General features: G+C 65.0%; 55 protein-coding genes (1 of these 55 only partly in view). 16 read left to right on the top strand and 39 right to left on the bottom strand.

Going from position 1 to position 55,607, the window contains the following annotated elements:
• Window positions 1-193 carry the 5' portion of a phenylalanine--tRNA ligase subunit beta gene (gene pheT, locus FN835_RS02000; protein WP_142661498.1) on the bottom strand. It extends 2,195 nt beyond the left edge of the window, so 193 of the gene's 2,388 nt are visible here — the first part of the coding sequence; the start codon lies at window positions 191-193; the stop codon falls past the left edge of the window.
• Window positions 194-364: 171 nt separating this feature from the next.
• Between pheT and FN835_RS01995 the strand changes: the two genes are divergently transcribed.
• Complete coding sequence (locus FN835_RS01995) at window positions 365-679, top strand: TM2 domain-containing protein (RefSeq protein ID WP_142661497.1); 315 nt, start codon at window positions 365-367, stop codon at window positions 677-679.
• A gap of 33 nt (window positions 680-712) precedes the next feature.
• Here the strand turns inward: FN835_RS01995 and FN835_RS01990 are convergent, their stop codons facing one another.
• From FN835_RS01990 to FN835_RS01980, 3 genes are read right to left on the bottom strand one after another with little or no spacing between them, the layout of a single operon-like run.
• Entirely contained in the window at window positions 713-928 is a 216-nt protein-coding gene (locus FN835_RS01990) for a hypervirulence associated TUDOR domain-containing protein (protein WP_142661496.1), read from the bottom strand.
• A 53-nt stretch (window positions 929-981) separates the two neighbouring features.
• Window positions 982-1,545 (bottom strand): hypothetical protein, encoded by a 564-nt coding sequence (locus FN835_RS01985; RefSeq protein WP_246098626.1) that lies wholly within the window; start codon window positions 1,543-1,545, stop codon window positions 982-984.
• Window positions 1,546-1,587: 42 nt separating this feature from the next.
• Window positions 1,588-2,229 (bottom strand): ribonuclease T2 family protein, encoded by a 642-nt coding sequence (locus FN835_RS01980; RefSeq protein ID WP_142661495.1) that lies wholly within the window; start codon window positions 2,227-2,229, stop codon window positions 1,588-1,590.
• A gap of 161 nt (window positions 2,230-2,390) precedes the next feature.
• Here FN835_RS01980 and FN835_RS01975 point away from each other — a divergent pair, with 161 nt between their 5' ends.
• Together FN835_RS01975 and FN835_RS01970 are read left to right on the top strand one after the other, a co-directional pair.
• Complete coding sequence (locus tag FN835_RS01975; protein ID WP_142661494.1) at window positions 2,391-3,149, top strand: DUF1013 domain-containing protein; 759 nt, start codon at window positions 2,391-2,393, stop codon at window positions 3,147-3,149.
• Window positions 3,127-3,510, top strand: coding sequence for a DUF2007 domain-containing protein (locus tag FN835_RS01970; RefSeq protein WP_142661493.1), 384 nt, complete (start codon window positions 3,127-3,129; stop codon window positions 3,508-3,510). The genes FN835_RS01975 and FN835_RS01970 overlap by 23 nt, the downstream gene beginning before the upstream one ends.
• Here FN835_RS01970 and FN835_RS01965 read toward each other — a convergent pair.
• A complete protein-coding gene (locus FN835_RS01965; RefSeq protein ID WP_142661492.1) occupies window positions 3,507-4,979 on the bottom strand; it encodes an NAD-dependent succinate-semialdehyde dehydrogenase in 1,473 nt (490 codons plus the stop codon). The genes FN835_RS01970 and FN835_RS01965 overlap by 4 nt on opposite strands.
• A gap of 205 nt (window positions 4,980-5,184) precedes the next feature.
• Window positions 5,185-6,165 carry a P1 family peptidase gene (locus tag FN835_RS01960; RefSeq protein WP_142661491.1) on the bottom strand — a complete coding sequence of 327 codons (981 nt, stop codon included), beginning with the start codon at window positions 6,163-6,165 and terminating at the stop codon, window positions 5,185-5,187.
• Between the two features lie 105 nt (window positions 6,166-6,270).
• Between FN835_RS01960 and msrA the strand changes: the two genes are divergently transcribed.
• Together msrA and FN835_RS01950 are read left to right on the top strand one after the other, a co-directional pair.
• Window positions 6,271-6,855: a peptide-methionine (S)-S-oxide reductase MsrA gene (gene msrA, locus FN835_RS01955; RefSeq protein ID WP_142661490.1), complete on the top strand. Its 585-nt coding sequence runs from the start codon at window positions 6,271-6,273 to the stop codon at window positions 6,853-6,855.
• On the top strand, window positions 6,855-7,724 hold the full coding sequence (locus FN835_RS01950) for a 50S ribosomal protein L11 methyltransferase (protein ID WP_142661489.1): 870 nt from the start codon (window positions 6,855-6,857) through the stop codon (window positions 7,722-7,724). The genes msrA and FN835_RS01950 overlap by 1 nt, the downstream gene beginning before the upstream one ends.
• On the opposite strand, the gene FN835_RS01945 is transcribed toward FN835_RS01950, so the two are convergent.
• From FN835_RS01945 to FN835_RS01935, 3 genes are all read right to left on the bottom strand, one after another.
• Complete coding sequence (locus FN835_RS01945) at window positions 7,721-8,143, bottom strand: hypothetical protein (protein ID WP_142661488.1); 423 nt, start codon at window positions 8,141-8,143, stop codon at window positions 7,721-7,723. The two genes, FN835_RS01950 and FN835_RS01945, sit on opposite strands and share 4 nt — an antisense overlap.
• A 164-nt stretch (window positions 8,144-8,307) precedes the next feature.
• Window positions 8,308-8,502: a DUF1127 domain-containing protein gene (locus FN835_RS01940; protein ID WP_142661552.1), complete on the bottom strand. Its 195-nt coding sequence runs from the start codon at window positions 8,500-8,502 to the stop codon at window positions 8,308-8,310.
• Window positions 8,503-8,742: 240 nt separating this feature from the next.
• Complete coding sequence (locus FN835_RS01935; protein WP_142661487.1) at window positions 8,743-9,462, bottom strand: 16S rRNA (uracil(1498)-N(3))-methyltransferase; 720 nt, start codon at window positions 9,460-9,462, stop codon at window positions 8,743-8,745.
• A 15-nt stretch (window positions 9,463-9,477) separates the two neighbouring features.
• Here FN835_RS01935 and ubiA point away from each other — a divergent pair, with 15 nt between their 5' ends.
• From ubiA to FN835_RS01920, 3 genes are read left to right on the top strand one after another with little or no spacing between them, the layout of a single operon-like run.
• The gene (ubiA, locus tag FN835_RS01930; RefSeq protein ID WP_142661486.1) at window positions 9,478-10,428 is read left to right on the top strand and encodes a 4-hydroxybenzoate octaprenyltransferase; all 951 of its coding nucleotides are present in this window, start codon (window positions 9,478-9,480) and stop codon (window positions 10,426-10,428) included.
• 60 nt (window positions 10,429-10,488) lie between these two features.
• Window positions 10,489-12,687, top strand: coding sequence for an OmpA family protein (locus FN835_RS01925; protein WP_246098625.1), 2,199 nt, complete (start codon window positions 10,489-10,491; stop codon window positions 12,685-12,687).
• An 18-nt stretch (window positions 12,688-12,705) separates the two neighbouring features.
• Window positions 12,706-13,035 carry a hypothetical protein gene (locus tag FN835_RS01920; RefSeq protein ID WP_142661485.1) on the top strand — a complete coding sequence of 110 codons (330 nt, stop codon included), beginning with the start codon at window positions 12,706-12,708 and terminating at the stop codon, window positions 13,033-13,035.
• Between the two features lie 63 nt (window positions 13,036-13,098).
• Here the strand turns inward: FN835_RS01920 and FN835_RS01915 are convergent, their stop codons facing one another.
• The 5 genes from FN835_RS01915 to FN835_RS01895 form a co-directional block, all read right to left on the bottom strand.
• Window positions 13,099-14,283 carry an amino acid aminotransferase gene (locus tag FN835_RS01915; protein WP_142661484.1) on the bottom strand — a complete coding sequence of 395 codons (1,185 nt, stop codon included), beginning with the start codon at window positions 14,281-14,283 and terminating at the stop codon, window positions 13,099-13,101.
• A complete protein-coding gene (gene sseA, locus FN835_RS01910) occupies window positions 14,283-15,143 on the bottom strand; it encodes a 3-mercaptopyruvate sulfurtransferase (RefSeq protein ID WP_142661483.1) in 861 nt (286 codons plus the stop codon). The genes FN835_RS01915 and sseA overlap by 1 nt, the downstream gene beginning before the upstream one ends.
• Window positions 15,144-15,215: 72 nt before the next feature.
• A complete protein-coding gene (smpB, locus tag FN835_RS01905; RefSeq protein ID WP_142661482.1) occupies window positions 15,216-15,686 on the bottom strand; it encodes an SsrA-binding protein SmpB in 471 nt (156 codons plus the stop codon).
• 66 nt (window positions 15,687-15,752) lie between these two features.
• A complete protein-coding gene (locus tag FN835_RS01900) occupies window positions 15,753-16,118 on the bottom strand; it encodes a hypothetical protein (protein ID WP_142661481.1) in 366 nt (121 codons plus the stop codon).
• Window positions 16,119-16,200: 82 nt separating this feature from the next.
• The gene (locus FN835_RS01895) at window positions 16,201-16,671 is read right to left on the bottom strand and encodes a low molecular weight protein-tyrosine-phosphatase (protein ID WP_142661480.1); all 471 of its coding nucleotides are present in this window, start codon (window positions 16,669-16,671) and stop codon (window positions 16,201-16,203) included.
• An 85-nt stretch (window positions 16,672-16,756) separates the two neighbouring features.
• Here FN835_RS01895 and FN835_RS01890 point away from each other — a divergent pair, with 85 nt between their 5' ends.
• Window positions 16,757-18,418 (top strand): thiamine pyrophosphate-binding protein, encoded by a 1,662-nt coding sequence (locus FN835_RS01890; protein ID WP_142661551.1) that lies wholly within the window; start codon window positions 16,757-16,759, stop codon window positions 18,416-18,418.
• Here the strand turns inward: FN835_RS01890 and FN835_RS01885 are convergent.
• The 7 genes from FN835_RS01885 to FN835_RS01855 all read right to left on the bottom strand — a co-directional run bounded on the left by FN835_RS01885 (window position 18,415) and on the right by FN835_RS01855 (window position 26,410).
• Window positions 18,415-19,848 carry an inorganic phosphate transporter gene (locus FN835_RS01885; RefSeq protein WP_142661479.1) on the bottom strand — a complete coding sequence of 478 codons (1,434 nt, stop codon included), beginning with the start codon at window positions 19,846-19,848 and terminating at the stop codon, window positions 18,415-18,417. The genes FN835_RS01890 and FN835_RS01885 overlap by 4 nt on opposite strands.
• Complete coding sequence (locus tag FN835_RS01880) at window positions 19,848-20,252, bottom strand: NUDIX hydrolase (protein ID WP_342778577.1); 405 nt, start codon at window positions 20,250-20,252, stop codon at window positions 19,848-19,850. Before FN835_RS01880 ends, FN835_RS01885 begins: the two co-directional genes overlap by 1 nt.
• A gap of 53 nt (window positions 20,253-20,305) precedes the next feature.
• A complete protein-coding gene (arfB, locus tag FN835_RS01875; protein WP_142661549.1) occupies window positions 20,306-20,737 on the bottom strand; it encodes an alternative ribosome rescue aminoacyl-tRNA hydrolase ArfB in 432 nt (143 codons plus the stop codon).
• Window positions 20,738-20,804: 67 nt separating this feature from the next.
• On the bottom strand, window positions 20,805-22,856 hold the full coding sequence (pbpC, locus tag FN835_RS01870; RefSeq protein ID WP_142661478.1) for a penicillin-binding protein 1C: 2,052 nt from the start codon (window positions 22,854-22,856) through the stop codon (window positions 20,805-20,807).
• A gap of 133 nt (window positions 22,857-22,989) precedes the next feature.
• The gene (locus FN835_RS01865; protein WP_142661477.1) at window positions 22,990-24,108 is read right to left on the bottom strand and encodes a YcjF family protein; all 1,119 of its coding nucleotides are present in this window, start codon (window positions 24,106-24,108) and stop codon (window positions 22,990-22,992) included.
• On the bottom strand, window positions 24,108-25,475 hold the full coding sequence (locus FN835_RS01860) for a YcjX family GTP-binding protein (protein WP_142661476.1): 1,368 nt from the start codon (window positions 25,473-25,475) through the stop codon (window positions 24,108-24,110). The genes FN835_RS01865 and FN835_RS01860 overlap by 1 nt, the downstream gene beginning before the upstream one ends.
• Window positions 25,476-25,537: 62 nt before the next feature.
• Window positions 25,538-26,410, bottom strand: a complete 873-nt coding sequence (locus tag FN835_RS01855; protein WP_142661475.1) for a hypothetical protein — start codon at window positions 26,408-26,410, stop codon at window positions 25,538-25,540.
• Window positions 26,411-26,528: 118 nt separating this feature from the next.
• On the opposite strand from FN835_RS01855, the gene hrpB reads away from it, so the two are divergent.
• Entirely contained in the window at window positions 26,529-28,937 is a 2,409-nt protein-coding gene (gene hrpB, locus FN835_RS01850) for an ATP-dependent helicase HrpB (protein ID WP_142661474.1), read from the top strand.
• Here the strand turns inward: hrpB and fmt are convergent.
• From fmt to def (FN835_RS01820), 6 genes are all read right to left on the bottom strand, one after another.
• Complete coding sequence (fmt, locus tag FN835_RS01845; protein WP_142661473.1) at window positions 28,934-29,827, bottom strand: methionyl-tRNA formyltransferase; 894 nt, start codon at window positions 29,825-29,827, stop codon at window positions 28,934-28,936. The two genes, hrpB and fmt, sit on opposite strands and share 4 nt — an antisense overlap.
• A 31-nt stretch (window positions 29,828-29,858) precedes the next feature.
• Window positions 29,859-30,737 (bottom strand): dienelactone hydrolase family protein, encoded by an 879-nt coding sequence (locus FN835_RS01840; RefSeq protein WP_142661472.1) that lies wholly within the window; start codon window positions 30,735-30,737, stop codon window positions 29,859-29,861.
• Window positions 30,722-32,365 carry an alpha/beta hydrolase gene (locus FN835_RS01835; protein WP_246098624.1) on the bottom strand — a complete coding sequence of 548 codons (1,644 nt, stop codon included), beginning with the start codon at window positions 32,363-32,365 and terminating at the stop codon, window positions 30,722-30,724. The genes FN835_RS01840 and FN835_RS01835 overlap by 16 nt, the downstream gene beginning before the upstream one ends.
• 96 nt (window positions 32,366-32,461) lie before the next feature.
• Window positions 32,462-32,962, bottom strand: coding sequence for a peptide deformylase (def, locus tag FN835_RS01830; RefSeq protein ID WP_142661471.1), 501 nt, complete (start codon window positions 32,960-32,962; stop codon window positions 32,462-32,464).
• A gap of 72 nt (window positions 32,963-33,034) precedes the next feature.
• Window positions 33,035-33,580, bottom strand: coding sequence for a peptide deformylase (locus tag FN835_RS01825; protein WP_142661470.1), 546 nt, complete (start codon window positions 33,578-33,580; stop codon window positions 33,035-33,037).
• A complete protein-coding gene (gene def / locus FN835_RS01820) occupies window positions 33,573-34,094 on the bottom strand; it encodes a peptide deformylase (protein ID WP_142661469.1) in 522 nt (173 codons plus the stop codon). The genes FN835_RS01825 and def (FN835_RS01820) overlap by 8 nt, the downstream gene beginning before the upstream one ends.
• Window positions 34,095-34,167: 73 nt before the next feature.
• Here def (FN835_RS01820) and FN835_RS01815 point away from each other — a divergent pair, with 73 nt between their 5' ends.
• From FN835_RS01815 to FN835_RS01800, 4 genes are read left to right on the top strand one after another with little or no spacing between them, the layout of a single operon-like run.
• Entirely contained in the window at window positions 34,168-35,352 is a 1,185-nt protein-coding gene (locus tag FN835_RS01815; RefSeq protein ID WP_142661468.1) for a MalY/PatB family protein, read from the top strand.
• Between the two features lie 12 nt (window positions 35,353-35,364).
• Window positions 35,365-35,943 (top strand): L,D-transpeptidase family protein, encoded by a 579-nt coding sequence (locus FN835_RS01810; protein WP_142661467.1) that lies wholly within the window; start codon window positions 35,365-35,367, stop codon window positions 35,941-35,943.
• 46 nt (window positions 35,944-35,989) lie between these two features.
• Window positions 35,990-37,366, top strand: a complete 1,377-nt coding sequence (locus tag FN835_RS01805; RefSeq protein ID WP_142661466.1) for an MATE family efflux transporter — start codon at window positions 35,990-35,992, stop codon at window positions 37,364-37,366.
• 24 nt (window positions 37,367-37,390) lie between these two features.
• A complete protein-coding gene (locus FN835_RS01800) occupies window positions 37,391-37,627 on the top strand; it encodes an Lrp/AsnC ligand binding domain-containing protein (protein ID WP_142661465.1) in 237 nt (78 codons plus the stop codon).
• A gap of 59 nt (window positions 37,628-37,686) precedes the next feature.
• Here FN835_RS01800 and FN835_RS01795 read toward each other — a convergent pair whose 3' ends face one another.
• The 6 genes from FN835_RS01795 to FN835_RS01770 form a co-directional block, all read right to left on the bottom strand.
• On the bottom strand, window positions 37,687-38,964 hold the full coding sequence (locus tag FN835_RS01795; protein WP_142661464.1) for an FtsX-like permease family protein: 1,278 nt from the start codon (window positions 38,962-38,964) through the stop codon (window positions 37,687-37,689).
• Entirely contained in the window at window positions 38,961-39,623 is a 663-nt protein-coding gene (locus FN835_RS01790) for an ABC transporter ATP-binding protein (protein WP_142661463.1), read from the bottom strand. Before FN835_RS01790 ends, FN835_RS01795 begins: the two co-directional genes overlap by 4 nt.
• Entirely contained in the window at window positions 39,623-40,048 is a 426-nt protein-coding gene (locus FN835_RS01785; protein WP_142661462.1) for a hypothetical protein, read from the bottom strand. Before FN835_RS01785 ends, FN835_RS01790 begins: the two co-directional genes overlap by 1 nt.
• Window positions 40,049-40,117: 69 nt before the next feature.
• Complete coding sequence (locus FN835_RS01780) at window positions 40,118-41,620, bottom strand: alkaline phosphatase (protein ID WP_142661461.1); 1,503 nt, start codon at window positions 41,618-41,620, stop codon at window positions 40,118-40,120.
• Window positions 41,621-41,737: 117 nt separating this feature from the next.
• Entirely contained in the window at window positions 41,738-43,078 is a 1,341-nt protein-coding gene (locus FN835_RS01775) for an esterase-like activity of phytase family protein (protein WP_142661460.1), read from the bottom strand.
• Window positions 43,079-43,168: 90 nt separating this feature from the next.
• On the bottom strand, window positions 43,169-44,071 hold the full coding sequence (locus tag FN835_RS01770; protein WP_185958545.1) for a cation diffusion facilitator family transporter: 903 nt from the start codon (window positions 44,069-44,071) through the stop codon (window positions 43,169-43,171).
• A 116-nt stretch (window positions 44,072-44,187) separates the two neighbouring features.
• Between FN835_RS01770 and FN835_RS01765 the strand changes: the two genes are divergently transcribed.
• Together FN835_RS01765 and FN835_RS01760 are read left to right on the top strand one after the other, a co-directional pair.
• Window positions 44,188-44,601, top strand: coding sequence for a DUF6314 family protein (locus FN835_RS01765; protein ID WP_142661459.1), 414 nt, complete (start codon window positions 44,188-44,190; stop codon window positions 44,599-44,601).
• Window positions 44,602-44,860: 259 nt separating this feature from the next.
• Window positions 44,861-45,136, top strand: a complete 276-nt coding sequence (locus FN835_RS01760) for a hypothetical protein (protein ID WP_142661458.1) — start codon at window positions 44,861-44,863, stop codon at window positions 45,134-45,136.
• Between the two features lie 56 nt (window positions 45,137-45,192).
• Here FN835_RS01760 and gltB read toward each other — a convergent pair whose 3' ends face one another.
• From gltB to FN835_RS01730, 6 genes are all read right to left on the bottom strand, one after another.
• On the bottom strand, window positions 45,193-49,725 hold the full coding sequence (gene gltB / locus FN835_RS01755) for a glutamate synthase large subunit (protein WP_142661457.1): 4,533 nt from the start codon (window positions 49,723-49,725) through the stop codon (window positions 45,193-45,195).
• A complete protein-coding gene (locus tag FN835_RS01750; RefSeq protein ID WP_246098631.1) occupies window positions 49,725-50,447 on the bottom strand; it encodes a hypothetical protein in 723 nt (240 codons plus the stop codon). The genes gltB and FN835_RS01750 overlap by 1 nt, the downstream gene beginning before the upstream one ends.
• Before the next feature lie 49 nt (window positions 50,448-50,496).
• Entirely contained in the window at window positions 50,497-51,978 is a 1,482-nt protein-coding gene (locus tag FN835_RS01745; protein WP_142661456.1) for an NAD(P)-dependent oxidoreductase, read from the bottom strand.
• Window positions 51,979-52,128: 150 nt separating this feature from the next.
• Window positions 52,129-52,932, bottom strand: coding sequence for an undecaprenyl-diphosphate phosphatase (locus FN835_RS01740; RefSeq protein WP_142661455.1), 804 nt, complete (start codon window positions 52,930-52,932; stop codon window positions 52,129-52,131).
• Window positions 52,932-53,924 (bottom strand): complex I NDUFA9 subunit family protein, encoded by a 993-nt coding sequence (locus FN835_RS01735; protein WP_142661454.1) that lies wholly within the window; start codon window positions 53,922-53,924, stop codon window positions 52,932-52,934. The genes FN835_RS01740 and FN835_RS01735 overlap by 1 nt, the downstream gene beginning before the upstream one ends.
• 47 nt (window positions 53,925-53,971) lie before the next feature.
• Window positions 53,972-55,567: a GMC oxidoreductase gene (locus FN835_RS01730; RefSeq protein WP_142661453.1), complete on the bottom strand. Its 1,596-nt coding sequence runs from the start codon at window positions 55,565-55,567 to the stop codon at window positions 53,972-53,974.
• Window positions 55,568-55,607: the final 40 nt, after the last annotated feature.

Below are 55,607 nucleotides of genomic sequence, written 5' to 3'. Positions count from 1 at the left end.
AGACGCGCAGGCGGTCGGCATCGGGATGCTGCGTGGCTTCCAGCACCTTGGCCAGACGGAAGCTGGCCAGCTTGGCGGCGGGGTCGGTCACGCCCTCGACCTCAAGGCCAAGATCGGTCAGCGCCTCGGTGATCTGATCCAGCGAGGCGGTGGTGTCGAGATGCTCCTTGAGCCAGGAGAGGGTGAATTTCATGCGCGCATTCCCGAAAGCTTTGGCCGATCCCTTAGCGCATGGCGCGGCGGATTGGTAGGGTGGTGCGCCACCCGCAGGGCCGGACCCGCAAATCGCGCCAGGTGCTGCGCCGATCTTGCGCGGGGGCCGGGGCTTCCTATCTTTTGAATCGTGAAACAAGGACATGAGGCCATGGATACCCAAAGGGAACTTCTGATCGAGCAACGGGTCGCCAACGACGCGAAATCGCCGCTGGTCGCCTATCTGCTGGCGATCTTTCTTTGGGGGCTGGGCGCGCATCGGATGTATCTTGGGCGCTGGGTCAGCGGGTTGATGATGCTGGCGATGACCGGCATCGGCGTGCTGACCGCGCCGATCCTGATCGGTTGGCCGCTGCTGGGTCTGGTCTGGATCTGGGCGGTGATCGACCTGTTTCTGATCCCCGGCATGGTGCGCGATGACAAGGACGAAATCCGCCGCCGCATGGGATCGGACCTGCGTTACTGACGCTCTGACGGGGCGCGGAACGCCCCAGTGGGGTCACGCCCGCGAAAGTTCGGTTTCCAGCTTCAGGACGCGGCTGCCATCGTCTTGCCGGATCAGATAGGCGGGGCGTTTGCGCGTGCCTTTGCGGGTGATCTGGCGCCCGCGAATGGTGCGGCGCACCTTGCGGGTAAAGGTCTCGGCGATCTCTCCGCTGGCCTGATGCGCACCCCAGCGCCATGTGACGGCATCACCCTTGTGGAATTTCGACATGGGCACCCCCCTTTTTCATGGCGCCAACTGCAAAGGGGGGCAGTCTGTTCCCGTCAGGCGGTAAAGATGCCCATGGTGACAAAGACTGCGCCTGCCGTCAGCCAGCCGGGCTTGTTGGCGGTCGTCGCCGCGCCAAAGGCAAGGCAGGGCAGCGCCAAAAGCCACGGCCAGAACCGCGTCAGCAACACGGCAAGCCCGCCGAACCATTCCGGCGCGATCAGCGCAAAGACATAGCCCAGCAGCGCCAGCAGCCCGAAATAGCACAGCGCCCCAAGGCCGATGTCGCGGACCATGCGTTCGGCCCGCTCTCCGTTCCAGCCATGCGGGCGGGGAAGGTGGCTGCGGCTTAGCACCATGATCGTCAGCGCCAGAAACGTCGCCGCTGCGATCCCAAGAACCGGCAGCAGCCATGTCTGCGTGACCGCGTCTGCAACGCTGCCTGTCGCATGGCCACCATCGGCCAGGCCGAACAGGCTGATCGAGGCCAGAAAGGCCAATGCATAAGTGGGAAGGGTGCTGGACTGGTTCGACATGCTGCCTCGGCGCGTGGATTGGTAGCGGTTCGTCGGGCAGGATAGCGGGGCAATGTGACCGATCAACAGCGCGCTGTCTGACATGCGCGTGTGCGGGCGTTTTCGGCGGAAAGGCGCGGGTGGGTGCTATTCCGGCGCAGGCATCAGCATGGAACCGCGGCAGTCGCGCGCCACGTCGGGCGCGCAGTCGCGCGGTGCAAGATCGCGGGTCAGGCAGATGCGGACCTCTTGCAGGGCGCGGTCGCGGCAGGTGACGGTGATGCCGTCGCGGGTCATGTCGGGATTGGCTTCGATAAAGGCGTCCTCCAGCACGTTGGCGGGCAGGGTGACGTCACGTGACAGCCGCGTCAGCACCTGCGGCAGATGGACATCGGCTGCGGCCTTGCGGGTCAGCGCGAAATAATCCTGCGAGGACAGACCCGAACAGCGTCCATGCTTTTTCCACTGATACCAGACCAGCCCCGGCGTGCCCATGATATCCGCCATATTGCGCGTCTCGCGGCGCGAAGGGTCGCGTGCATCGGTCCGGCAATCCTGCGGCCAACCGTTTTCATATTGCGGCCAAAGCCCATGGACGGTGAAGCCAAGGCGGCGCTGCGGCGCGCATTGTTCGGACCCTTCGGCACGGCCCTGCGCATCGCACCAGCTTGGCGACCAGCTTAGCGACAGCACGTAATAATCAAAGCGCCCGGCCACGTCCTGCGCGGTCGCGGGCATGGCTAAGGCAAGGGCGGCAAGGGCTGCTGCAATGCTGGCGCGTATCGTCATGGTGCGAACCCTAGCCCGGCGGACCAGCGCGCGCCATGAGATTCAGGCTTTATCTGGCGGGCGCAAAGTCCTATATAGACGGGCAATCCCCCCTGAAAATGGAATGGCGCCCGCCAAAAGCCGTTTTCCCGGCCGAAGAAGATATGTTTAAGGAGAAGGTCATGAACAAGCCGCTGATGGCCAAGGCCACCGCTGTCTGGCTGGTTGACAACACCACGCTGAGCTTCAAGCAGATCGGCGATTTCTGCGGCATGCATGAGCTGGAAGTCCAAGGCATCGCCGATGGCGACGTGGCCGTGGGCGTCAAGGGCTTTGATCCCGTCGGCTCGAACCAGCTTGACGCAGCCGAGATCGAAAAAGGTCAGAAAGACCCGCGTTACAAGCTGCGCCTGAAGCACAACCCCGCCGCCGAAGGCGAGGAAAAGCGCCGTGGCCCGCGTTATACCCCGCTGTCCAAGCGTCAGGACCGTCCCGCCGCCATTCTGTGGCTGGTCAAGTTCCACCCCGAACTGGCCGATGCGCAGATCTCCAAGCTGGTGGGCACGACCAAGCCGACCATCGCCTCGATCCGCGACCGGACGCATTGGAACATCCAGAACATCCTGCCGATCGATCCGGTTGCGCTGGGACTGTGCCGCCAGTCGGAACTGGATGCCGCCGTCCAGAAAGCCGCCAAGCGCAAGGCTGCCGAAGGCGGCGCGATGACCGATGACGAACGCCGCAAGCTGCTGTCCACCGAAACCTCGCTGGCGATGTCGGACGAGCCGCGGATGCCGTCCTCGATCGCCGGGCTGGAAAACTTCAGCCTGACCAAGGATGAGGACAAGGAAGAGCAGAAGGAAGATTTCGACGCCGACAGCTTCTTCAACCTGCCCGAGGCAGATGACGAAGATGAAGATGACGAAGACAACCGCCGCTGATCCGGTGATGGGCGATCTGGAACTGGTCGCCCACGCCTATCGCTGGCACGAAGCCTATCTGGCCGCCCAAGCCCTGCGTGCGGCGGATATTCCGGCGGATGTGCTGGACGGGCACACGCATCATATGATGCCATATGCGGGGATCGCTTTGGGCGGTTTCCGCATCGTCGTTCCCGCCAGCCACAGCCGGGACGCGCTGGACCTGCTGGCGACACTGCCCGCGCCGCGCGCTACGCAACCCCTTTGGCTAAGCTGCGCGATGGTCGCGCTGGTCTGGTGGGTCGGGATCGGCGGCATGGCGGGCCTGCCCCCGATGATGAGCGGGCTGTATCTGCGCCAGCCCGCCCGCATCGACGCCTAGATCGACAGGCAGACGTATTTCATTTCCAGATAATCCTCGATCCCGTGGCGCGATCCTTCGCGGCCAAGGCCCGATTGCTTGACGCCGCCAAAGGGCGCGGTTTCCGTGGAAATGATGCCGGTGTTCACGCCGACGATGCCGTATTCCAGCGCCTCTTGCACGCGGGTCACGCGGCCGATGTCGCGGGCATAGAAATAGGCGGCAAGGCCGAAGATGGTGTCATTGGCCCATGTGACGGCCTCGTCCTCGGTCTGGAACTTGAACAGCGGAGCCAGCGGGCCGAATGTTTCCTCGGTCGCGACCTTCATGTCCTGCGTGACGCCGGTGACGATGGTGGGTTCAAAGAACAGCCCGCCCATCGGCTGCCCGCCCGCCAGCACATGGCCGCCGCCGTCCAGCACGTCCTTGATATGGTCCTGCACCTTTTCGACGGCACTCGCGTTGATCAGCGGGCCGGTGGTCGTGCCTTCGCCGAAGCCGTCGCCCACCTTCAGCTTCTGGACTGCCGCTGCCAGCTTTTCGGCGAATGCGTCATAGACCCCGGCCTGCACATAGATGCGGTTCGCGCAGACGCAGGTCTGGCCGTTGTTACGGAACTTGGACGCCATGGCCCCTTCGACGGCGGCATCCAGATCGGCATCGTCGAACACGATAAATGGCGCGTTGCCGCCCAGCTCCATGCTGCATTTCAGCACCTGATCCGCCGCCTGACGCAGCAGGATGCGCCCCACATTGGTCGATCCGGTAAAGGTCAGCTTGCGGATCAGCGGGTTTTCGCAGAATTCCTTGCCGATATCCGAGGATTTCGAAGACGGCACGATGCTGAACAGCCCCTTGGGCAGGCCCGCGCGTTCGGCAAGCACGGCCAGCGCCAGCGCCGACAGCGGGGTTTCGGCGGCGGGCCGTCCGACAAAACCGCAGCCCGCCGCGATGGCCGGGCCGCATTTGCGGGTGATCATGGCATTGGGAAAATTCCACGGTGTGATCGAACCCACGACGCCGATGGGCTGGCGCAGCACGCTCAGGCGCTTGTCGGGCTGGTGGCCGGGGATGGTTTCGCCATAGATGCGCTTGGCCTCTTCGCCGAACCATTCGATGAAGCTGGCGCCATAGGCGATCTCGCCCTTGGCCTCGGCCAGCGGCTTGCCCATTTCGGCGGTCAGGATTTTGCCCAGATCGTCCTGATTTTCCATCATCAGGTCGAACCATTTGCGCATGATCTGCGCGCGTTCCTTGGCGGTGCGGGCGGACCAGCCCTTCATCGCGTCATGGGCGGCGGCGATGGCACGGCGCACCTCGGCCCTGCCCAGATCCGCGACCTGAGCGATCACGTCGCCGCGTGCGGGGTTCACCACGTCAAAGGTCGCGCCGTCATCGGCATGGATCCAGACCCCGGCCACAAAGGCGCGGGTTTCCAGAAGCGAAGGGTCTTTCAGCAGCATCTTCAGGTCGGTCGCGTGCTTGTTCATCGCATGAGTCCTTTCGGTTGCCGGGTCGCCCGCAGGCTTGCGCGTTTGCAGAGCCAACGCAAGCCGGGCGGGTTGCGATGCGGTTCACGCAAATTGTGATGAACCCGAAGGCCGATCACTGCGTTGGTGCAATATCGTCAGGTTTTTCCCTCTTGGCGTGTGACAGACTAAGGGGTGGCGGATCTCTCTCCCGCTGCCCCTTTTTTCATGCGCGCCAGCAGGGTTGCAGATCGCCCGGTCGGGCGGTTGCCGCGTGAACGCCGCGTGCGATGGCGCGCGCCAACACAATTGCTGCCGCATGGCCCAGCAGGAATGGCGTCAGCGCCGGATCGGGCAGCGGCCTGCCCCCGGTCGAGGCCGCAAAGACCAGATCGCCATCATAGGGCGTATGGCTGGGCACGATCGCGCGGGCCATGCCGTCCTGCGCGGCTGTGGCCATGCGGGTCGCGCCCGCCTTGTCCAGCGCGGCATCGGTGGCGACGATGGCGATGGTCGTGGCCTCGCCCAGCTGCTTGGCAAGCGGGGGTTCGCGCGTCGGATCATGGGCGGGTGCAGGGCCAAGACCGCCAAATTCGCCCGCCATTTCCCAAGGAGCGGCCCAGAAATGACGGCTGTCGCCCACCGTGACCGATCCCAACGCATTGACCACAACCAGCGCGCCCACCGTGATCCCGCAATCCAAGACGACCGATGCAGAGCCCAGGCCACCTTTCCAGCGATGCGTCATGGCTCCGGTCCCCGCGCCTTCGCTGCCAAGCACGAAATCGCGCGCGGCGTGGTCATAGGCGGTGCGGCCAAGCGCGGGATAGGGGTTCTGGTCCCAGCCCTTGTCGCCGCCGTTCAGCAGATCGAAGACGATGGCGCCGGGAACGATGGGAACCTGCACCAGCCCGACCTGGAAGCCGCGCCCATCCGCGCGCAGTCCCGCCGCCACCCCGTCGCAGGCCGCCAGCCCAAAGGCCGAGCCGCCCGACAGCACCAGCGCATCGACGCCCTGCACCATCTTGTCGGGCGCAAGCAGGTCGGTTTCGCGCGTGCCCGGCGCGCCGCCCATGACGTTGACGCCGCAGGTCAGCGGCGCATCCCCGGTCAGCACCGTCACCCCCGAACGCAGCCGGTCGTCGCGGCTGTTGCCGACGCGCAGGCCCGCAATATCGGTGATCAGGTTCAGCGGTCCGGGGCGCATGGCGATTCCTTTCGGCAGTTCAGGCGAACCGTCCCGCGCCCTGCGGAGTTGCGCAAGGGTATTGCCGCTCTTAAATCTGGGGCAACAGTTTTGAAAGGACGCGACATGAACGCTGTCACGCATCGGATCTTTGACCGGCCCATGGATGCGCCGGTTCCCAAGGGCTTTGAGACGGTCATCTTTGGCATGGGCTGCTACTGGGGCGTGGAACGCCTGTTCTGGCAGCTTGACGGCGTATGGATGACCGAGGTGGGCTTTGCCGGGGGCACGGTGGAAAACCCGACCTATAAGCAGGTCTGCGAAGGCGGCACCGGCCATGCCGAGGTGGTGCGCGTCGTCTTTGACCCCACGCGGATCAGCTTTGAACGGCTGCTGCAGGTGTTTTGGGAAAACCACAACCCCACTCAGGGCAACCGGCAGGGCAATGATGTCGGCTCGCAATATCGCAGCGTCATCATGTATGCGACCGAGCATCAGAAGAACGCAGCAGAGCTGTCCAAGGCCGATTATGGCAATCGGCTGGCGGTCGAAGGCTTCAGGGCGATCACCACCGAAATCCTGCCCACTGCGCCTTTCTATCCCGCGCATGAGGATCACCAGCAATATCTGGACCGCTATCCAGACGGCTATTGCGGGCTGCGCGGCACCGGCGTACAGGCGCCCTTGACGGATATTGCCGAGGAAATCTGATGTCCACCTGGACCGCGCTGACCCACACCCTTGGCCGCGAGGCGGCCGAGGCCCTTGCCGAGATGGGTGAAGACCTGACCCCCGAACCCGTCGGCAGCGGCGTCTTTGAAATCGAGGACGGCTCGGATCGCTGGGAAGTCGGCCTGTATTTCACCGAAGCCCCCGACGAGGTGGCGCTGGCGCTGATCGCGATGTCGCAGGGTGCGGAACCTTTCGTCGTCTCGGAATTGCCCGAAGTGGATTGGGTCGCGCATGTGAAGCGCGAACTGTCCCCGGTCGAGGCGGGGCGGTTCTTCGTCTATGGCAGCCATGACGCCGATCAGGTTCCCGAAGGGGCCGAGGCGCTGCTGATCGAAGCGGCCATGGCCTTTGGCACCGGGCATCACAGTACGACCAAGGGCTGCCTGCTGGCGCTGGATCGTCTGGTTGAGGCGGGCGAACAGCCGTCACGGATCGTCGATATTGGCTGCGGCACCGCCGTGCTGGCCATGGCTGCGGCGCGGGTGTTTCCCGTCGTGGTGCTGGCGGGCGACATTGATCCGCAGGCGGTGGATGTCGCCCGCGCCAATGTCATCGCAAACGGTCTGGACGGACGGGTGGAATGTGTCGAGGCCGTGGGCTTTGATCATCCGCTGATCGAAGGCGCGGCACCCTTTGATCTGGTTTTCGCCAATATCCTGAAGCAGCCGCTGATCGACCTTGTGCCGGATATGGCCCGTTATGTCGCGCCGGGTGGCCGTGCGATCCTGTCGGGCATACTGACGACGCAGGCCGATGAGGTGACCGCCGCCTATGCCGCGGGCGGTCTGCCATTGCAGCGTCGGGACGATTACGGCGAATGGACCACGCTGGTGGTCGCACGCGCCTAAGGCATGTCGTAGCCGTTGCCGTTCCAGCGGATCTGATAAGGCCCGCTGTCTTTGTCGCAAAGCGTGATCGGCGGCGGGTTGCCCGCCCCGATCTGGGCGCATTGCGTCATCAGACTGGCCCTTTGGACCAGATCCTGACCCTCGCCCATATAGATCACGACGTCGCAATAGATGGCGCCGCAGGCGGGGCGACCATCGTTGCAGGTCAGACCGCCTGTGAAAAGCAGCAGGTCAAGCTGCCCATCGCCGGTCAGATCCTGTTCGATCAGCCCGGTGGCGTCGAAACGGCCCCGACCATTGCAATAAACATCAAGCATTTCCTGCGCCGCAAAGCGCGTGGCCTTGATTTGCTGCGCTTGCAGCGGAACGGGTAGGGCAAGGGACGTCAGAAACAGGGCGATGGTGAACGGGCGAAACATTGAAACCTCGGGGTGATAGACCGAAGATCACGCTAGCGTGTTCATGTGACGCTGTTCAGGTGTCGAATTGGACAGTGCAAAAATTGCACGCCGCGCCCGTGGAAATGAAAAAGGCCCCGCCGGTTTCCCGATGGGGCCTTGTTCGCTTGGGTCGCGTCGCGAAATCAGCGACGGGTCGCGATCATCTCGATGTCACCGCGGCACAGGCCGATATCGTCCAGTTCGCGGTCCGTCAGGCGGTTAAGCGCGTTCTTCGTCACGCGCGCATCGTTCCAGGCGGTCATCACCGACAGGAGTTTCGCAACAATACCCAGAGATTGCGTCCCGCCGAGGACGCGGTTCGTGTCAATCGCCGACATCATGTCACCTTGTTTGAGTTTGCCCGGTAAGTGGGCTGTTTGTCTGATGAGCAGCATATAGGCCGGGCAATTTACGAATTCCACGGACATACCGGAATTGCCGCTATGCAGCGCACGCATAAGGCGCCGGTTTTGTTAAGTTTTTGCGAATATCGCCGTAAGATCGACTTTGGGATCAACCAAAGTTTCTGCAAAGCCAGTTTGACGCTGAAAAATTGCAAAAACCAGGCGGGCCCGAGCCTAGCGCCAATCGCCCAGCGATGCTTGCCACAGTGACATAGCGGCAACAGCGGCAGTGTCGGCACGCAGGATGCGCGGGCCAAGCGCCATGCGGGTGACACAATCCATGCCGGAAAGGCGTTTGCGTTCCGATTCGGACCAACCGCCTTCGGGGCCGATCAGAATGGCCCAGGGGCCGACGGTCAGTCCTGCCAGCACCTGCGCGGGTCCGGCCATCGCCTCATCCGCCCACAGGATGCGGCGCGTGTCGTCCCAGCCGTCCAGCAGGCGCGACAGGGGGGTCAGGTCGGTGACTTCGGGGACATAGGTGCCGCCGCACTGTTCCGCCGCCTCGACCGCATGGGCTTGCAGGCGGTCCTGCCGGATGCGTTCGGAATTGGTGTGATCGGTCTGCACGGGCAGGATGCGGGCCGCGCCCATCTCGGCCGCCTTCTCCACGATGAAATCCGTGCGCGCCTTCTTGATCGGCGCAAAGATCAGCCACAGGTCCGGCGGGTTCAGCTGCGGCGCGGATTGCGCCACGGGCACGACGTCGCCGTTACGTTTGGCCAGCCGTTCGATCCGGGTCAGCCATTCGCCGTCGCGACCATTGAACAGCAGGATTTCATCGCCCGGCTGCTGACGCATGACGGATGAAAGATAATGCGCCTGATCGGCATTCAGCGCGATGCCTTGTCCTGACGCCAGCGGGTGATCTATGAAAAGCCTGATTTTCGCCATGATGGGGCGCAGGATATGCAGACCGACCGCCAGATGCCAGAGACCTCGGTTGCAGATGCGCCGGCGGATAACTGGGTGGACCGCCACGCCCCGCCGGACTGGCGTCCGTGGCTGCGCCTGTCGCGGGCCGACCGGCCCATCGGGACATGGCTTTTGCTGCTGCCCTGCTGGTGGGGGATCGGGCTTGCGATGCTGGCCGATGCGCCAAGCTGGCGCGATCTGTGGATCGCCCTTGCCTGCGGTCTGGGCGCCTGCCTGATGCGCGGCGCGGGCTGCACGTGGAACGACATCACCGACCGCCATATCGACGACAAGGTGGCGCGCACGCGGTCGCGGCCCATCCCTTCGGGGCAGGTCACGGTGCGGGGCGCGGTCGTTTGGATGGTGGCGCAGTCGCTGGCCGGTTTCGTCATCCTGCTGACGTTGGGCAAGGCCGCGATCATTCTGGGCATCGCCTCGCTGGGGCTGGTGGCGATCTATCCCTTTGCCAAGCGGTTCACGTGGTGGCCGCAGGTGTTTCTGGGGCTGGCCTTCAACTGGGGTGTCTTGCTGGCATGGGCGGCGCATATGGGCAGCGTCGGGCCTGCGCCGGTGCTGGCTTGGGTCGCGGGCATCGCGTGGACGATTTTCTATGACACTATCTATGCCCATCAGGATGCCGAGGACGACGCCTTGATCGGCGTGAAGTCCACCGCCCGGCTGTTTGGCCAGAATTCCGGGAAATACCTGCTGTGGTTCGGGGCGGGCGCGGTCACTTTGTTGTCACTTTCCGTTCTGGCGACGGGGGCAAGCGGGCTGGGCCTGCTGCTGGCATTCGTGGGGATTGCGGCGTTTGCGGCGCATCTTGCGTGGCAACTCAGGCGGTTCGACATGCATGACGGGGCGGGTTGCCTGCGGCTGTTCCGGTCCAATCGCGATGCAGGTCTGATTGTTGCGCTGTTTCTTGCCTTGGCGGGGCTGGTCTGATTGCGGAATCGGCGGCGTGGGGTTACATGCGCCAAGTCCGAAACAGCCCAAGGTCCCCTGATGGCCAATTCTGGATCGCGCCGCGGCACTGTCGTGGTCGCCAGCCTGCTTGCCCTTGCCGCTGCCGGAGGCCTGTCCTTCCTGTCCGCGCGCGCTGCCGCTGATTTCATCGAAGACCGCTCGGCCGCGGATGTGGCCGAAGCCCTGCGTCTGGGTGGATATGACTGGGTGACCGTGCAGACCGACGGGCTGCAGGTGCGCCTGACCGGCACCGCCCCCGATGAGGTGCAGCGTTTCCGCGCCCGTTCCCGCGCCGCCACCGTGGTCGAGGAAGGGCGCGTTCTGGACCAGATGCAGGTCAAGGCGCGCGCCGATATGGAGATGCCCGCCTTTGGCATCGAGCTTTTGCGCAATGACGACAGCATCTCGATCGTCGGGCTGGTTCCGGCGGCGATGAACCACAATGCCATGGCGATGGCGCTGAACCAGCGCACGGGTGTCGCCAATATCTCGAATCTGGTCGAAACGGCGGATTATCCGGTGCCGCAGGGCTGGGATGCCGCCTATCAGTTCGGGCTTAGATCGACCGAGCTGGCGCGGCGGGCCAAGGTCTCGGTCACGCCGGGCAAGGTCGTTGTGCGTGCCGTGGCGGACGGCCCGCGCGAAAAGCACGATCTGGAAGTGGCGCTGCAACGCGCCAAGCCCGCCGGTGTGACGCTGGATGCCGAGGTGTCGGCACCGCGCCCCGTCATCGCGCCCTTTACCCTGCGCTTTGTGAAAGACGGCGCGGGTGCGCGTTTCGATGCCTGTGCCGCCGATAGCGAAGGCGCGCGGGCCCGTATCCTGAAAGCCGGGACCGACGCAGGCATCAAGCCCGAGCCGCAATGCACGCTTGGCCTTGGGGCACCCAGCAACCGCTGGGCCGATGCCGCAGTTCCGGCCATCGAGGCGGTGGATGCGCTTGGCGCGGGCTGGGTCACCCTGTCCGATACCGATGTCGCGCTGTTTGCCCCCGCCGACATCACCGCCCAAGCCTTCGACGAAGCGGTGGGCCGGTTGGAAGGAGCGCTGCCTGCGGCCTTTACCCTGACGACCGAACATGAGCAAAAGGCCGATCTGCCGCAGGGTCCGGCGGAATTTGCTGCGACCGTCAATGCGGGCACCGTGATGCTGCGCGGGCGTATCGGCGACGACCGGATGCGCGAGGCGGTCGAAAGTCTGGCGCGGTCGCGCTTTGGCACGGTCGATTCGGCACTGCGGGTCGATCCCGGCGTGCCCGATGGCTGGACCATGCGTGCCATTGGCGCGATCGAGGCATTGGACGGGCTGGACCACGGCAAGGTCACCGTGTCGCCTGACATGATCCGGCTGAACGGCGTATCGGGCAGTCAGACCGCCTCGGACGCGGCGGCGGCACGGCTTTCCAAGCGGCTGGGCGCGGGCGCGCGCTATGAACTGGCGATCCGCTATGATCGGCGGCTGGATCCGCTGCTGGGCCTGCCCTCGGGGTTGGAATGCGTGGATCAGCTGAACGCGGCGATGAAGGAGTCCGAAATCGGGTTCGAGCCGAACAAATCGGTCATCGCGGGCGATCCGGCGGATACCCTGGGGCGCATGTCCGCGACGATGCAGAATTGCAGCGATTACCGGATCGAACTGGGCGGCCATACCGACAGTCAGGGCCGCGAGGAGATGAATGCCGAACTGTCGCGCGCGCGGGCGCAGGCGGTGCTGGACGCGATGCGCGAGCATGGCGTGGACGTGACCTATATGACCGCCAAGGGTTACGGTGAAAGCCAACCCGTCGCGGATAACGAAACCGATGCGGGGCGCGAGGCGAACCGGCGGATCGAATTCACCCTGCTGGCCGACGATCCGGTCGTCACCGAAACGCCCGCACCTGCGGAAAAGGTTTCGGGCGTGACCGAGACCGCCGAAATCACGGCGCAGAAACAGGCGCGGGCTGCGTCGGTTGCCGCGACCGGGGCGATCGGCGGGCTGCTGCCCGCGCCGGGGTCCGGCGGGGCCAGTGCGGAGCTGCCGCCCGAAGCCGCCGCGACCCTGCCCGCCAGCGCCGCGATCGACGGCGAGATGCTGCTGCGGATCACCGATGCGCTGACCGTTCCTGCAAGTCAGGCCGCCTTCCCCGACAATAACGAGGGCAGCCCCGAACAGGCGCAATCCGCCATCCCCGCAGCCGTGCTGCCCGCGATCGTACCGCTGGGCGTGCCCGCGCCGACACCCGACGCTGCCGAATAGACCAATCCGGGAAACGACATGGACCGCAACGAATTCATCATCGCCACCGCGATCATCCTGTTCGCCGCTTTCATCTTGGGCTGGTTTGCAAGCTGGTTGATCCACCGCCTGTCGCGCGTCACCCGCGCCGATATGGGCGAGCTGGAAAAGATGGCCCAGCAGCTGCACGACGCCGAGGAGGCGCGCGACAAGGCCGTGACCGAGCTTGAGGAGCGCGAGGCCGATCTGGTCGCGAAACTGGGCACGGCGGAATCGGAACTGCGGGCCGCGCAGGATCAACTGGCCGAAAGCCAGACCGAGATCGAGGAGCTGCGGGAATATATCGACCGCAAGCTGACCAAGAAATAAGCCCGCCGAAACGCAAAAAGGCCCGGTCGCGCTGACCGGGCCTTTGCTTTTGTCGTTTTGGGCTTAGACGCCTGCCTCGATGATCGCGCGGGCAAGCACTGGCACGGTCTGGTCATTCAGGCCCGCGATGTTCAGGCGCGAATCGCCGACCATGTAGATGGCGAATTCGTCGCGCATCTTGGCCACCTGTTCCGGCGTCGCACCAAGGCGCGAGAACATGCCGCGATGTGCCGCGATGAAGTCGAAGCGGTCCGAGCCCGACAGATCACGCAATTCGCGGGCCAGCTGTTCGCGCAGGCGCAGCATACCGCCGCGCACTTCCTCAAGCTCGGCTTGCCAATCGGCACGCAGGCCCGCGTCGTTCAGCACCGTCGCCACGATCTTGGCGCCGTGGAAGGGCGGGAAGGAATAGGTCTGGCGGTTCAGGAAGGCCATGGCGCCCTGCGCCAGATCCCTGGTCGCCGTATCGGCGCACAGCGCCAGCAGAATGCCGGTGCGTTCGCGATAGATGCCGAAGTTCTTGCTGCACGACGCGGCGATCAGCACTTCGGGAATGCGGTCGGCGATCAGGCGCGTGCCTGCCGCGTCTTCCTCAAGCCCGTCACCGAAGCCCTGATAGGCAAGGTCGATCAGCGGGGTCGCGCCGTTGGCTTCCAGAATGGTCGCGACCTCGGTCCATTGCTCCAGCGTCAGGTTCGCGCCGGTCGGGTTGTGGCAGCAGCCATGCAACAGGACCACATCACCCTTTTTCGCGGCCGAGATGTCGGCCTTCATCGCGTCGAAATCGACCGCGCGGGTGGCATTGTCGAAATAGCGGTAGTTGACGATGGGCAGGCCCATGAAGTTCATGATCGACACGTGGTTCGGCCAGGTCGGGTCGCTGACGAACACGCGCAGATCGGGATTGGCCATGCGGGCCAGTTCCAGCGCCTGACGGATCGCGCCCGTACCGCCCACGGTCGCCAGCGAGGCGGTCGTCTGGGCTTTGTAGCCCGCGCCCAGGATCATATCCCCCATGGCTTTCTGAAAGTCCGGCTCACCCGCCAGACCGGCATAGGTCTTGGTGGTCTCGGTTTCCAGCATCCGCTTTTCCGCCTCAAGGACGGCGCGCATGATGGGGGTGTGGCCGGTCGCATCCTTGTAGACCCCAACGCCAAGGTCGATCTTGCCCTGACGGGGATCGGCCCGGTATTCGCCCATCAGGGCAAGGATCTTGTCGGGGGCTTGCGGTTTCAGGTTGCCCAGCATCATGCGTCTCCGGTTGCGATTTTAAGGTCCGGGAAGCTGCCCCATTCGGCCCAGCTTCCGTCGTAAAGCGAATGATCGGCGTGTCCGATGCGTTCCAGCGCCAGAAACAGCGACGCGGCCGAAACGCCGGACCCGCAGGTGGCGATGACGGGTTTGGTCAGGTCCACGCCCGCCGCCTGAAATTCGGCCCGCAGCGCGTCGGGCGCTTTCAGCGTGCCGTCAGAGTTGAACAGGCGTTCCCAGGGCAGGTTCTTGGAATTCGGGATATGGCCCGAACGCAGGCCGGCCCGCGGCTCGGGCGCTTCGCCCCGGAAGCGGTTCGCGGCGCGGGCATCCACGATCTCATGCGAGCCCAGCTTGCTGGCGGCGGCAACCTGCGTCACGTCGCGCACCAGCCCCGCCTGACGCTGCACAGTGATATGGCGGTCGCGCATCAGCGGGCACAGGTCTTCGACCGGGTGCCCCTCGGCCTGCCATTTCGCAAGCCCGCCATCCAGCACGGCCACATTGGTCTTGCCCATCAGGCGAAAGGTCCACCAGACGCGATTGGCCGAATGCAGCGGCGAGTTGTCATAGATGATGACCTGATGCCCGTCGCCGATGCCCATGGCGCGCATCCGGCTGATGAACATCTCGACCGGGGGGGCCATATGGGGCAGGGCGCTGCGCTTGTCCGAGATGTCGTCCAGATCGAAGAACCGCGCACCGGGAATATGTGCCGCTTCGTATTCCGCGCGGGCGTCGCGGCCCGGCGCAAGGAACCACGTGGCGTCGATGACGCGCAGATCGGGGTCGTTCAGATGCGCGGCCAGCCATGCGGTCGAAACCAGCATACCGGGATCGTTGAATTCGCTCGTCATGCCTACCCCCCGACTGACGCAAAAGCGTCACCCGTCTAACCGGACAGGGGGCGGGCTGCAATGGCCGAAGGGTCAGCCCTGCTTCAGCAGGCGCTGTTTCTCGCGACCCCAGTCGCGCTTGGCCTCGGTTTCGCGCTTGTCATGGGCTTTCTTGCCCTTGGCGACGCCGATTTTCAGCTTCACCTTGCCGCGATCGTTGAAATACATCACCAGCGGAACCAGCGTCATGCCTTCGCGCCCGATGGCCTGCCACAGCCGCGCCAGTTCCTTGCGCGACACCAGAAGCTTGCGCTTGCGGCGTTCTTCATGCCCGAAAACCCCCGCCTGCTTATAGGCGGCGATATAGCCGTTGATCAGCCACAATTCGCCATCCTCGACCGAGGCATAGCTTTCGGCGATGTTCGACTGGCCGGTGCGCAGGCTTTTCACCTCGGAGCCGGTCAGGATGATGCCTGCCTCAAGGTCGTTTTCGATGAAGTAATCGAACCGCGCCCGGCGGTTTTCGGCGATGATTTTATAATTCGGATCGGACTTGGTGGCCATGATCGGCCACAGATAGGGTGGACAGGCCCGCCTGTAAAGGCTTGGGGCATGTCCAGCACCTTGGGATCAGCGGCCAAAGCAGCTTAGCGTAGTGCTATGGACGATGCGCGTGCTGCCATCCGCCGTCTTGACGCTTCGCGGCTTGACGGGGCGCCGCACATGCAGCGGTCCCTGAACGCCATTCGCCTTGCAGATCTTGGCGATGCGGGCCTGCACTTCGCGGTCGCTGACGATTTCGGGGAAATAGGCGATCTCGAATGTCGAAAGGAACCCGCCCGCCTCCATCGGGAACAGAAAATCGATGCCGGGGCGGTCTTCGGGGGGCAGGACGCTGTTGATCAGTTCCTGCCGACGCTCGGCCTTGGTCATGGCGTCTGCGGTGGTTGCGCCCGTCAGGGCCAGCATGGCAAGTCCGATGAAAATTGGCTTCATGAATATGTCCGTGAAAGGTGTTTTCTTGTCCTTTCAGCGGTTTATCGGGGCTGTCTTGCATCTGCAAGACAGCCGTGCCCGGTTAGTCGCGGCTGTGCAGTTTGGGCAACAACGCCTGCACGCCCAGCGATACGTCCTGCCATGTGGTATCAAAGCCCGCCGCCTCGCCGAAATAGGGGTCGGCGACCGATTGGCCTTCGCGGCCCGGCACATGGTCCAGCAAAAGCGAAAGCGTCGCGCGGGTGCCCATCGGTGCCGCGCCGCGCAGATCGGACAGGTTCTGCGCGTCCATCGCCACGATGTGATCGAAGTCGCGGAAATCCTGCGGGCGCACCTGCCGCGCGCGCAGCCGCGAAATATCCACCCCGTGCTTTTTCGCCACGGCCTGCGCGCGGCGGTCGGGTTCGCTGCCCACATGCCAATCGCCCGTCCCTGCGGAATCGATGCGCAGCTCGGCCCCGCGCGCATCTGCGGCGGCGCGCATCGCGCCTTCGGCCAGGGGCGAGCGGCAGATGTTTCCCAGACAGACGAACAGGACGGATGGTTTGCGCATTTTCACCTTCATCGACAGGCACGGGTTGCCTGACCGATGCAAGCTAGCCCACAGTCCGGGGAAGACAAGGAGAGGATGTGTGACAATGCGCCACGGTGGTCAAATTCTGGTCGATGCCCTGAAAGCGAACGGTGTGGGCCGGGTGTTTTCGGTTCCGGGCGAAAGCTTTCTGGCGGCGTTGGACGGGCTGCACGCCTCGGGGATCCAGAACATCGTGTGCCGTCACGAAGGTGCCGCTGCCATGATGGCCGAGGCGCAGGGCAAGATGACCGGCCAGCCCGGCGTGGCCTTTGTCACGCGCGGGCCGGGGGCCACCAATGCCAGCGCGGGTGTGCATGTCGCGATGCAGGATTCGACCCCGATGATCCTGTTCGTGGGCCAGATTGCACGGGGCGACCGCGACCGCGAGGCGTTCCAGGAGGTGGACTACCGCACCATGTTCGGCGGTCTGGCGAAATGGGTGGCGCAGATCGACCAGACCGAGCGTTTGCCCGAATATATCAGCCGCGCATTTCATCTGGCGATGTCGGGCCGTCCGGGTCCGGTGGTGCTGGCGCTGCCCGAAGACATGCTGTCCGCCCGCGCCGAGGTTCCCGATATTGCTGCCCCGGCCGCGCCGTTGCGCGCCGTCGCGCCGGCTTCGGTCAAAGCGGTGGCCGATGCGCTGGCGCGGGCTGCGCGGCCGCTGGTCGTCCCCGGCGGCTCGGTCTGGTCGCAGCAGGCGGCCGACGATCTGGCGCGCTTTGCCGCCGCGTGGGGGCTGCCGGTCGCGGCACCGTTCCGGCGTCAGGGCCATATGGACAATGCCCATCCCAATTACGTGGGCGATCTGGGCGTGGGGTCGAACCCGGTTCTGGGACAGGCGCTGCAAAAGGCCGATTGCATCCTGTCGCTGGGGTCGCGACTGGGCGACACGCTGACGCGGGGATATGAGCTGATGGACCCGACCCGGCCACATGCGCGGGTGATCCACATCCACCCCTCGCCCGACGAATTGGGGCATCTGTGGCGTCCCGATCCGGGGCTGGTCGCCGACCCGCGCGAGGTGGTGGCGGCATTGGCCGATATCCCCGCCCATCGCCGCTGGGACGATTGGACCGCGGAATTGCGCGCGGCCCATGAGGATTGGCAAAAGCCCAGGCCCACCCCCGGCGCCGTGCGGATGGAGGACACCGTGCGCTGGCTGTCCGAAAACCTGCCCGATGACGCGATCATCACCAATGGCGCGGGGAATTACGCCAGCTTTATCCACCGCTATTACTGCTTTCGTCGCTTCGGGACGCAGCTTGCGCCCACCTCGGGGTCGATGGGATATGGGTTGCCCGCCGCAATTGCCGCCAAGTTGCAGCACCCCGACCGCGAGGTGATCTGCATGGCGGGCGATGGCTGCATCCAGATGACGTTGAACGAGCTTTCGACGGCGGCGCAATATGGAGCGGCGGTCATCGTGATCGTGGCCAATAACGGGCGTTACGGCACGATACGGATGCATCAGGAAAAGACCTATCCCGGCCGCGTGTCTGGCACCGATCTGGCGAACCCGGACTTTGCCGCGCTGGCCCGCGCCTATGGCGGCCATGGCGAGCGGGTGACCGATCAGGCACAATTCGCGGCAGCATTCGCCCGCGCCCGCGATGCCGGAACGCTGTCGGTGATCGAGCTGCAGCTGGACCCCGAGGCCCTGACCACCACGGCCACCTTGTCCCAGACCCGCGCGGCGGGCGAGGCGTCGCTGAGCCGCGCCTAAGGCCCGATCAGCGATGCCAGCAGACCGGCCACCACCGCGTTGACGGGCACGGTCACCAGCCACGCGCCAAGGATGCGGCGGACATAGGACCAGCGGACCAGCTGCCGCCGCTCGACCTCTTCTTCGGGCAGGGGCGCGCGCTTCTTGGCCTTGCGGCGGTCGCGCAGCTCTCGATACAGGCCGACGCCGAAAACCCCGCCGACCGAGATATGCGTGGTCGAAACCGGCAGGCCAAGCATCGAGAATGCCAGTACCGTCAGCGCCGCAGCCAGCGTGACGCAAAACCCGCGCGCGGGGTTCAACTGGGTGATGCGCGTGCCGACCATCTGGACCAGACGCCCGCCGAACAGGATTACGCCCATCGCGATGCCCAGCCCGGCAAGCCCCAGAACGACAAGGGGCGACAAAAGCAGCGGGCCGTCGCCGTCGATGCTGGTCAGGATGGTAGTCAGCGGGGCCGCCACCTTGGCGCTGCTATTGGCACCATGGCCGAAACCCATGATGACGGCCGTGACGATCAGCGGCAGGCCCAGCAGATGTTTCAGCGCGATGCCGTCGCTATCGCCCTTTTCGCCTTGTGCGATCTGCTGGCCCAGGCGGTGATAGGTGTATCCTGCGGCCAGCAGCGCGGCGCCCAGCCCGGTCAGCGCCACCAGCGCCCAGTTGGGCTTGCCATAGGCAAGCCCGCCAAACAGCGCCAGAATGGCCGTGGTGGCGCCGATCATCAGCGTCAGCCAGCTGCGCCCGGCGGTGATCGGATCGTCCTTGTCCAGAATATTGCGGTGCATACTGGACAAAAGCCCGGCCGCCAGCAGCGCCGACACGATCGGAGATGCGACCCAGCCCATCGCGACAAAGGCCAGCGCAGGCCAGTTGACCGAGGTCAGACCGTAAACCGCGACCCCCGCGCCAGCAATCGCGCCGACGATGGAATGCGTGGTGCTGATGGGTGCGTTCAGCCATGTCGCGATACTGATACAGGTCGCGGCCCCCGCCAGCGCCGCCAGCATCAGGTTCGCGGTCGGGCCCCCGGTGTGATAGGCGTTGCCGATCAGCCCTTGCATCAAGGTGCGCGCCACCGGGCCGCTGGCAAGCAGCGCGCCCGCCACCTCGACCACGGCCACAAGGCACAAGCCCGCCACCAGCCCGATTGCGCCCGCGCCGACGGCGGGCGACAGCGAATTGGCCACATCGTTCGCACCGATGGACAGCGCCAGATACAGCGCCACCGCAATGGATGCCGCCATCAGCCCCGTCGCGGGTTGCCCCGCCACCGTGGCCGAGGCGAATATCGCCATCACCGCCATGAAGACCAGCGCAATCCCCAGCCGCAACACCGGCTGGCCCGATACCACGCGCGCGTGTTCGGCATTGCTCAGGCGTCCCAGATCTTTGTCCAGGATGCGGTATTGCGGATCTTTTTGTGGCATCAGACAGGCGATCCGTCCGGCACGGCAAGCGAACGCAGCAGCTTTTTCAGCCCGGCCTCATCGACCAGTTCCGCCGCCTTGTCAGGCATGAACCACTTGCGTTCGCGTTGCTCGGATTCGGGAAATTCCATGGCCAGCTTCTTGACGGCCAGCGGATAGACCCGCACCTCGATGGGTATCGAGTAACCGGCATCCTGCACCTTGTCATAGGTATAGGTGCCGATATGTCCCTCCTCGACCCTGCCGCAGACCCCGGCTTCTTCCCATGCTTCCTGCTTCGCGGCCTCGGCAAGGCTGCGTCCGGGCATGGGCCATCCCTTGGGCACGATCCAACGACCGGTGCCGCGGCTGGTAATCAAAAGCACTTTGCCGGATTCGTCGCGGCACAACGCCGCAACCTGCATCTCCGGGGGTCTTCGGCTGATGAGCCGTGCGAACATGTCGCGGAGGTGTTTCTTCACTCGTTTACATCTTTCTCGCGGAGCTTGCCGCGCAGGGATTTTACCTCTCCCCTTTGGGTCTTGGCGGTTAACCGGCGGCGTTGGCTGCCCAGCGTCGGTCGGGTTGCAATTCGTTTACGCGGCGCAATCAGCGCCTCGCGGATCAGTTCTGCCAGCCGTTCCCGCGCGATTTCGCGGTTGCGGGCCTGGCTGCGGGTCTCCTCGGCGCGGATCAGGATGGCGCCATCCTGCGTCCAGCGTCGGCCGGCAAGGCGGCGCAACCGTATCTTGACCGGATCGGGCAGATGCGGCGAACGCTCGGCCTCGAAACGCAGTTCCACTGCGGTTTCGACCTTGTTGACGTTCTGACCACCCGGACCTTGGGACCGGGTAAAATGTTCGCTCAACTCCCATTCTTCAAGGGAAATATGTTCGGTTATGCGCAGCATGACGAAAATATGACGCATAAACGGTCACAGGGAAGACCAAACTTTGTTAACATAGCGTAAAATATACCTAGTGTATGCGGATTGCCGCATGTGCTGCAGCCCCATCGGCATCAATGACGGTCAGTTGGGCAAATCCTGCCCCCGGATAGGGCAGCATCGCCTCGGGCCGTGACGAAGATATGGCAATGGGTTGGCCGTTCAGCAAGAATGTCCAGGGCCCGCGCCCGCCGCGCACCTTGGCCACCAGCGGTCCCGAGGTGTCGATTTCCGCCCCGTCCGGCGGATAGGTCAGGCGCAGCGCATCTGGCTGGGTCGCTTTGCGGATGCCCGCGCTGACCTCTCCGGGTGCGGAAAAGCGGCGCAGGGGCAGGGGCAGCGCGCTTCCGGGCAGGGTCAGCACCTGCGGCGGGGGCGGGGGCAAGGCCACGGCGGGCAGCGCGTCGAACAGATCGAACAACACGGGCGCGGCCAGCTCGCCGCCAAACGCACCGGGGACCGGCGTCCCATCGGGCCGCCCCAGCCAGACCGCACCGACATGCGCGCCGTCATAGCCCACCGCCAAAGCGTCGCGATGCCCGTATGATGTGCCCGTCTTATAGGCCATGGGCCGCAGCCGCGCGCCATGCGGGGCGGGGTTCTGGGCCAGCACGTCGCCTACCTGCCAGGCCGCGCCCGCGCCAAACATCCGGGTCTGGCGCAGGGTCGATCCACCGGGCAGCGCTGAAAGCGTGACCCCCTGACCACCACGGGCCAGCGCGGCATAGCCTTGCGTCAGCCCCTCCAGCGTCACGCCGCCGCCGCCCAGCACCAGCGCCAGCCCCGGCGCGTCTCCGGGCAGGCGCAGGTCGATCCCGCCGCGCCGCAAAGCCTGCGCGATGCGGTTCGGCCCCACGGCATCGGCCAGCTTCACGACCGGGATGTTCAGCGACCATATCAGCGCATTCTTCAGGCTGACCGTGCCGCGGAACATGTGGTCGAAATTCTGCGGCTGCCAACGGCCAAAGGCAGTCGGTCGATCCTCGATCAGCGTTTCGGGATGGGCCAGCCCGTCATCAAAGGCCAGGCCATAGACGAATGGCTTCAGCGTCGATCCGGGGCTGCGCCATGCCCGTGTCATATCCACGAACCCGGCAGAGCTGCCATCGGTCCAGTCCGCCGCGCCCACCTCGGCCAGAATCTCGCCGCTGCGGTGATCGGCCAGGACGATCGCCGCCGACAGCCGCCGCCCCGCCCCATTGACCGCGCGCGAGGCAAGCTCCTCGGCCCGGCGTTGCAGGCGCGGGTCTATGGTGGTCTCGATCCGGGCCGCGCCGGGGTTTTCGCGCATCAGCCTTGCTGCCAGCAGGGGCGCATGGGCGGGAAAGGCGCGGCGCAACCGGGGCACAGGCTCGGCCATTGCCGCCTGCGCATCTGCGTCCGACAACAGCCCCGCCTGCGCGGCGCGGGCCAGCACGCGATTGCGCGCGGCCGATGCGGCGTCAGGAAACCGGTCGGGACGCCGCGTCTCGGGCGATTGCGGCAGCGCGACCAGCAAGGCGGCCTGCGCGGGCGACAGACGGCGCGGCTCCTTGCCGAACCATTGCAGGCTTGCGGCGCGGATCCCCTCGACATTCGCACCATAAGGGGCCAGCCGCAGGTATAGCTGCATGATCTGGCGCTTGGTCAGATGCTGCTCCAGCGCCAAGGCCAGCCGGATCTGCCGGCCCTTGCCGGACCATTGCCCGGTCGGCCCCTCCTCGATCAGCCGCGCGACCTGCATCGTCAGGGTCGATCCACCCGAAACAACGCGGCCCTGCGTGACGGCCTGCCAGCCCGCCCGCAGCATCGCGCGCGGATCGACGCCACCATGGGACTGAAAGCGCCTGTCTTCCCACAGCATCAGCATGTCCAGAAACAGCGGATCGACGACGGGCGCGTCCAGCCGCCAGCGCCCGTCTGCCACTTGAAACGCCCGCAAAAGCGACCCATCACGGGCCAGAACTTCAACGCCCACCGGCACGTCCAGCCGGGGTAATCCGGTCGTTCGCACCCAATCGTCAAACCGGTCCCGCGCCCCGGCCCCGATGCCCAGGACCAGAACGACAGCCATGATCGACAGGGCAAAGCGGCGCGGTGTCATGGGCCATCAATACGCGAAACAATGCGGCGGGAAACCAATCATCCGTCAAAACACGCAGCAAAAGGGGAAGATGCGCGGCGCATCACGACTTCTTAGTTCTGCAAATACCCATACGGCACAAGCCATCAGGCGGTTACTTCGCCGCTTCCTCGCCGAACAGCCCCTTCAGTCCGCGCGCGATCAGGTTGCCCACGGTGGGACGCGGCTGCTGGACAAACGGCAGGGGGCGACAGACCTCCATCGCGGCAATGCCGACGCGAGCGGTCAGCGCGCCGTTCACCACCCCCTCGCCAAAGCGTTTCGAGACCTTGGCAAGAATCCCCCCGCCAGCGACCGTGTGGATCAGATCGTCGCCCGCAGCTACCGCGCCGGTCGCGATCAGATGCGTCATCACCGTGCGCGCCAAGCGCCAGCCGCCGACAGCGCCCGCCCGCCCGCCATAAATCTCGGCCATGCGGCGGATCATGCGCAGGTTCGCGGCCAAAGCGGCGATCACATCGGCCAAAGCCAGCGGGATCAGCGCGGTGGCTGCGGCGACGGTGCGGGCCGCCGCCTCGATCTCGCGCCGGGCCTGTTGATCCAGGGGGGCCAGCAACTCGGCCTCGGCCACGGAAATCAGCGTCACCGCGTCATAGGCTTCGGCCTTTTGCTCGGCCAGGCGCTTGCGGCCCCATTCCAACTCGGCCCGGTCGCGGTAAAGCTGCTCCATCCGGCCCACGACATCCTGCGCGGCCTTGACATCCCCCGAGGCCATGGCGGCACCCGCCGCCCGGTTGATGCCGTCGATCGCGCCGAACCGCGCCCAGGCGCGATATTCGCGCCATGCCATGCCAAGTGCTGCGATGCAGAACAGGATCATCAGCGCAAAGCCGATCATCCCCAGCAGCGGATAGGCATTCATCAGGTTCGTCAGATAGCGCAGCGCCGCCACCGACAAAAGGAATGTAAACAGCGCCACGCCCGTATTGATAAAGAACCGCGTCATCGGCGACGGCCCTTTGCCCACCAGCCGCGCAACAAGCTGCATCGTGCGCGGTTCTGGCAGCACCGATTGCAGCCCGTCGTCGATCATCGGCGCATCGGCGGGCGAGGGGGTGTCCCCCGCCTCGGTCCGGGGCGCACGGCGGGCGCGGTCGTCGCGGCGCGGTGGCTCGGACTCGGCCTGCGGGGTATCGGGGGCGGGTTGCGGTTCGGGGCGGGGATCGCCCATCTCGATCAGGATGGGGCCGCGGCGTTTTCCGTTCTCAGACATCAGATCTGGTCTCCGATCAGGAATTCAGCCGCGCGGTCCAGCCGGATATGCGGCGGGCCGTCGCCCGCCCGCATGGTATTCTGCGCGGGTGCGAAATCCATGACGGCATAATCGCCGTCCAGCCAGCCCGTCGCACCCTGTTGGGCCGGGACCAGCAATTCGGCGGGATTCTGTGGCAGTTCACCGGGATAGAACGCGGCTTGCCGCCCATCCATCAGCGTGCCGCGCACGGCGGGCAATTCCTCGCCATCCTGCCGGATCAGTTCCTCGGTCGTGGTGCGCAGCGATGCGATGGACATGGCTTCGGTCCGCGCGCCCGAGAAATCGGCACGGTCGCGCGCCTCGCGCAGCATGGCGCCGGTGATCGCGGTCAGGCGCGGATGCTGCAGGTGATGCAGGTGATCGGCCTTGGTGGCGGCAAACAGGATGCGCTCGACCCGCCGCGTCCCAAGGATCTGCGACAGCCAGCCTGCGCGACCGGGGCGGAACGCGGTCAGGATGTCTGCCATGGCGCGGCGCATATCCTCGACCGCCTGAGGTCCGGCATGGATCGCGCCCAGCACGTCCATCAGCACCACCTGACGGTCGATGCGGGCGAAGTGGTCGCGGAAAAATGGGCGCACCACACGCGACTTATAGGCCCCGAAGCGGCGCGAAAACTCGCGCCAGACCGGGGTGTCGGCCAGATCGGGCGGCAACGGCGTGAATGTCAGCGCGGGCGAGCCCTCCAGTTCTCCGGGCATCAGGAAGCGGCCGGGGGTGCAATCCGACCAGCCCGCCTCTCGGGCCAGATGCAGGTGGCGGGTATAGGCGGCGGCAAGTTTCTGCCCCGCCGTTTCATCAAAGCTCTTGCGGTCTGTGCCGGCAACGGCGGCAAGGAATTCCTGTGCGCCGGGCCTTCCGGCCATGCGCTCCATCACCTCGCGCGACCATTCGGCAAAGTCCCTGTCCATCAGGCGCAGGTCCAGCAGCCATTCACCCGGATAATCCACAATATCCAGATGCAGCACCTGCTGACCGCGCCACCCCGCCAGCAGCCCGCGCGGCTGCACGCGCAAGGACAGGCGCAACTGGCTGACATGGCGCGTGCCTTCGGGCCAATGCGGATCGGGGCCGGTCATCGCCGCCAGATGCCGTTCGAAGTCGAAACGCGGCACGGTGTCGTCGGGCTGCGGCTGCAACCATGCCGCCTTGAGCGAGCCGTCGGCTGCCGCGCGCAGTGCCGTCATCCGCCCCCGATCCAGCAGATTGGCCACCAGCGAGGTGATGAATACCGTCTTGCCCGCCCGTGAAAGCCCCGTCACACCCAGCCGGATCACGGGGTCCGAAATCCCAAGCCCCTGCATCAGATCGTCGGCGATACCCATTACGTCTCCTGCACTTCGCACGCCGATGAAAGATAGGCGGCGCGGCGCAGGATGTGTAGGGCTTAGGTGTTGAAGGACAAATAGCTGTTCAGCACCACATCCAGCTCCTCACGCGCGACTTCGTTGCCGTTCAGGTCGGTATGGATGGGGCCGCCCCATTCCGAGTGCGCCTCAAGATCGCTGTCCGCCTCATAGACATAATCCACGCCCTGATAATTGTAGCGCACGAGGTTCGTCTCATATCCGATGTTCAGGCCCGTGCGTCCCAAGATCCGGGTGACCTCGATACCGCCCAGCTGGATCACCGTGTCGCCGTTTTCCTCGACGATCGACACATTTGCAAAGCGGTCGTCGGGGCCGCCCGCCTCATCCGGGTCGAAATTCAGGCGCAGCCAGTCATGGGCCGGGTCGAAATCGGTGATGATCGCCTGATGGCCCTGGTTCACATATCCACCGATCGTATCAGCGCCCGTGCCACTGGTGACGATATCGGCAAGGTCGAAGAATATCCGGTCATCGCCAGCACCACCGTCCAGGGTGTCATTCGTTTCGCCGACATGCCAGCTGTGATGGACTTGCTGCGAACCTGCATGAGAGGCCAGCGCGTCACATCCGATGATCGTGTCATTTCCCGCGCCGCCGCGAATGTCATAGGGGACGGTGGGATTATAGTAATCGTTTGACAGACGGTCATTGCCATCCGTGCCGATCAAAGTGATTGTCTCCGGCTCCGGCTCCGGCTCCGGCTCCGGCTCCGGCTCCGGCTCCGGCTCCGGCTCCGGCTCCGGCTCCGGCTCCGGCTCCGGCTCCGGCTCCGGCTCCGGCTCCGGCTCCGGCTCCGGCACGGGGTCGTCAGAATCGTTGCTGTCCACGATCAGTCCGGCAAAGGCGGCAGCCCCCAGCGGCAGCAGCAAAACAAGCAGGCTCGGGTCCATCGCAATCCTCGCGGCATCAACCTTTGGTTGATTTGTGTCCATGATTACGAATCTGTCAACGAATCGTAAACGCCCATCGCATCTTTCCGCGCCGTCGCGGCTTTGCGATAAGGCGGCCATGCAGTTGCCCATAGATGCCGCCTTACCCGAATTGACCGCCGCCCTTGCCGCGCATGGCCGCGCCGTGCTGATGGCACCGCCGGGCGCGGGTAAAACGACGCGCGTGCCCTTGGCGCTGTTGCCCGTGGCCCAAGGCCGCATCGTCATGCTTGAACCGCGCCGCCTTGCCGCCCGCGCCGCTGCCGAGCGTATGGCGGAAACGCTGGGCGAGCCCTTGGGCCAGACCGTCGGCTATCGCATCCGCGGCGAGGCGGTCGCAGGCAAGCGGATCGAGGTTGTCACCGAAGGCATCCTGACTCGGATGCTGCAATCCGACCCATCGCTGGACGGCGTGGGCTGCGTGATCTTTGACGAATTCCACGAACGCAGCCTGAATGCCGATCTGGGACTGGCCTTGGCGTATGAGGCGCGGGTGGCGCTGCGACCCGACCTGATGCTGGTCGTCATGTCGGCCACGCTTGACGCGGCTCCGGTCGCGGCGCTGCTGGACGATGCGCCGATCGTGACCTCGGAAGGGCGGGCATTTCCCGTCGAGACCCGCTGGCTGGACCGTCCGCTTCTCGCAGGGGCGCGGCTGATCCCCGAGGCGGCGCGGCTGGTCACCGAAGCATTTGCCGCCACCCGCGATCTGGGCGGCACCGTCCTGACCTTCCTGCCCGGAGAGGGAGAGATACGCCGCGTCGCCGCCGCTCTGAACCTTGATGCCGATGTGGTCCCGCTGTTCGGCGCGATGGATTTCAAGGCGCAGCGGGCCGCGATGCAGCCCGCGCAAGGCCGTCGCCGCATCGTGCTGGCGACGGCGATCGCAGAAACCTCATTGACCATTCCCGATGTGAAGGTGGTGGTCGATGCGGGGCGTGCGCGGCGCGCGCGCTTTGATCCGGGCAGCGGCATGTCGCGGCTGGTGACCGAACGCGTCAGCCGGGCCGAGGCAGAGCAGCGCCGGGGTCGCGCTGGGCGTGTCGCGCCGGGCATCTGCTACCGGATGTGGGCGCGGGCCGAAGAAGGTGCGCTGCCCGCCTTTGCCCCGCCCGAGATTGCCGTCGCCGATCTGGCGGGCCTTGCGCTGGAGCTGGCGAACTGGGGCAGCGACGGGGCCGATCTCGCCTTTCTGACCCGCCCGCCCGAGGCAGGGCTGGCCGAGGCGCGGGCACTGCTGCGCGATCTTGGCGCGCTGGACGCCGATGGTCGCATTACCGCGCATGGCCGCGCCTTGGCACTGCTGCCGCTGCATCCGCGTCTGGCGCATATGCTGGTGACGGCAGGGCGCGACGCCGCCGATCTGGCCGCGCTGATGGACGAACGCGACCCGCTGACCGGCGCGCCGACCGATCTGACCCTGCGTCTGACCGCGATCCGCGATGCCCGCGCCTATCAGGACCGCCACCCCTGGCCGCTGAATGCGGGCGGGCTGCACCGCATCCGGGATGAGGCCAAGCGGTTGCGCCGCATGGTCCCTGAAAGCACGCGCATGTCGCCGGGCGCGATGGCGGCGCTGGCCTATCCCGACCGCATCGGGCTGCGGCGCAAGGGCGATCAGCCGCGCTATGTGCTGTCGGGGGGCAAGGGTGCGGTGCTGCCCGATGGCGATGCCTTGGCCAATGCCCGCTTCATCGTGGCGACCGATCTGGACGGCGATACGCGCGAAGCCCGCATCCGCATGGCCGCCCCCGTTGATGAGGACGAACTGCGCCAGATCTTCGCCGAAAGTATCGCCACCGTCGAAACCGTCGAATGGTCGCGCCGCGACAACCGCATTCTGGCGCGGCGGCAGGAACGCCTTGGGGCGCTGGTGCTGGCCGACCGCGCGCTGGACGATCCCGACCCCGAGGCCATGGCCCGCGCCGCGTTCGAGGGGCTGCGGCTGAACGGCTTGAACTGGACGCCTGCTGCGGCGCGGTTGCGGGCGCGGATCGCGCTGATACCGGAACTGGGCGCGGTGGATGACACGGCGCTGCTGGCCGATCCCGATTGGCTGCTGCCCTATCTTGGCCGGGTCCGCACGTTGGCCGATCTGCGCAACCTGGACCTGACCGAGGCCCTGAAGGCCCGCATCGGCTGGGACGGGCAGGAACGGCTGGGCCGCGCCGCACCCGCGCATTTCGTGACGCCTTTGGGGCGCAAGGTGCCCATAGACTATGACGCGGAAACCCCCAGCATCGAGCTGAAGCTGCAAGAACTGTTCGGGGTTGCGCGACATCCGGTCGTGGGCGGCAGGCCGCTGCGGATCACGATGGTGTCGCCGGGCGGCAAGCCCATTGCGGTCACGACCGACCTGCCGGGCTTCTGGACCGGGGGCTACGGCGATGTGCGCAAGGATATGCGCGGCCGCTATCCGCGCCACCCCTGGCCGGAAAACCCGCTGGAGGCCGACCCGACCACCCGCGCCAAGCCGCGCGGAACCTAATCCAGCACGCTTGGCAGGTTCAGCCCGCGCAGGATTTCGGCCGTGGGCATGGGGCGCTTGCCTTCGCGTTGGGCCTCGGTGATCTCGACCGCGCCATCGCCGCAGGCAATGGTGAAGCCGTGCAGCACCTGACCCGGCGCGCCAGACCCCGCAGCAAGGCGCGAGCGCAGCAGCTTCACCCGCTCGGTCCCGATCATGCACCACGCACCGGGAAAGGGGGACAGGCCGCGGATCTGGCGGTCGATCAGGACTGCGGGCAGGGTCCAGTCGATCCGCGCCTCGGCCTTGTCGATCTTGGTGGCATAGGTCACGCCGTCCGCAGCTTGCGGTGCGGCAGACAGAGGCAGGCCGTCCAGCGTATCCACGATCAGTGCAGCACCCATATCCGACAGCCGGTCATGCAGATCGGCGGTGGTTTCCTGCGCGCCGATAGGGGTGCGTGCCTCGGCCAGAACGGGGCCGGTATCCAGCCCCGCCTCCATCTGCATGATTGCGACGCCGGTTTCGGCGTCGCCCGACATGATCGCGCGGTGGATCGGCGCTGCCCCGCGCCAGCGCGGCAGCAGGGATGCGTGGATGTTCAGGCAACCCAGACGCGGGGCGTCCAGAACCGGCTGCGGCAGGATCAGCCCGTAAGCCACGACCACGGCGACATCTGCCTGCAAGGCTGCGAAATCCGCCTGATCCTGCGGCGATTTCAGGCGTTCGGGGGTGCGAACGGGGATATTCAGCGCCTCGGCCGCCTGATGGACCGGCGAGAGGCGGGGCTTTTGCCCGCGTCCGGCGGCGCGCGGTGGCTGGGAATAGACGGCGACGACATCGTGGCGCGCGGCAATTGCCCGCAGCGCCGGGACCGAGAAATCCGGGGTTCCCATGAAGATCACGCGCATATCCGGCCCTTTCCCGCTTGTTCGCGGCCTTTCATATGCCGACGCGGGGACCGGATGCAAAGCCCATGAAATCATCGACCAGCAGCCGCGCCCGATCGCGCGCGCGGGCGTCGAACTGCAAAGGCGACAGCACCGAGCGTTCGTTCTGGTCGAAACCGTGATCGACGCCGGGCATGGTGCGATACTTCAGATGGGCACCTTGGGCGACCAGCTGGTCGGACATCGCCCGGCAGGCGGCGCTGTCGGTGATGCTGTCATGCTGCGACAGGATCATCAGCCCGCGCGCCTGATCGGGCCAATGCGCACTGCCCGCGCCGCTGATCAGACCGCAATAGGGGTAAAGCAGCACGACCGGGCCGATCTCGGCCTCAAGCGCGCGGCGGGGGGCGGGCCATGCGGACAGGCCGGGGGGCGGGGCGTCGCGGTCCAGCGCGGCCAGCAGCTCCATCGCGGACCAGCCGCCATGCGAGGCGCCAAGGATCGCCACGTCCTGCGCGTCGATCCCCGGCATGCGGCGCAGCGCGGCCAGCGCCACGGCCAGATCGCCGCCGCGTTCGGCCCCGGCCAGCAACTGCCCCGCACAGACCGCCCGCCACGCCTGCGCGACGTTCAGGCTGCGTGGGCTGTGGCTGTCAAGGATCATCACCGCGCGGCCCTGCTCCAGCATGACCTGCGCCCAGTAATCCATGTTGTCATGCACCCCGTCACATCCCGACAGCAGCACCGCCGCCTTGTGCGGGCCGGGGGTGGGGGGCGTCAGGATGCGCCATGCGCCCGACAAAAGCTGTTCGCGTTGGGCAGGCGTCTGGACGATCGGCTGCCAGCCCGCTGCATTGCGCGCGGTGTTCAGCCCCAGCAACAGCAGGACCATGACCGCCGTGACGGCCAGCAATGTCAGCCGTTGTCGCATCCGATCAGGCCGCCCTTTCCACATTTCGCCTTGAGCCGGGCTGTATCCTCGGCGCTCCACCCTTGCGGGGCAGAGACCGAGACCCAGCCGTCGATATATTCGCTGGCGTCGTAGATATGCCCGAAGCCCGGCGGCGTCGAGGTGGATACCAGCATGTCCACGGCGAGTTGAAGCTGCGTCACGATGGGGGTGAAGCTCAGCTGTGGCGACACGTCCGGCGCGGTCGGTTCGCGCATCCATTCCGGCGCGCGCCAAAGCGAGGCGGGGTCATAGAACACGATCGGGTCGCTGGCATGTTGCAAAAACAGGATGCGCAGCCGCCCCCACGGTTTGCCCGAACGGTCGGGCGGAGCGAATTGGCTGGCATAGCGGATCACCTCGCCCTGATCGACCTGGGGCAGGATCAGGGGGCTGCCGGGCACCCGCGCCTCGTTCGCCTGACGCCACAGGGTCGAGGGGAAGGGCGGGCCGACCCAGAACGCGCCCGAGACCGGCTCGTTCATCATCTGGAACGGGTTCAGCGCATACATCGACGACCACGCACCCAGCGAAATGCCGTGCAGATAAAGTCGGGGTCGGGCGTCCGCGGGCAGGCTGCGCCAATGGTCATAGACCAGCCGCATGATCGCCGTGGTCTGGTCCAGCCCGGATTCGGTTTCAAAGATCAGTGCCAGCGGGCTTTGCAGATAGGAATATTGCAGCGCGACCGTGGCCACATTGCCTTCGTGCATGTATTCCAGCGCGTCATAGCTGGCGGGGTCCATCCAGCCCGTGCCGGTGGGGCTGGCCAGCACCAGCACGCGGCGTTCGAACGCGCCGGTGCGGATCATCTCCTCCAGCGCGATGCGTGCGCGGGTTTCGGGGTCTTTGTCCTGCGCCAAGCCGACATAGATGCGCAACGGCTCCAGCGCCGGGCGTCCGGTAAAGGCGGCAATCGCCGGGGCGCGCGGACCGCCCGATACGAAATCGCGCCCCGGTTTGCCCATCAGATCCCAGTCGATCAGCGATCCCGGCCCGCCCGAGCGCCAACCCTCGGACGGGGGTTCGGCATCGGCATCGGTCAGATGCTGGGCCGCGGCATAGGAACTGTCGGCAATGCCGAACGCCCATTGCACCACGCCGTCGCGGGTCAGCGTGACGACGATCAGCCCGGCCAGCAGCAGGCCCAGCACATTGGCACTGGTGACGGGGATGTGGCGCGCAAGCCGGGTGCGCAGCAGATCGAACAGGCCCTGAACGGCGCGGCCCAGCAGGAACAGCGCGACGAATATCGCGGCTGTCAGCAGCAGCATCTTGGTGGTGTTCGCGGCCTCAAGTTCGGGCATGCCCATGCGTTCGCGGATGGCGTTCTGCCACTGATCGGCCAGCGCCACGCAGCGCACCAGCACGGCCATGACGGGAATGGCAAGAATGGCATGGGCGATGGTCGCCCAGCGGCGCGGAAGGACCGGAATTTCCAGCGTCCGCCAGATTGCCAGCAGGAATTGCGTCGCCAGATAGCCCGCAGTCATCGACACGCCGCCCAGCACGCCCTGCATGATCCAGTCACGCGGGATCAGCGATGGCGTCAGCGCAGCCGCGACCATCAGCAACCCGGCAAGCAGCGGCAGGACCGAAAACATGGGCATGAATTCCTTTCCGCAGGACCGCTTTGCCCAAATCGGCTGCGGCCCGGTATCGGGTTCAGCCTAGACGCGACCCGCGCGAAAGGAAAGCTGCCGCCCCTAGCGCCGGGACAGCTTGGCCGATTTCGCCACCAGCATCTTGCGGCGCAACGGCGTCAGGTGATCGACATAGACCTTGCCATTCAGGTGGTCGATCTGGTGCTGCACCGAGGTGGCCCAAAGACCGACGAAATCGCGGTCCTCGATCTCGCCCTGATCGTTCAGAAAGCGCACGGTGACGGCGCGGGGACGTTCGATGCGGGCATGGACGCCGGGCAGGTTCGGGCTTGCCTCGTCATGCGGGCGAAGCTGGACCGAGGCGTGCAGCACCTCGGGGTTGGCCATGCGCACGGCCTGCCCGCGCTTGTCCGAGGCATCGACCACGGCCAGACGCTGCGTGATACCGATCTGCGGCGCGGCAAGACCGACGCCCGGCATCGCGTTCATCGTGTCGATCATGTCGTCCCAGATCATCCGAACGGTTTCGGTGATCGTCTCGACCGGCTCGGCGGGTGTATGCAGGCGGCGGTCGGTATAAGGGATGAAGGGACGGACGGTCATCGGGCTTGCCTTGCAGGGAATTGGCGCGAGGTATCACGAGGGCGCAAAAAGGTAAATCCGACCCGGCCCGCGCTATGGCCTGCCCGCGTCCGGCAGGTAGTCGATGATCAGCCGCCCATCCAGATGATCGGCTTCGTGCAGGGCGATCCGCGCCTCGATCCCCGACAGGGTGGTCGAACGCGCGTTGCCCATCATGTCGAAATGCCCGAAGGTGATTTCTGTCGGGCGCGCGACGGTCACGGGATGATCGGGGATCGACAGACAGCCTTCCTCAAGCACCGCGCTGCCCGAAAATGCCAGCAGCGTCGGATCCAGAAAGATGCGCGGCTGCGGTTCGCCGGATTTCCAATGCGCGTCCATCACGAACATCCGAAACGGCTCGCCGATCTGAGGGGCGGCAAGCCCGCGGCCCTTGGCGTCATACATCGTCGCCAGCAGATCGCCGGCAAGCTGGCACAGCCTATCCCAGCTAAGATGGCCGACAGGCGTGCAGATCTGGCGCAGCACCGGGTCTGGATGGATCAGGATGGGACGAATGCGCCCCCGCCCTGCCAGTTCGGCAGGGCCTGGCCCTTCCGGGGCCTTTGCGATGTCATTCCCCGTCAGGGGCTCAGGCACGGGCGCGCTCTCGTTTCAGTTTAACCATGCGGCGGGTGATCATCTGCCGCTTGATCGGGCTTAGATAGTCCAGAAACAGCTTGCCATCCAGATGGTCGATTTCGTGCTGTGCGCAGGTGGCCCACAGCCCGTCGAATTCACGTTCGTGGTTCTTGCCGTCCAGCCCCAGCCATTCCACGCGGACCTGCGCCGGACGGGTCACGTCGGCATATTGGTCAGGGATCGACAGGCAGCCTTCCTCATAGGTGTTCAGCGCGTCCGAGGACCACGTGATCTGCGGGTTCACCATCACGATCGGGCTGCGTTCCGCATCGGGGTCTTTTTCGCAGTCCATGACATAGACGCGCGACAATACACCGACCTGCGGCGCGGCCAGACCAACGCCCGGCGCGTCATACATGGTCGCCAGCATGTCGGCGGCCAGCGTCTCGATCTCGGGCGTGATGCGGGCCACGGGCTCGCAGATCTTTTTCAGCCGCGGATCGGGATGGAGAAGAATATTCAGCGTGCTCATGCGTATCATCTAGGCGAAGGGTTGGAGCGGCGCAACAAGCCGTTATTCTGGTGTCGCAATTCAGGAGAACGCCATGACTGCTGCCAACTTTGACGAAATCATCGACCGGCTGGGAACGTCCTGTTCGAAATGGGACGATATGCAGAAAATCTATGGTGTCGATCCGCATGAGGGCATCTCGATGTGGGTTGCGGACATGGATTTCCGGCCCCCGGCAGCGGTGCAGAAATCCGTCGAGGACATGGCCCGCCACGGCGTCTATGGCTATCCGGGCACCCATAGCGCCTATCTGGATGCGATTCGCTGGTGGATGCAGACCCGCCACGACTGGCAGGTGCAGCCGGACTGGATCATGACGGCGCATGGGCTGGTCAACGGCACGGCGCTGTGTGTCGATGCCTTTACCCGCCCCGACGATGCGGTGATCCTGATGACGCCCGTCTATCACGCATTTGCCCGCGTCATCCGCGCGGCGGGGCGCGACGTGACCGAATTCCCCATGCCGCAGCAGGACGGCGAATACCGCATGGACTGGGAAGGCTGGGCCGCGCTGATGACCGGGCGCGAAAAGATGCTGATCCTGTGTTCGCCCCACAACCCCGGTGGCCGCGTCTGGTCCGAGGCCGAACTGCGTCAGGTCGCGGAATTCTGCGCCGCCCATGACCTGATCCTGATTTCGGACGAAATTCACCATGATCTGGTCCTGCCCGGCAGCCCGCGCCACGTCATCACCGCCAAGGCCGCGCCCGAGATCACCAACCGTCTGGTGACGCTGACCGCCGCGACAAAGACCTTCAACATCGCGGGTGCGCATATCGGCAACATGATCGTGTCGGACCCGGAACTGCGCCGGGCGCTGGCGCAGCGCATCGGCGCGTTGGGGATTTCGCCGGGGCTGTTCGGGCTGAACATGGTCGCCGCCGCCTATTCGCCTGATGGCGCGGCATGGGTCGATCAGCTTGTCGCCTATCTGGACGGCAACCGCCGCGTGTTCGATGCGGGGATCAACGCGATACCGGGGCTGGCCTCGATGCGGTTGCAGGCGACCTATCTGGCCTGGGTCGATTTTTCTGGCACGGGAATGACGCAGGCCGAAATCCAGCGCCGCGTCGCCGAGGACGCGGGGATCGCCGCGAATTACGGCCCCAGCTTTGGTCTGGGCGGCGACGGTTTCATGCGCTTCAACCTTGCCACGCCGCGCGCGCGGGTCGAAGACGCGGTGGCGCGGATGCAGCGTGCCTTTGGCGATTTGCAATAAGGGGCATGGTCGATGAAACGGCTGGGCGGTCTGTTTTCGGTTCTGGCACTGTTGTTCCTGACCTTTGGCGGTTGGCTGATGCTGACGCCGGGGCCGGTGCCGCTGCCGGGATTGCAGCCACCGCCCGTCGATGACGGTTATCGCCCGCAGGCGGGGCCGATCGCGCTGACCACGCCCATCCAGCGGATCCTGATCGAAAAGGGGGCGCGGCGCATGACGGTGTTCCAGCAGACGGGCCCGGCCAAGACCTTTGACATCGCCCTGGGGTTTTCGCCCAGCGGCGACAAGTCGAAACAGGGCGACGGCCGCACCCCCGAAGGGATTTTCCGCATCGACCGCCTGAATCCGCAAAGCCGGTTCCACCTGTCGCTTGGCATTGATTATCCCCAGCGCCAGCACCGCGATGCGGCGCGCAGGGGCGGCTATGATCCGGGCGGCGACATCATGATCCACGGTCAGCCCAACCAGATCCCCGCAGGATACCGCGTCAAGGGCGACTGGACCGAAGGCTGCATCGCCGTATCGGATGATGAGATCGAGGAAATCTACGCCCTTGCCCGCGTCGGAACCGAGGTTGAGATACGGCCCTGAAATCCGGCATCTTGCCCAAATCTTTGCCCAAGGTTAAGGCAAGGGGATGATCTCCGCACGTTACGCCCCGCATCTGCGCGCCACGCTGGCGCTTGGGTTGCCGCTTGTCGGCAGTCACCTGTCGCGTATGGCCATCGGGGTCGCGGATACGGTGATGCTGGGCTGGTATGGCGTCAACGAGCTGGCGGCGCTGGTCATCGCCATGTCGTTTTTCCACATCCTGTATTTTCTGGGCATGGGTTTCGGCATCGGCGTGATGGGCGTCATCGCCGCCGCCATCGCCCGCGGGGATGAGGTCGAGGTCCGACGCTCGGCCCGGATGGCGCTGTGGCTGTCGCTGATCTCCTCGGTCATATCGCTGCCGCTGATGTGGCACGCGGGACCGATTCTGCTGGCGATCGGGCAGGCGCCCGTGGTGGCGGAACTGGCACAGGAATACCTGCGTATCGCCGGTTTCGGGCTGGTGGCCATGCTGTGCCAGCTGACGCTGAACAGCTATCTTGCCGCGATGGAGCGGCCGCAGGTCGTGCTGTGGATCACGCTTGCGGGCCTGCCCTTGGTGATCTTTCTGAACTGGGTGCTGATCTTCGGCAATCTGGGCATGCCGGAAATGGGCGTGCGCGGGGCGGCCATTGCCGCGATCATCGTGCAGTTCCTGCAGCTGGCCGTCATGCTGGCCTATGCGCATTGGCTGCCCGCCGCGCGTCATTACCACCTGTTCCAGCGGTTCTGGAAACCCGACTGGTCCGAGATGCGCAAGGTCTTTGCCCTTGGCCTGCCCATCGGGCTGACCATGGTGGCCGAAGGCGGGCTGTTTGTCGGCTCGAACGTGATGATGGGCTGGATCGGGACGCAGCAACTGGCGGCGCATGGGATTGCACTGCAACTGGCCTCGATCACGTTCATGCTCCATCTGGGCATTTCCAATGCCGCCACCGTGCGGATCGGGCAGGCCAAGGGGCGCGGCGATGCGCAGGGGATGCGCGATGCCGCCGTGACCGTCATCGCCGTGTCGGTCGTGCTTGCGCTGGCCTGCATCGCCGCGTTCGAACTGTTCCCGCGCCAGCTTGTGTCGCTGTATCTTGACGTCAGCCACCCCGAGACGCCTGCGATCATCACGATGGCATCGGGACTGCTGTTCTATGCCGGGATATTCCAGCTGACCGATGCGATGCAGGTGATCGCACTGGGTTTCCTGCGCGGCGTGCAGGATACGCGCGTGCCCATGGTCATTGCCGCCGTCAGCTATTGGGTGGTCGGCATCCCGGTCGCCTATGGTCTGGCATTCATGCTGGGCGTCGGACCTGCGGGTCTGTGGCTGGGGCTGGTGGCCGGCCTGTCATTCGCCGCCGTTCTGCTGATGCGACGGTTCTGGCGCGGATTTGCGCGGGGGGACTGGACCGCAGCGCCAGCCACGGTCTAGGTTCGCGCCAAAAGGAGATCCGCCATGCGCCCGGTTTTCGTCCAGTTCCGCTGCACCCCCGGCAAGACCTATGAGGTTGCCGAAGCGATCTATGACCGCGAAATCGTCAGCGAGCTTTATTCGACCTCGGGCGAATACGACCTGATGGCGAAAATCTATGTCCCCGACGATCAGGACGTGGGCAAGTTCCTGTCCGAGTCGCTGTTCGACATTCCCGACATCCGCCGCACGCTGACCACCATGACCTTCAAGGCATTCTAGGTCGGTGCGCACGGCAAAATGAACGGGCCGCCCGGCATCACGCGGGCGGCCCTTTTTCGTCAGCGCAGCCCCGCCACGACCGAGGCGCGGTAAAGCCGGAAGGCCGGGACCAGTGCCAGCGCAAAGCCAAGCGCCAGCAGCGTCGCGGCCATACGCAATTCGGTCCAGCCCAGCGTCGCCGTCATCTGCACCCCCGTCGCGTTCGAGATAACCGAGGTGGCGATGGCCGATGCGGCCCAGCCCAGCGGCAGGCCAAGCACAGCCCCCGCAAGGATCATCGTGCCGACATAGATCCAGACGCTGGCAAAGACATAGGCCGCCGATGCGCCAAGCGCACGCAGGACCGCAAAGCGTTGCCGTTGCAGGTCCAGCACCGCCAGCATCCCGCCAAGGATCGCAGTGACGACCAGCACCTGCGCGGCCAGCGTCAGCCATGACATGACCCGCGTGGCCCCGCCCATGACGCTGTAAAGCTCCACCAGCGTCTCGGCCGGGAAAAAGGCGGTGGATTGCGCCGTGCGATACCGGGAACGCAGCCCATAGGCGGCGGCGATGGTGTCGGGCTTGACGACCAGCGCGGGCAGTCCGGGCATCTGGTCGGCCTGCCATGGCGGACCGATATGCGTATCGCCCGGCGCGTGGCCCGTGCCCATGACATGGGCGTTCCAGATATATTCGACCGGAACCACCACAGCGTGGTCCCATGGCGTTCCCGTGGGCTTCATGCGGCCGGTGACGGTGACATCCTCATGCGCGTGGTCATGGTGGTCATGCGCCTCGCCCTCGGTGTGGTCGTGGTCGTGGTGATCCCCGGCATCGTAGCTGTCGGCATCGCCGCTGCCATCGGTCAGGTCATCGGCATGGCCATGGCTGATTTCCAGCGTATCGCCGACGCGGGCATCGACCAGCGACCCCACGACCGCCTGATTGATCGAGGTGAAGGGCTGCCCCTCGGCCAGACCGTTGCTGAGATAGGTAACGAAATCGGCCGTCGTGCCGACTACAGCGGAGTCGCGATGGCTGTCGCCAAAGGCGATCGGGGCGACGAAGCGGGCATCCTTGTCGTTCAGGATCTGATGCACGATCTGGCCGGGCAGCAATTCGACCGCCGTGGGCCGCAGGAATACGGTCGAAAACAGCAGGTCGGTCTGGCTGCCGGGCGCGGCCACGATCAGATCGAACCGATCCGCCGCGCGGGCCGAGCCCTGACGTAGCGCGCGTTCCTGCACGCTGATCGCGATGCCAAGCGCCACGGCCAGCGCGATCAGCAGCGTGAACAGGATGACGGTCAGCGGGTTGCGCGCCAGACTGGCGCGGACGATGGGAAGCGGGTTCATGCGACCTCGACGGGTTTGCCGCGTTCAAGCCGCAGCCTGCGATCGGCCAGAGCGATAAGCGCGGGGTCGTGACTGGCGGCGATGACGCTGCGCCCCTCGGTGCGGGCCATGGCCAGCAGCGTCTGGGCCACGGCAGCACCCGAGGCGCTGTCCAGGCTGGCGGTCGGTTCATCGGCGAAGATGACGGCGGGCTCCATCAGCAGGGCGCGGGCCAGCGCCACGCGCTGCTGTTCGCCGCGCGACAGCACTGCCACGCGGGCACGTTCGGGCACACCGAAACGCGCCAGCAACTCCTGCGCCCTTCCGCGTTTACGCGACGCGGAAAACGCGCCCAGCCATGCAGGCACCAGCACGTTTTCCAAGGGTGAGAGTTCGGGGATCAGGTGGAAATCCTGAAACACCAATCCGGCGCGCTTGCGCCGCCAGCGGTCGCGCGCCACTTCGGGCAGACGGGCCAGATCGATCCCGTCCCAGTCCACGCGCCCCGCAGTGGGGGTCATCAACCCCGCCAGCAGGTGCAGAAGCGTCGTCTTGCCCGAACCGGACGGGCCGGTCAGCACGGTCAGCTGTCCGGGGCGCAGATCCAGCGCAGGCAGCGAAAACAGCGCCTCTCCCCCCAGATCGTGCCGGAGGTCCGAAAGCGTCAGATGTGCGCTCATCAAAGTTTCTCGTATCGCGTGTCGCGCAGACGGACGAAGCTGACAAAGCCGGTTTCCGGGTCGGTTTCGAACCCGGTTTCGAACGTGCCGGTGGCGCGGATCAGGTCGGTGTAGCGCACCGGATCGACGGGGCCATCGGTCAACGCCAGCACAATGTCATCGGGCCATTGCGCCTCGTTTTCGCAAAACGGGCAGACGGACATCGGCAGCTTGGTCAGCACGAAAAAGTCGATCTCGGGCTTGAGCGGCGGGGCCATGTAGCCGATCATTTCGACCGCTTTGCCGTTCAGCGCTGCGGCTTCAGCCGTCAGGTCGCGGCCGCGCGAATACAGATTGCGGAATTTAAGCTGGGCGGGGGCGGCAAGTGCGGGCACGCTCAGCAGCGGCAGGGCAAGGCCCGAGGCCAGGAAATCGCGGCGTTTCATCTTGCTCTCCTTGAAAGGTGAAGCCGCCGGGGACATGCCCCGGCGGCCCTTATGCGTCAGGCGTGCCGATTACTTCTGCGCCAGAGCGGCGCGGGTCGGCAGGTCGGTCGCGTGGGCGATGACGTGGAAGATCAGGTTCTGTTCTACCACACCGTGGAACAGATGTGCCCACGGGCCTTGCGCGAAGATCGCAACATCGTCACCGGCATGGGTTTCGCTTTCGCCTAGCGGGATCAGCGCCTGCTGCAGGAAATCCACGTCGGTGGTGTCGATGCTGGACAGGTCGGCGCGCGGCTCGTCCAGTTTTGCGCCCGGACCGTTCATGTAGCCCAGCGTGGTATAGGGCTTGTTGTCATCGGCGGTGCCCGCGATGCCAAGGATCGGGTTGTTGCGCTTGGGATAGCCCGCGATCGAGAAGACGTGGCTGTGGTCCGCCGTCAGGATGACCAGCGTTTCGTTCGGATCGACCTTGTCATAGACTGCCTGCACGGCTTCCGCGATGGCGATGGTGTCGGTCAGCGCGCGTGCGGCATTGCCTGCGTGGTGGGCGTGATCGACGCGGCCACCTTCGACCATCAGGACATAGCCGTCTTCGTTCTTGGACAGCACGTCCAGCGCCTTGACGGCCATTTCGGCAACAGACGGCTCACCGCCCGCGTCCTTTTCACGATCGACTTCATACTGCATGTGGCTGCGGTTGAAGAGCGCGAAGATGCGGTTGGTGTTGTCCAGGTTCAGGCCGTCAAAGCCTTCGCGGTTCCAGATATACGCGCCGTCATTGTGCTTGGCGGTCCATTCCGCAACCAGATCGCGGCCATCGGTGCGCGAGCCGGTCTTGGTTTCGTCTTCCGGGTCTTTCTGGTCGGTGGTCATAAAGTTCTGACGACCGCCGCCCATGACAACCTCGAAGCCGTCGCCGGCGGGCCAGTCGATCAGCTGCGCCGCGATGTCCTTGCAGCCGTTCTGCACGGCTTCTTCGGTCAGGTCGGCATTGCCTTCCCAATCGCGGCCCGCAACCTTGGCATAGGTCGCAGCGGGGGTCGCGTGGGTGATGCGGGCGGTCGAAACGATGCCGGTCGCCAGACCCGCTTCTTCGGCCAGTTCAAAGATCGTGGTGACTTCGGCGCCCTTTTGGCTGGAGCAGACGTCCGGCTGGACCGCTTGCGTCACGCCGATGGTGCCGTTCACCGATTTCACGCCCGAAACCATGGCCGTCGCGGTCGGAGCCGAGTCGGCGACCTGCGCGTCATGGGTATAGGTCTTGGACAGCGCGACATAGGGCAGCAGCTTTTCGAACGACAGGCTGTTCGATTCGCCATCGACGCCGCGCAGCTGGCCTTCGTGGATGCGCGATGCGGTGATGGTCGGGATCGACAGGCCATCGACAACGAACAGCACGACGTTCTTGGCGCGGCCGACATTCGGCTGGTCGGCGATTTTCTTCGCCAGTTCAGCCTGTGCCGCGGTGTAATAGGAATCCTGCGACTGGATGACGTTTTCCTGAGCCATGGCCGCCGAGGCGATGCTCAGCACCGACGCGCCCAGCGCGAGCGAGCGGAAGGGATGGGTCATTTACTGTCCTTCGGTATTATGGGGGGCTGGAAGTCTGATCGCTTTAGTCGGGCTTTGTAACGTGGGCGTGAACCGCGGCGTCCACTCGGACGCCGCCTTCACGACAATCTTGCAAGATCAACGGGCTGCCAGCAGCTCGGGGACCGATAGCAGGATGAATTCGTTATGCGCTGCCTGTCCGATTTCGCGCCCGCCCGAGAAAGGCAGGTTGTTGTCATTGGCGACAAGGATATGCGTGTCATCGACGCGCATCACGTCTTCGATGGTCTGGAACGGGAAGGTGAAGGGGCCTTCGGCGGGCTTCATGCCGTCCAGCGCTTTGCCGTCGGGATCGGCGATGTTCATCAGGTCGATATGGCCGATCCGGCGGATATAGCCGTCGGCGTCCCGCTGGGCGGTATCGACCAGCACGATGTTCTTGACCTTGGCGGGCATCGGGAAGCAGGTCGCGGCATCCGCACCTTCGGCGCACGCCTTGGCGGCATCGCCTTCGCCCGCATCGCGTTCGATCACCAGCGCGCGGGTGTCGTCGATGAAGTTGAAATCACCGATCGCCACCGCGCCGGGGGCCAGCTTGAAACGATAGCTTTCGCCGGTCCAGTCGCCCGCCTTGGTGTCGAAGGTGATGACGCGCAGGAAATCGCCTTCGGGCGTGCCATCCGCGGCCAGCAGCGGCTTTTCCAGCATCGCCCAAAGCAGATCGGTTGTCGGTTGCAGCGCCATGCCTTCGTAACCGCCCGAACGCTGGACGCGGAAATCCTTGCCCGCTGCCGCCGGAACCACGGTGCCGGGGGTGTCGGGACCGTTCAGCGCCACGCCGTCCAGCATCGTCTGATGGACCGAGATGACGCGCCCATCCAGCGTCGCGCGGATGACATAGGGGCCGAATTCATCGCCGATCCAGATTTCGCCGTTCAGGAACTGGATGCTTTCCGGGTCGAAATCCGCGCCGGTCAGATAGCGCGCCTCGGTCCCTTCATAGGCGATGCGGAAGGGCACCTTGTGGTCGGGGTCGCGCAGGAAGATCGTTTCAAGGCGTTCCACCTTGCCGGTTTCGAAATCGGGGGCCATGCGGTGGAAAAACAGCATCGCATCGGGGCTGTTCGCCTTGGTTCCGAAACCGTTATCGGTCAGCGTATAGATGCTGCCGTCATCGGCGCGGTTCATAGCAAAGCCCGACATGCCCTGGACGGGCTGGCCGATAAAGGGCAGCGACAGCCCGGTCGGATGCGCGCCATATGTCTTGCCGGTATCGGCAGGCGCGCTCATCGCGGCTTCGTTGCGGGTCTTGCCGGTGAACTTGCCCGACAGCCACGCATCGCGCGGTGCATCGCCCGGAGGGGTCACAAGCGTGAATGCGGGCAGATAGGCATGGCCTGCCAGCGTTGCCGGGAACGCATCTTCGGCATGGGCGGGCAGGGCGGCGCAGGTGGCCAGCAGGGCAAGGGTCAGGCGCATCGAAAGCTCTCCGGGTGCATGATTTCGCGCACGGCGGTAGCAAGCCATTCTGACAGCCAGATCAGAGTTGTGTGAAGAAATTATGCCGTTTCAGGCGGTTCCCATGACCGGAACCCCGGAATGCTTGGCCTTGTGTTCCGGCTCGACATGGATCGAGATCAGCGCATCGGGCAGTTTCCTTTTCAGCGCTGCCTCGATCCGGTCGCAGATGTCATGCGCCTCTTTGACGCTGATGCGGCCATCGACGACCAGATGAAAGTCGATAAAGGTCTTCGGCCCGGCATGGCGGGTGCGCAGATCATGCGCCTCAAGCGCGCCTTCGGCATTGTCGGAAATGATGGTGCGGATGTCGCGCAGCGCGTGTTCGTCCACCGCCTCATCCATCAGGCCGGAAAGCGAACTTGCCATGACTTTCCACCCCGACCACAGGATGTTCACCGCAACGATCGCCGCCAGCGCCGGGTCCAGCACCGCCCAGCCGGTCAGCACGGCCGCAGCAACGCCCACGACCACGCCGACCGAGGTGATGACATCCGACAGCAGGTGATGCCCGTCCGCCACCAATGCGGGCGATTTCAGCAGCCGTCCGCGTGTGATCAGCACCCAGCACCAGATGCCGTTCAGGACGCTTGCGACGATGTTGATTGCCAGCCCGCCCAACGGCGCATCCAGCACGCGGGGGTTCTGAAAGCCGTGCCATGCTTCGCGCATGATCAGCAGGGCGGCGACGATGATCATCACCCCCTCCAGCACGGCGCTGAAGAATTCGGCCTTGTGATGGCCATAGGGATGGTCCTTGTCGGCGGGGCGCGCCGCGACACGAATGGCGATCAGCGCGGCCACGGCGGTCGCCACGTTCACCGTGCTTTCCAGCGCATCCGACATCAGCGCGACCGATCCGGTCAGCCACCATGCCAATGCTTTCAGCCCCAACACCACAAGCCCGACGGCAATGCTGCCGATGGCGATCTGTTCGGTCCGGGACAAAGGCATTGCTGGCTCCTTCGCGAATCCTTTGGGGCGTTCTAGCCCGGTCGGGCGGCTGGGCCAATGGGTTGCGCCAGACCGCCGTTTGGGCGAAGCGTGGCAAGACACCCAGTGGAGACGCCATGGAACTGCACGACCTGCTGACCGGCGAGTGGCGTTTCGGCCGCCACGCTTCCAGCGGCGAACGCTTCGACGGAACGGCCCGCTTTTCCCCCATGCCGGGCGGCGCGTTGCATTATCACGAGCAGGGGCGGATCACTTTTCAGAACGGCGGCAGCTCGACCTTTTTTCGCGATTATATCTATATCATCCGGGACAACCTGCTGACGGTGCAGTTTCAGGATGGGCGGCTGTTTCATCAGGTGGCGCTGGACAGACATGGCGATGAATGGACCGGGGCCGGGCATCACCTGTGCGTTGCCGATGACTATGCCACGACTTACCTGATCGCGCCGGGCCGGTTGCGGATCACGCATGACGTGGCAGGGCCGAAAAAGGCGTATCGGCTGGAGACCGAATACAGATGCGCAGGATAGAAGGCGGCGGCATCTGCGCCGCGTTAAGCATCGTGTTGTTCCCGCTGTATATCTTGGCGTTTTTCCCGGTTTTCGGCAGGTTCGTGAACTCGCCCGAGTGGTTCGCCCGCACCATGCACCTGACGCTTCTAGCCCCGGTCGTGTTCGGTCTGTGCGGTGGTCTTTTCGGCTGGCTGATCCCGCCCAAAGCGCGCGCCGGGGGCGAAGCCGCGCGTTTTACGTCGCCACGTTTCTTCCCATCAGTGCGATGGCGGGTGGGATGGCTGTGCACAAGCCACCCTATGTTGCAGCGGTGCTGACAGGTCAGCCGACCGCTCTGGTGCTGACGGTCAAATCCTTGCCTCGGGACAAAAGCAGATGCGGGCAACCCGTCGAAATTCATCCCGCCGGGATGTTGTGTCGGGTGCCCGATGCGATACGCGCGCAACTGCGTCCGGGGAACAGGATCGTGGTTTCGGGAAAGGGCACGTGGATGGGTGTCTTTGTCGATCGGATCGATCGGATCAAGCTGTTCGACCGCAGCAAACCGCTTTAGCCGTCGCCGCGCCAAGCCATTTGCCGAATGAAAAGGGGCCTTTCGGCCCCTTTTCCTTATTCCGCCGGCACAGCTGCCAGATCGTCCACATCCGCGATCGGATGCTTCAGATGCGGCAGCATCTCCTTGGGGCAGACCTGCAGGAAGTTGGCCTTTTCCTCGGCCCAGTTCTGCAGGATTTCCGCCGCACGAAGCGAGCCGGTTTCCTTGGCGTGGCGGGTGACCAGCGTATGCAGCTGGTCTTCCCAATGCGCCTGTGTCACGGGGCACAGGATCAGCGTTTCCGGGTTGATATAGTCGCGGGCAATGCCTTCGGGATCGTAAAGATAGGCCATGCCCCCGGTCATCCCGGCACCGAAGTTCGCGCCGATGCGGCCAAGGATCACGGCGACACCGCCGGTCATGTATTCGCAACCGTTGCTGCCGCAGCCTTCGATCACCACCGTCGCGCCCGAGTTGCGGACCGCGAAACGCTCACCCGCGCGGCCAGCCGCGAACAGGAAGCCATCGGTCGCGCCGTAAAGCACGGTGTTGCCGATGATGGTATTGTCGGCGGCGGTCAGCGGGCTGGCCATCGGCGGACGCACGGTGATCGTGCCGCCCGACAGCCCCTTGCCGACATAGTCGTTGGCATCGCCCGACACCTCGATCTTCAGGCCCGGCGCGGCGAATGCGCCCAGCGACTGACCTGCCGAGCCCGTCAGACGCACCGTCAGGTGATCGGGTTGCAGCTTGTTGCGCATCCCGAAGGTCTGCACGATCATCGACGATGTGCGCGTGCCCACGGTCCGCAGTGTGTTGCGCACCGCATAGGACAGCTGCATCTTTTCGCCATCGCTGAAGAAGCGGCTGGCATCGCGGATGATTTCCGCATCCAGCGTGTCCGGCACCGCATTGCGCGGCTTTGAGCGATCATAGACGATCTTGTCCGAGCCATCGACGGTGATCAGCAGCGGGTTCAGGTCCAGATCGTCCAGCGACTTGTCGCCACGGCTGACCTGCGTCAGCAGATCGGCACGACCGATCACCTCATCCAGCGAACGCGCGCCGATGGCGGCCAGGATCTCGCGCACCTCGGTCGCATAGAAGGTGATCAGGTTCACCACCTTGTCGGCCGATCCGGTGAACATCGCGCGCAGTTTTTCATCCTGCGTGCAGACACCCACGGGGCAGGTGTTCGACTGGCACTGACGCACCATGATGCAGCCCATCGCGATCAGGGCGGCGGTGCCGATGCCATATTCCTCGGCACCCATCATCGCGGCCATCACGATGTCGCGGCCCGTGCGCAGACCGCCATCGGTGCGCAGCGTCACCCGGTCGCGCAGCCGGTTCATCGCCAGCACCTGATGCGCCTCGGTCAGGCCCATTTCCCACGGCAGACCCGCGAACTTGATCGAGGTCGCGGGCGATGCGCCCGTGCCGCCATTGTGGCCCGAGATCAGGATCACGTCGGCCTTGGCCTTTGCCACACCTGCCGCGATCGTGCCCACGCCCGAGGATGCCACCAGCTTCACGGTGATCTTGGCGCGCGGGTTGATCTGCTTCAGGTCATAGATCAGCTGCGCCAGATCCTCGATCGAATAGATGTCGTGGTGCGGCGGCGGGCTGATCAGCGTGACGCCCTTGGTCGAGTGGCGCAGGCGCGCGATCAGATCGGTGACCTTCATGCCGGGCAATTGCCCGCCTTCGCCGGGTTTCGCGCCTTGGGCGACCTTGATCTCAAGCTCTTCGCAGGCGTTCAGGTATTCGGCGGTGACGCCGAAACGACCCGAGGCGACCTGCTTGATCTTGGCGCAGGGGTTGTCGCCGTTGGGCAGCGGGTGGCTGTGGGCCGGATCCTCGCCGCCTTCGCCGCTGTCGGATTTCGCGCCGATGCGGTTCATGGCGATGTTCAGCGTCATATGCGCCTCGGGGGACAGCGCCCCCAGCGACATGCCCGGCGTCACGAAGCGCTTGCGGATCGAGGTGATGGATTCCACTTCCTCGATCGGGACCGGCTTGCCCAGCGGCTTGATGTCCAGCAGATCGCGCAGGTGGATCGGCGGGTTCGCCCGCATGGTCGCGGTGAACTGCTTCCAGATGTCATAGGACGCGCGGTCGCAGGCCATCTGCAACAGCTTCATCGTGTTGGCTTCCCAGGCGTGCTTTTCGCCCGAGCGACGCGCCTTGTAGAAACCGCCGACCGGCATCAGTTCGACCGCGCCGCTGTGGAAACCCTTGGCGTGAATATCCTCAAGCTTGGCTTGCAGACCGTGCAGACCCATGCCTGAGATCCGCGACTGCATGCCGGGGAAATATTCCGCGACCATGGCACGCGACAGGCCTACCGCCTCGAAGTTCAGACCACCGCGATAGGACGACACGACCGAGATGCCCATCTTGGCCATGATCTTCAGCAGGCCCGCATCAATCGCATCGCGATAGTTGCGCATGTTGTCGATCAGGATGCCGCCCAGCAGGCCGCGTTCGATGCGGTCCGCAATGGTATCCTGGGCCAGATACGGGTTCACCGTGGTCGCGCCACAACCGATCAGCACCGCAAAGTAATGCGGGTCGATGCATTCCGCCGAACGCACGTTGACCGAACAGAAGGTCCGCAGACCCTTGCGCGTCAGCCAGCTATGCACCGCGCTGGTCGCCAGGATCATCGGCAGGCCGATACGCTCGGGGCTGATGTTTTCATCCGACAGCACCAGATGACCGGCGCCGGAACGCACGGCATCCTCGGCCTCGGCGCGGATGCGGGCCAAGGCTTCGCCCATGGCCTCGGGGCCGGCGCCGTCTGCAAATGTGCAGTCGATCTGCGTCACGGTTTCGCCGAACATCTTCATCATCTCGCCGAATTCGGCATTGGCGATGAAGGGGCTTTCCAGCACCAGAATTTCCGTCTGGGCACTGGATTCGTCCAGCACGTTCTTAAGGTTGCCGAACCGCGTCTTAAGCGACATGACGCGGGTTTCGCGCAGGCTGTCGATGGGCGGGTTCGTGACCTGCGAAAAGTTCTGGCGGAAGAAATGCGACATCGGCCGATATTGGCCCGACAGAACCGCAGGCGGCGTGTCGTCCCCCATCGAGGCCAGAGCCTCTTTCCCATCCTCGGCCATCGGCGCAAGCATGGCTTCGATTTCTTCGATGGAATAGCCCGCGGCGATCTGGCGGCGACGCAGTTCGTCCCCTTCGAAGATGCATTCCTCGGGCAGGTCCTTCATCACTTCGGACAGCTGCACGACCTTTTCGATCCATTCGCCGAAAGGCTGGCTGGAGGCGAGATAATCCTTGATCTGGCGGTCATGGAACAGCTTGCCGGTTTCCATGTCCACAGCGATCATCTGGCCCGGCCCAAGCGCGCCCTTTTCACGCACGGTCGTTTCATTCACCGGAACCATGCCGGCTTCGGAACCGGCGATCAGCAGGTTGTCGCCCGTCACGACATAGCGCAGCGGACGCAGGCCGTTACGGTCCAGACCGCCGCAGACCCAGCGGCCATCGGTCATCGCAAGCGCTGCGGGGCCGTCCCACGGCTCCATCACGGCGTTGCAATAGGCATACATGTCCGCCCATGCCTTGGGCATGTCGGTCGTGGCCTTCGACCATGCTTCGGGAACCAGCATCGTCTTGGTCATCGGCGCGCTGCGGCCCGAACGCACCATCACTTCGAACACTGCATCCAGCGCTGCCGAATCCGACGAGCCCGCCGGGATGATCGGCTTGATATCCTCGGCCATCTCGCCGAACGAGCGGCTGGCCATGCGGATTTCGTGGCTTTTCATCCAGTTGGTGTTGCCCTTGAGCGTGTTGATTTCGCCGTTATGGGCCAACATGCGGAAGGGCTGGGCCAGCCACCATTGCGGAAAGGTGTTGGTCGAATAGCGCTGGTGATAGATCGCAAAGGCCGACTCGAACCGCTCATCCTTCAGGTCGGGATAGAATTCCGCGACCTGTTCGGCCAGCATCATGCCCTTGTAGATGATCGAGCGGCAGGACAGCGAGGCGAAGTAAAGCCCGGCGATCTGCGCGGCGATTGCGGCTTTCTCGATCCGGCGGCGGATGATGTAAAGCTCGCGCTCGAACTGTTCCTGATCGATGTCCTTTTCGCAGCGGATCAGGATCTGCTCGATCTCGGGGCGGGTGGCGTTGGCCTTTTCGCCCAGAACGCTGGTGTTCACCGGAACGTGGCGCCAGCCATAGATATAGTGGCCCATGCGCAGAACTTCGGATTCCACGATGGTCCGGCAGGCTTCCTGCTGGGCGAAATTGGTACGCGGCAGGAAACACTGGCCGACGGCGATCAGCTTCGACTGGTCGGGTTCGTGACCCGTGCGGCGCACCTGATCGTAAAAGAAGGGGACGGGGATCTGGACGTGGATGCCCGCGCCGTCGCCGGTCTTGCCATCGGCATCGACCGCGCCACGGTGCCAGATCGCCTTCAGCGCGCTGATGCCGCTTTCGACGACCTTGCGGCTTGCCTTGCCGTCCAGGTTCACCACCAGACCGACGCCGCAGGACGAATGTTCATCCTCGGCACGGTAAAGCGAATGCTCCGCCATCCAGTCGCGGCGGGCCTGTTCTTCTTGTTCCCAGTCCATCAGCTGCGTGCCTCCTTCAAAAGCTGCCCAAGGATGCCGGACTCGTTGCCGTGCACCATCTGCAGGTCGCAATCATATTGTGGCTTGGTCTCGCCAAAGCCGGGTTGTCCGGGGAAGGAGAACTTCACCGGGCTGTCATTCGTGCTTTCGCGTGCGCCCGTCCAGTCTTCGGACGTTTCCACACCGCCGTAAAAGCGGCCCTGCGCGCGGCTGACGAATTGCTGGCCTTCGCGGCGGATCAGCACGTCGCCGGTTTCGCTATAGGTCGTCAGCTGGAACTGCGTGACTTCCAGCGGCACGCCGTCGATTTCGACCTTTTCGCCGGTCAGCCGATCCTCACCCACGTGATGCAGGCGTTCCCCGGTATTCGAGCGGGTCCAGAAATCGAAATCGTCCTTGCCGGTTTCCAGCAGCGTGCTGAACGAGGCGTGGTCTTTCGCATCCTCCTCCAACACATCGACGATGCCGTCGCGCATGTTGGTGCTTTCCATCCAGCGCGTTTCGCGGTCGATGCGCGACTGGTAGGTCTGCCCTTCGGGCGTGAAATAAGTCACCCACTGGTCGCCCGCCGCGTCCGAGGAACAGCGATAATGCTGCGCCACGGTGCAGCTGCGGTTCTGGATCGTCAGCTCCAGCTTGCAGCCCTGCGGCGGCGTGAAATTGGCGGCGAGTGCGGGCAGCGCGGAAATGGTCAGCATGGCCGCCGTGACCGCGACAGGCATGGCCCGCAATCTATGTCCCTTGCACGGATCGTGCATGGCGATCACTCCCTTACTCGGCGGCGACGCGGGCAGCGCCGGACAGGTAACCAGCGATGCTGTCGGCAGCCTCGCGGCCGTCGCGGATCGCCCAGACCACAAGGCTGGCACCACGCACGATGTCGCCCACGGCAAAGACGCCGGGCAGGCTGGTCTGGTGCGTCTGGTAATCGGCGCGGATCGTGCCCCAGCGGGTCACTTCCAGCCCATCGACGCCCCAAAGACGCGGCAGCTCTTCCGGCTCAAAGCCAAGCGCCTTGATGACCAGATCGGCGGGCTCGTCGTAATCGGCCCCCTCGATCAGTTCGGGCGATTGGCGGCCCGACACGTCCGGCGCGCCCAGACGCATCTTCTGGATGCGGACCGAGGCGATGGACACATCGCCCACATCGGCTTCCTGCGCCTCCATGGCTTCGCCCGTGACATGACCCGCAAAGGAACCGGGGGCGGACAGCCAGACGAATTCGACGCCTTCTTCCTCGGCGTTCTGCACTTCGCGCTGCGAGCCGGGCATGTTGGCACGGTCGCGGCGATACAGGCATTTGACCGACAGCGCGCCCTGACGGATCGCGGTGCGCACGCAGTCCATGGCGGTGTCGCCGCCGCCGATCACGACGACGCGCTTGCCCGATGCATTCAGTTCGCCGTCTTCGTAGTCGGGGATCTCATCGCCCAGATCGACCCGGTTCGAGGCGGTCAGGTAATCCAGCGCCCGCACCACGCCCTTGGCTGCGGCATTGTCGATGTCCAGATCGCGGGTCTTGTAAACGCCCGTCGCGATCAGCACGGCATCGTGCTTGCCGCGAATGGCGTCAAAGCTCAGGTCGTCGCCGACATTGGTGTTCAGCACGAATTCGACGCCGCCATCGGCCAGCTGTTTGTTGCGACGCTCGACCACGTCCTTTTCCAGCTTGAAGCCGGGGATGCCATAGATCAGCAGCCCGCCCGCGCGGTCGTGACGGTCATAGACGGTGACCTGATAGCCCATGCGGCGCAGGCGGTCGGCGGCGGCAAGGCCACCCGGACCCGCGCCGATGATGCCGATCGACTCGGGGCGCTCGACCGCGGGGGCGGCGGGGGTGACCCAGCCATTTTCCCACGCGGTGTCGGTGATGTATTTCTCGATCGCGCCGATGGTCACGGTGCCGTGGCCCGATTGTTCGATGACGCAGTTCCCTTCGCACAGACGGTCCTGCGGGCAGATGCGGCCGCAGATTTCCGGGAAGGTGTTGGTTTCCTGACTGCGCATCCACGCCTCTTGGACGCGGCCTTCGGCGGTCAGGCGCAGCCAGTCGGGGATGTTGTTGTGCAGCGGGCAGTGCGACTGGCAATAGGGCACGCCGCATTGGCTGCAGCGGCTTGCCTGTTCGGTCGCCTTGGCGGCGGCGAATTCGCGATAGATCTCGTGAAAATCCTCCGAGCGGGAGGCGGCGTCACGTTTCTCAGGCATCTCGCGCCCGATGGTGACGAACTTGAGCATCTTCTGCGTGGCCATGGCTGCGCGTCCCTTCCTAGCGAGGCTGTTGAAAGCCTGATAAGACAGGGCGAAGATGATTAAAAGTCAGCTAAGCTGACCTATTTGCGGATTTTAATCGCTGGCAGGTCAATTTTGCGCCTGCCAGCATCTAAATTAGGTCAGTAAAGTTTACCAACCTGCTGCCAGAGCCAGCATAGCCACGGCCCCGACGATGATTCGCCACCAGGCGAAGACAGCATATCCATGGGCCGAGACGTAGTTGAGCAACCAGCGCACCACGACTATGGCCGAAATAAACGCGCAGACGAAACCGACGGCGATATTGCTTAGTGCCGCCGCGTCCAGAATGTCGCGGTTCTTGTAAAGATCATAGGCGAAAGCGCCGACCATCGTCGGCATCGACAGGAAGAAGCTGAATTCGGCGGCGGACCGCTTGTCCACGCCCAAAAGCAGCGCACCCGTGATCGTGGCACCCGACCGCGATACGCCGGGGATCATCGCCAAACACTGGATCAGGCCGATCTTGAAGGCGGTGCCGACCGGAATATCCTCGGCCGCGTGATAACGCGGGTTCTTGGCCATGCGGTCCACGAACAGCAACACGACCCCGCCGACGATCAGCATGACGGCCACCAGCATCGGGGTTTCGAACAGCACTTCCTTGATGACCTTGTGGGCCATCACGCCGATCACGACGGCGGGCAGGAATGCCAGCAGCACGGCAAATATGAAGCGCCGGGCCTTGGGGTCATGGGGGGCTGCGGAAAACAGCCGCCACAGCCGCCCGGCATAAACGCCAAGGATGGCCATGATGGCACCCAGCTGGATCAGCACCTCAAAGGCGCGGCCGGGCGAATCGAAGCCCAGAAAATGACCCACCAGCAGCAGGTGCCCGGTCGAGGACACGGGAATGAATTCGGTCAAGCCTTCCAGCAGACCAAGGATCGCGGCAACAATCGTATTATGTTCCATCAGCTCCGGCGCAGGTTCTTGGCGGACGCGGTCATCGCCTCATATTGACCCGAGGGACGGAAGCGCCACAGATACTCATTAATGACCGCCGAGGCGGCGGTCGGCTCAATACCTAGTGAAGTCAAGTCCTTGACGCCTTCGCCGACCCGGTTCGGACGCTTCAGCGAACGCAGTTGATCGCGCGTCAGCACGCGATTGGTCAGCAGACCGCCACTGACCACCTGCACGGCGTCCAGCACGGATGCCAGACCGCCGCCCAAGGGGCCGGGCAGATTCATGACCGCGCGGCGGCGGTCGGTGGCCCGCAGGACAAGCCGTGCCACGTCGCGCATCGTCATCACCTCGGGGCCGCCCAGTTCATAGATACCCGGCGCGGCCTTGCCTTGGGCGGCCAGCACGGCGGCATTGGCGACATCCATGACATAGACCGGCTGGACCGGCGTATCGGCACCCGGCACCATCAGCACCGGACCGAACCGCGTCATCGAGGCGATCCGGTTAAAGAAATTGTCGTCCGAACCGAAAATGATCGACGGGCGCAGAATCACGGCATCGGCGCGATGGCTTAGCACCGCAGCCTCACCACGGCCTTTCGAGGCGGCATAGCGGCTGTCGGCATCGGCATCCGCGCCAAGCGCCGAGACATGCACGAAATGCGGCACGTTCAACTGGGCCGAAAGCCGGGCGATGCGGCCCGCGGCTTCGTCATGGACGGCGGCAAAGGTGTTCTTGCCTTCCTCGACCAGCACGCCCACGCAGTTCACGACCGCATCGGCATCGGCCATGCAGGCCAGAACCGAGGCGTCGTCGCGCACGTTGCAGGGCACGGGTTCGATCTGTCCGGGGGCGCCATAGGTGCGCACCACGCCCGCTTCGTTCGGACGGCGCACGGCTACGCGGACGCGCCAGCCCTGCGCAGCCAGAATGCGGGCGATCTGCCGCCCCAGGAAACCGGACCCGCCATAGATCGTGACAAGCTTGGCTGCGGACATGGCTTTCGCTCCTTTTTGGCGTGCCTGATGTTGGCGTGCTTTTCCGCTCAATACCCAAGCTCGCCCGCAGCGGCAAGCCGTGGCCGCATGGACTGGACGATGCAGTCGGCAACGCGCAAGGCATTGGCGGCAATGGTCAGGCTTGGGTTCACCCCGTTCGAGGTCGGCATGAAGCTGGAATCCGCCACATACAAATTCTCCAGCCCATGCACCTTGCAGTCGCGATCCAGAACGCTGGTCGCCGGATCGTCGCCAAAGCGCATCGTGCCGCAGGGATGGGCAAAGTTCAGCTGCGGCGTGCTGCCCATGAACATGGCGCGGTTCGGGCGGAACGCCTTGCGCATCGCGTCACGAAACGCAGCGCGGCGGCGCTGCAATTCGTCCGACATGTCATAGTGAAAGCGCAGCCGGTCTTCGTCATCGGGGTCGGGCAGGACGCGGTTCGTGGCATAGGGTAGATCTTCCAGCACGCCCACGAACAGCTTGGCCTGACCCAGAACCTGTGCCGCAACCCGCGCGGGCAGGCGCAGACCCAGCCGCAGGGGCCGTAGCCGCCGCAGGGGCGAGCGGTCAAAGCGGCTGTTCATTGCGTGCAGGATCTCGCCATAGCCCGCGACCAGACCCATGGATTGCACGGTCCCGAAGCGTTCGCCCTGCATGTAATACAGATCGCGCATACTGATCGAACGCGAGGCACCCTCGCCCTTGCCGCGTCCGGCCCAGATCGCGATGATCTCGCTCAGGTGGAACATCAGGTTGCGCCCGACCAGATCGTTGCGGTTGCCCAGCCCGTCTGGCCAATGCTCATTGCCAGACCGCAGCATAAGCGAGGGCGAGCCAAGCCCCCCACCCGCCAGCACATAGCGATGCGCCCTAAGCGTCAGCGTCTCGCCGTCGCGGCGACAGGTCAGCGATTGCACACCCGTTGCATCAGCTTCGATCCGGGACACGCTGCAACGGTCCAGCAACGTAGCATTCCCGGTTTCAAGCGCGGGCAGCACACCTGCGGAACGGCCGTCCATCTTGCAACGGCGGGGGCAGCGCTGGCCGAAGCAATTGGCGCAGCCCGGCAGGAAACGCGCTGCCATATGCGTCTGATAGGGGTGCATCCCGGCGCGGCGCAAATCCTCCATCAGCGCGGCATCCGAGGCGGGCAGGACGCGCGGCGGCGCGGGCAGGTTCGCGGGCACGGGGTCCAGTGGGTCGGGTTCGCCGCTGATGTGAAAATATTCCTCGGCCAGCTCGAACCAGGGGCGCATCTCCTCATATCCGACGGGCCAGCCGCCGGTGGGGTGGGGGTGGCCGGGGCCGGGGTCAAGGTCATGGGGTTCGGGGCGTTCCAGCGTGGCCGCATAATAGGCCGAGGTGCCGCCGACACCCGCGCCGATCATCCCGTCCAGCTCGCACCACTTGCCGTCCAGTTCGGCGGCGACCAGCTTAGGCCATGCGCCATTGGCCATCCGCGCTTCGGGATCGGCGCTGTCCACGGCCAATGCCGATACGGCGGTATCCCCCAGATCGGGGCCTTTTTCGACGAAAAGCACCGACAGGCCCTGTTCGGCCAGACGACGCCCCACGGTTCCGCCACCGATCCCGGTGCCGATCACGATCACGTCCCAGACGCGGGCGGTAAACTCTTCCATCAGCAGAACCCGTTCATCATAAAAAATTATCCGCGCCGAT

Origin of the sequence: Paracoccus laeviglucosivorans, assembly GCF_900182695.1 — a bacterium.
In the GTDB taxonomy this organism is placed as follows: Bacteria; Pseudomonadota; Alphaproteobacteria; order Rhodobacterales; family Rhodobacteraceae; genus Paracoccus; species Paracoccus laeviglucosivorans.
This window is presented reverse-complemented; position numbering and strand designations above follow the sequence as displayed.

What these genes read in the sequence shown, in the direction of transcription:
- FN835_RS01960 (WP_142661491.1), bottom strand. Translation starts at nt 6,165, where the DNA reads ATGCGCCCCGGACCGCTGAACCTGATCACCGATATTGCGGGCCTGCGC.
- FN835_RS01735 (WP_142661454.1), bottom strand. Translation starts at nt 53,924, where the DNA reads ATGTCCGCAGCCAAGCTTGTCACGATCTATGGCGGGTCCGGTTTCCTG.
- FN835_RS01805 (WP_142661466.1), top strand. Translation starts at nt 35,990, where the DNA reads ATGATCTCCGCACGTTACGCCCCGCATCTGCGCGCCACGCTGGCGCTT.
- ubiA (WP_142661486.1), top strand. Translation starts at nt 9,478, where the DNA reads ATGCAGACCGACCGCCAGATGCCAGAGACCTCGGTTGCAGATGCGCCG.
- FN835_RS01935 (WP_142661487.1), bottom strand. Translation starts at nt 9,462, where the DNA reads ATGGCGAAAATCAGGCTTTTCATAGATCACCCGCTGGCGTCAGGACAA.
- FN835_RS01800 (WP_142661465.1), top strand. Translation starts at nt 37,391, where the DNA reads ATGCGCCCGGTTTTCGTCCAGTTCCGCTGCACCCCCGGCAAGACCTAT.
- sseA (WP_142661483.1), bottom strand. Translation starts at nt 15,143, where the DNA reads ATGACGAGCGAATTCAACGATCCCGGTATGCTGGTTTCGACCGCATGG.
- FN835_RS01765 (WP_142661459.1), top strand. Translation starts at nt 44,188, where the DNA reads ATGGAACTGCACGACCTGCTGACCGGCGAGTGGCGTTTCGGCCGCCAC.
- FN835_RS01760 (WP_142661458.1), top strand. Translation starts at nt 44,861, where the DNA reads ATGGCTGTGCACAAGCCACCCTATGTTGCAGCGGTGCTGACAGGTCAG.
- FN835_RS01815 (WP_142661468.1), top strand. Translation starts at nt 34,168, where the DNA reads ATGACTGCTGCCAACTTTGACGAAATCATCGACCGGCTGGGAACGTCC.
- arfB (WP_142661549.1), bottom strand. Translation starts at nt 20,737, where the DNA reads ATGCTGCGCATAACCGAACATATTTCCCTTGAAGAATGGGAGTTGAGC.
- FN835_RS01795 (WP_142661464.1), bottom strand. Translation starts at nt 38,964, where the DNA reads ATGAACCCGCTTCCCATCGTCCGCGCCAGTCTGGCGCGCAACCCGCTG.
- FN835_RS01775 (WP_142661460.1), bottom strand. Translation starts at nt 43,078, where the DNA reads ATGCGCCTGACCCTTGCCCTGCTGGCCACCTGCGCCGCCCTGCCCGCC.
- pbpC (WP_142661478.1), bottom strand. Translation starts at nt 22,856, where the DNA reads ATGACACCGCGCCGCTTTGCCCTGTCGATCATGGCTGTCGTTCTGGTC.
- FN835_RS01895 (WP_142661480.1), bottom strand. Translation starts at nt 16,671, where the DNA reads ATGCGCAAACCATCCGTCCTGTTCGTCTGTCTGGGAAACATCTGCCGC.
- FN835_RS01975 (WP_142661494.1), top strand. Translation starts at nt 2,391, where the DNA reads ATGAACAAGCCGCTGATGGCCAAGGCCACCGCTGTCTGGCTGGTTGAC.
- FN835_RS01785 (WP_142661462.1), bottom strand. Translation starts at nt 40,048, where the DNA reads ATGAAACGCCGCGATTTCCTGGCCTCGGGCCTTGCCCTGCCGCTGCTG.
- FN835_RS01880 (WP_342778577.1), bottom strand. Translation starts at nt 20,252, where the DNA reads ATGCAGGTTGCGGCGTTGTGCCGCGACGAATCCGGCAAAGTGCTTTTG.
- def (WP_142661469.1), bottom strand. Translation starts at nt 34,094, where the DNA reads ATGAGCACGCTGAATATTCTTCTCCATCCCGATCCGCGGCTGAAAAAG.
- FN835_RS01945 (WP_142661488.1), bottom strand. Translation starts at nt 8,143, where the DNA reads ATGTTTCGCCCGTTCACCATCGCCCTGTTTCTGACGTCCCTTGCCCTA.
- FN835_RS01885 (WP_142661479.1), bottom strand. Translation starts at nt 19,848, where the DNA reads ATGCCACAAAAAGATCCGCAATACCGCATCCTGGACAAAGATCTGGGA.
- FN835_RS01890 (WP_142661551.1), top strand. Translation starts at nt 16,757, where the DNA reads ATGCGCCACGGTGGTCAAATTCTGGTCGATGCCCTGAAAGCGAACGGT.
- FN835_RS01750 (WP_246098631.1), bottom strand. Translation starts at nt 50,447, where the DNA reads ATGCCTGTCGCGGTCACGGCGGCCATGCTGACCATTTCCGCGCTGCCC.
- smpB (WP_142661482.1), bottom strand. Translation starts at nt 15,686, where the DNA reads ATGGCCACCAAGTCCGATCCGAATTATAAAATCATCGCCGAAAACCGC.
- FN835_RS01950 (WP_142661489.1), top strand. Translation starts at nt 6,855, where the DNA reads ATGTCCACCTGGACCGCGCTGACCCACACCCTTGGCCGCGAGGCGGCC.
- FN835_RS01840 (WP_142661472.1), bottom strand. Translation starts at nt 30,737, where the DNA reads ATGCGACAACGGCTGACATTGCTGGCCGTCACGGCGGTCATGGTCCTG.
- msrA (WP_142661490.1), top strand. Translation starts at nt 6,271, where the DNA reads ATGAACGCTGTCACGCATCGGATCTTTGACCGGCCCATGGATGCGCCG.
- FN835_RS01965 (WP_142661492.1), bottom strand. Translation starts at nt 4,979, where the DNA reads ATGAACAAGCACGCGACCGACCTGAAGATGCTGCTGAAAGACCCTTCG.
- FN835_RS01835 (WP_246098624.1), bottom strand. Translation starts at nt 32,365, where the DNA reads ATGCCCATGTTTTCGGTCCTGCCGCTGCTTGCCGGGTTGCTGATGGTC.
- FN835_RS01920 (WP_142661485.1), top strand. Translation starts at nt 12,706, where the DNA reads ATGGACCGCAACGAATTCATCATCGCCACCGCGATCATCCTGTTCGCC.
- FN835_RS01770 (WP_185958545.1), bottom strand. Translation starts at nt 44,071, where the DNA reads ATGCCTTTGTCCCGGACCGAACAGATCGCCATCGGCAGCATTGCCGTC.
- FN835_RS01970 (WP_142661493.1), top strand. Translation starts at nt 3,127, where the DNA reads ATGACGAAGACAACCGCCGCTGATCCGGTGATGGGCGATCTGGAACTG.
- FN835_RS01780 (WP_142661461.1), bottom strand. Translation starts at nt 41,620, where the DNA reads ATGACCCATCCCTTCCGCTCGCTCGCGCTGGGCGCGTCGGTGCTGAGC.
- FN835_RS01790 (WP_142661463.1), bottom strand. Translation starts at nt 39,623, where the DNA reads ATGAGCGCACATCTGACGCTTTCGGACCTCCGGCACGATCTGGGGGGA.
- def (WP_142661471.1), bottom strand. Translation starts at nt 32,962, where the DNA reads ATGACCGTCCGTCCCTTCATCCCTTATACCGACCGCCGCCTGCATACA.
- FN835_RS01915 (WP_142661484.1), bottom strand. Translation starts at nt 14,283, where the DNA reads ATGCTGGGCAACCTGAAACCGCAAGCCCCCGACAAGATCCTTGCCCTG.
- FN835_RS01925 (WP_246098625.1), top strand. Translation starts at nt 10,489, where the DNA reads ATGGCCAATTCTGGATCGCGCCGCGGCACTGTCGTGGTCGCCAGCCTG.
- FN835_RS01985 (WP_246098626.1), bottom strand. Translation starts at nt 1,545, where the DNA reads ATGTCAGACAGCGCGCTGTTGATCGGTCACATTGCCCCGCTATCCTGC.
- FN835_RS01740 (WP_142661455.1), bottom strand. Translation starts at nt 52,932, where the DNA reads ATGGAACATAATACGATTGTTGCCGCGATCCTTGGTCTGCTGGAAGGC.
- hrpB (WP_142661474.1), top strand. Translation starts at nt 26,529, where the DNA reads ATGCAGTTGCCCATAGATGCCGCCTTACCCGAATTGACCGCCGCCCTT.
- gltB (WP_142661457.1), bottom strand. Translation starts at nt 49,725, where the DNA reads ATGGACTGGGAACAAGAAGAACAGGCCCGCCGCGACTGGATGGCGGAG.
- FN835_RS01745 (WP_142661456.1), bottom strand. Translation starts at nt 51,978, where the DNA reads ATGGCCACGCAGAAGATGCTCAAGTTCGTCACCATCGGGCGCGAGATG.
- FN835_RS01980 (WP_142661495.1), bottom strand. Translation starts at nt 2,229, where the DNA reads ATGACGATACGCGCCAGCATTGCAGCAGCCCTTGCCGCCCTTGCCTTA.
- FN835_RS01995 (WP_142661497.1), top strand. Translation starts at nt 365, where the DNA reads ATGGATACCCAAAGGGAACTTCTGATCGAGCAACGGGTCGCCAACGAC.
- FN835_RS01900 (WP_142661481.1), bottom strand. Translation starts at nt 16,118, where the DNA reads ATGAAGCCAATTTTCATCGGACTTGCCATGCTGGCCCTGACGGGCGCA.
- FN835_RS01860 (WP_142661476.1), bottom strand. Translation starts at nt 25,475, where the DNA reads ATGGGTATCGCCGACGATCTGATGCAGGGGCTTGGGATTTCGGACCCC.
- FN835_RS01990 (WP_142661496.1), bottom strand. Translation starts at nt 928, where the DNA reads ATGTCGAAATTCCACAAGGGTGATGCCGTCACATGGCGCTGGGGTGCG.
- FN835_RS01730 (WP_142661453.1), bottom strand. Translation starts at nt 55,567, where the DNA reads ATGGAAGAGTTTACCGCCCGCGTCTGGGACGTGATCGTGATCGGCACC.
- fmt (WP_142661473.1), bottom strand. Translation starts at nt 29,827, where the DNA reads ATGCGCGTGATCTTCATGGGAACCCCGGATTTCTCGGTCCCGGCGCTG.
- FN835_RS01865 (WP_142661477.1), bottom strand. Translation starts at nt 24,108, where the DNA reads ATGTCTGAGAACGGAAAACGCCGCGGCCCCATCCTGATCGAGATGGGC.
- FN835_RS01855 (WP_142661475.1), bottom strand. Translation starts at nt 26,410, where the DNA reads ATGGACCCGAGCCTGCTTGTTTTGCTGCTGCCGCTGGGGGCTGCCGCC.
- FN835_RS01810 (WP_142661467.1), top strand. Translation starts at nt 35,365, where the DNA reads ATGAAACGGCTGGGCGGTCTGTTTTCGGTTCTGGCACTGTTGTTCCTG.
- FN835_RS01940 (WP_142661552.1), bottom strand. Translation starts at nt 8,502, where the DNA reads ATGTCGGCGATTGACACGAACCGCGTCCTCGGCGGGACGCAATCTCTG.